38 protein-coding genes (2 of these 38 cut by a window edge) are annotated in these 42,049 nt (G+C 66.1%); 15 read left to right on the top strand and 23 right to left on the bottom strand.

Annotation, left to right across the window (positions count from 1 at the left end; translation table 11 throughout):
* Positions 1-239: 239 nt before the first annotated feature.
* A complete protein-coding gene (locus AB4Y42_RS21915) occupies positions 240-1,253 on the bottom strand; it encodes a LysR family transcriptional regulator (RefSeq protein ID WP_368689588.1) in 1,014 nt (337 codons plus the stop codon).
* 167 nt (positions 1,254-1,420) lie between these two features.
* On the opposite strand from AB4Y42_RS21915, the gene AB4Y42_RS21910 reads away from it, so the two are divergent.
* The 3 genes from AB4Y42_RS21910 (at position 1,421) to AB4Y42_RS21900 (ending at position 5,715) form a co-directional block, all read left to right on the top strand.
* Positions 1,421-3,640: an FUSC family protein gene (locus AB4Y42_RS21910; protein ID WP_368695316.1), complete on the top strand. Its 2,220-nt coding sequence runs from the start codon at positions 1,421-1,423 to the stop codon at positions 3,638-3,640.
* 130 nt (positions 3,641-3,770) lie between these two features.
* Positions 3,771-3,992: a hypothetical protein gene (locus AB4Y42_RS21905; RefSeq protein WP_028205643.1), complete on the top strand. Its 222-nt coding sequence runs from the start codon at positions 3,771-3,773 to the stop codon at positions 3,990-3,992.
* A gap of 196 nt (positions 3,993-4,188) precedes the next feature.
* The gene (locus AB4Y42_RS21900) at positions 4,189-5,715 is read left to right on the top strand and encodes an acetyl-CoA hydrolase/transferase family protein (RefSeq protein ID WP_368689590.1); all 1,527 of its coding nucleotides are present in this window, start codon (positions 4,189-4,191) and stop codon (positions 5,713-5,715) included.
* Between the two features lie 90 nt (positions 5,716-5,805).
* On the opposite strand, the gene AB4Y42_RS21895 is transcribed toward AB4Y42_RS21900, so the two are convergent.
* Together AB4Y42_RS21895 and AB4Y42_RS21890 are read right to left on the bottom strand one after the other, a co-directional pair.
* Positions 5,806-6,057: a GlsB/YeaQ/YmgE family stress response membrane protein gene (locus AB4Y42_RS21895; protein WP_042265070.1), complete on the bottom strand. Its 252-nt coding sequence runs from the start codon at positions 6,055-6,057 to the stop codon at positions 5,806-5,808.
* 186 nt (positions 6,058-6,243) lie between these two features.
* A complete protein-coding gene (locus AB4Y42_RS21890; RefSeq protein WP_342922475.1) occupies positions 6,244-6,951 on the bottom strand; it encodes an MgtC/SapB family protein in 708 nt (235 codons plus the stop codon).
* Between the two features lie 230 nt (positions 6,952-7,181).
* Here AB4Y42_RS21890 and AB4Y42_RS21885 point away from each other — a divergent pair, with 230 nt between their 5' ends.
* From AB4Y42_RS21885 to AB4Y42_RS21860, 6 genes are all read left to right on the top strand, one after another.
* Positions 7,182-8,219: a LysR family transcriptional regulator gene (locus AB4Y42_RS21885; RefSeq protein ID WP_368689591.1), complete on the top strand. Its 1,038-nt coding sequence runs from the start codon at positions 7,182-7,184 to the stop codon at positions 8,217-8,219.
* Between the two features lie 253 nt (positions 8,220-8,472).
* Complete coding sequence (locus AB4Y42_RS21880; RefSeq protein WP_368695315.1) at positions 8,473-11,682, top strand: efflux RND transporter permease subunit; 3,210 nt, start codon at positions 8,473-8,475, stop codon at positions 11,680-11,682.
* 18 nt (positions 11,683-11,700) lie between these two features.
* Positions 11,701-12,948 carry an efflux RND transporter periplasmic adaptor subunit gene (locus AB4Y42_RS21875; protein ID WP_368695314.1) on the top strand — a complete coding sequence of 416 codons (1,248 nt, stop codon included), beginning with the start codon at positions 11,701-11,703 and terminating at the stop codon, positions 12,946-12,948.
* A 2-nt stretch (positions 12,949-12,950) separates the two neighbouring features.
* The gene (locus tag AB4Y42_RS21870; RefSeq protein ID WP_368695333.1) at positions 12,951-14,456 is read left to right on the top strand and encodes an efflux transporter outer membrane subunit; all 1,506 of its coding nucleotides are present in this window, start codon (positions 12,951-12,953) and stop codon (positions 14,454-14,456) included.
* 146 nt (positions 14,457-14,602) lie between these two features.
* Positions 14,603-15,292 (top strand): heavy metal response regulator transcription factor, encoded by a 690-nt coding sequence (locus tag AB4Y42_RS21865; RefSeq protein WP_042265081.1) that lies wholly within the window; start codon positions 14,603-14,605, stop codon positions 15,290-15,292.
* Positions 15,289-16,728, top strand: a complete 1,440-nt coding sequence (locus AB4Y42_RS21860; protein ID WP_368689594.1) for a heavy metal sensor histidine kinase — start codon at positions 15,289-15,291, stop codon at positions 16,726-16,728. Before AB4Y42_RS21865 ends, AB4Y42_RS21860 begins: the two co-directional genes overlap by 4 nt.
* A 30-nt stretch (positions 16,729-16,758) precedes the next feature.
* On the opposite strand, the gene AB4Y42_RS21855 is transcribed toward AB4Y42_RS21860, so the two are convergent.
* Both AB4Y42_RS21855 and AB4Y42_RS21850 read right to left on the bottom strand, forming a co-directional pair.
* Positions 16,759-17,850 (bottom strand): AI-2E family transporter, encoded by a 1,092-nt coding sequence (locus tag AB4Y42_RS21855; protein ID WP_368689595.1) that lies wholly within the window; start codon positions 17,848-17,850, stop codon positions 16,759-16,761.
* Between the two features lie 102 nt (positions 17,851-17,952).
* Positions 17,953-19,110, bottom strand: coding sequence for a metallophosphoesterase (locus tag AB4Y42_RS21850; protein ID WP_368695313.1), 1,158 nt, complete (start codon positions 19,108-19,110; stop codon positions 17,953-17,955).
* A 447-nt stretch (positions 19,111-19,557) separates the two neighbouring features.
* On the opposite strand from AB4Y42_RS21850, the gene AB4Y42_RS21845 reads away from it, so the two are divergent.
* Positions 19,558-19,893 carry a hypothetical protein gene (locus tag AB4Y42_RS21845; RefSeq protein WP_368689597.1) on the top strand — a complete coding sequence of 112 codons (336 nt, stop codon included), beginning with the start codon at positions 19,558-19,560 and terminating at the stop codon, positions 19,891-19,893.
* 115 nt (positions 19,894-20,008) lie between these two features.
* Entirely contained in the window at positions 20,009-20,605 is a 597-nt protein-coding gene (locus tag AB4Y42_RS21840; RefSeq protein WP_368695312.1) for an alpha-ketoglutarate-dependent dioxygenase AlkB, read from the top strand.
* A gap of 135 nt (positions 20,606-20,740) precedes the next feature.
* Here the strand turns inward: AB4Y42_RS21840 and mdcH are convergent, their stop codons facing one another.
* From mdcH to AB4Y42_RS21800, 8 genes are read right to left on the bottom strand one after another with little or no spacing between them, the layout of a single operon-like run.
* The gene (gene mdcH, locus AB4Y42_RS21835; protein WP_368695311.1) at positions 20,741-21,679 is read right to left on the bottom strand and encodes a malonate decarboxylase subunit epsilon; all 939 of its coding nucleotides are present in this window, start codon (positions 21,677-21,679) and stop codon (positions 20,741-20,743) included.
* Entirely contained in the window at positions 21,676-22,353 is a 678-nt protein-coding gene (locus AB4Y42_RS21830) for a malonate decarboxylase holo-ACP synthase (protein WP_368695332.1), read from the bottom strand. The genes mdcH and AB4Y42_RS21830 overlap by 4 nt, the downstream gene beginning before the upstream one ends.
* Entirely contained in the window at positions 22,353-23,168 is an 816-nt protein-coding gene (gene mdcE / locus AB4Y42_RS21825) for a biotin-independent malonate decarboxylase subunit gamma (RefSeq protein ID WP_368695310.1), read from the bottom strand. Before mdcE ends, AB4Y42_RS21830 begins: the two co-directional genes overlap by 1 nt.
* Complete coding sequence (locus tag AB4Y42_RS21820) at positions 23,165-24,046, bottom strand: biotin-independent malonate decarboxylase subunit beta (protein ID WP_368695309.1); 882 nt, start codon at positions 24,044-24,046, stop codon at positions 23,165-23,167. The genes mdcE and AB4Y42_RS21820 overlap by 4 nt, the downstream gene beginning before the upstream one ends.
* Complete coding sequence (locus AB4Y42_RS21815) at positions 24,043-24,345, bottom strand: malonate decarboxylase subunit delta (protein WP_254319561.1); 303 nt, start codon at positions 24,343-24,345, stop codon at positions 24,043-24,045. Before AB4Y42_RS21815 ends, AB4Y42_RS21820 begins: the two co-directional genes overlap by 4 nt.
* A complete protein-coding gene (locus AB4Y42_RS21810) occupies positions 24,333-25,289 on the bottom strand; it encodes a triphosphoribosyl-dephospho-CoA synthase (RefSeq protein ID WP_368695308.1) in 957 nt (318 codons plus the stop codon). The genes AB4Y42_RS21815 and AB4Y42_RS21810 overlap by 13 nt, the downstream gene beginning before the upstream one ends.
* 5 nt (positions 25,290-25,294) lie before the next feature.
* Positions 25,295-26,968: a malonate decarboxylase subunit alpha gene (mdcA, locus tag AB4Y42_RS21805; protein ID WP_368695307.1), complete on the bottom strand. Its 1,674-nt coding sequence runs from the start codon at positions 26,966-26,968 to the stop codon at positions 25,295-25,297.
* On the bottom strand, positions 26,952-27,731 hold the full coding sequence (locus AB4Y42_RS21800; protein ID WP_368695306.1) for a GntR family transcriptional regulator: 780 nt from the start codon (positions 27,729-27,731) through the stop codon (positions 26,952-26,954). The genes mdcA and AB4Y42_RS21800 overlap by 17 nt, the downstream gene beginning before the upstream one ends.
* Positions 27,732-27,948: 217 nt before the next feature.
* On the opposite strand from AB4Y42_RS21800, the gene AB4Y42_RS21795 reads away from it, so the two are divergent.
* A complete protein-coding gene (locus AB4Y42_RS21795) occupies positions 27,949-29,250 on the top strand; it encodes an MFS transporter (protein WP_368689604.1) in 1,302 nt (433 codons plus the stop codon).
* 21 nt (positions 29,251-29,271) lie between these two features.
* Here AB4Y42_RS21795 and AB4Y42_RS21790 read toward each other — a convergent pair whose 3' ends face one another.
* Positions 29,272-30,198: a DMT family transporter gene (locus AB4Y42_RS21790; protein ID WP_368695305.1), complete on the bottom strand. Its 927-nt coding sequence runs from the start codon at positions 30,196-30,198 to the stop codon at positions 29,272-29,274.
* Between the two features lie 135 nt (positions 30,199-30,333).
* On the opposite strand from AB4Y42_RS21790, the gene AB4Y42_RS21785 reads away from it, so the two are divergent.
* Positions 30,334-31,203: a LysR family transcriptional regulator gene (locus AB4Y42_RS21785; protein ID WP_368695304.1), complete on the top strand. Its 870-nt coding sequence runs from the start codon at positions 30,334-30,336 to the stop codon at positions 31,201-31,203.
* On the opposite strand, the gene AB4Y42_RS21780 is transcribed toward AB4Y42_RS21785, so the two are convergent.
* From AB4Y42_RS21780 to AB4Y42_RS21755, 6 genes are all read right to left on the bottom strand, one after another.
* Complete coding sequence (locus AB4Y42_RS21780; RefSeq protein ID WP_368695303.1) at positions 31,191-32,240, bottom strand: ABC transporter ATP-binding protein; 1,050 nt, start codon at positions 32,238-32,240, stop codon at positions 31,191-31,193. The two genes, AB4Y42_RS21785 and AB4Y42_RS21780, sit on opposite strands and share 13 nt — an antisense overlap.
* Before the next feature lie 37 nt (positions 32,241-32,277).
* Complete coding sequence (locus tag AB4Y42_RS21775) at positions 32,278-33,921, bottom strand: ABC transporter permease (RefSeq protein ID WP_368695331.1); 1,644 nt, start codon at positions 33,919-33,921, stop codon at positions 32,278-32,280.
* A 55-nt stretch (positions 33,922-33,976) separates the two neighbouring features.
* A complete protein-coding gene (locus AB4Y42_RS21770) occupies positions 33,977-34,981 on the bottom strand; it encodes an iron ABC transporter substrate-binding protein (protein ID WP_368695330.1) in 1,005 nt (334 codons plus the stop codon).
* A gap of 47 nt (positions 34,982-35,028) precedes the next feature.
* Complete coding sequence (gene efeB, locus AB4Y42_RS21765; protein ID WP_368695302.1) at positions 35,029-36,327, bottom strand: iron uptake transporter deferrochelatase/peroxidase subunit; 1,299 nt, start codon at positions 36,325-36,327, stop codon at positions 35,029-35,031.
* 2 nt (positions 36,328-36,329) lie between these two features.
* Positions 36,330-37,490, bottom strand: coding sequence for a hypothetical protein (locus AB4Y42_RS21760; protein ID WP_368695301.1), 1,161 nt, complete (start codon positions 37,488-37,490; stop codon positions 36,330-36,332).
* Positions 37,491-37,584: 94 nt separating this feature from the next.
* Positions 37,585-38,994 carry a carbohydrate porin gene (locus tag AB4Y42_RS21755; protein ID WP_368695329.1) on the bottom strand — a complete coding sequence of 470 codons (1,410 nt, stop codon included), beginning with the start codon at positions 38,992-38,994 and terminating at the stop codon, positions 37,585-37,587.
* Positions 38,995-39,418: 424 nt separating this feature from the next.
* On the opposite strand from AB4Y42_RS21755, the gene AB4Y42_RS21750 reads away from it, so the two are divergent.
* Together AB4Y42_RS21750 and AB4Y42_RS21745 are read left to right on the top strand one after the other, a co-directional pair.
* Positions 39,419-40,285, top strand: a complete 867-nt coding sequence (locus AB4Y42_RS21750) for an arylamine N-acetyltransferase (protein WP_368695300.1) — start codon at positions 39,419-39,421, stop codon at positions 40,283-40,285.
* Between the two features lie 79 nt (positions 40,286-40,364).
* Complete coding sequence (locus AB4Y42_RS21745; RefSeq protein ID WP_368695328.1) at positions 40,365-41,042, top strand: isoprenylcysteine carboxylmethyltransferase family protein; 678 nt, start codon at positions 40,365-40,367, stop codon at positions 41,040-41,042.
* A gap of 7 nt (positions 41,043-41,049) precedes the next feature.
* Here AB4Y42_RS21745 and AB4Y42_RS21740 read toward each other — a convergent pair whose 3' ends face one another.
* Positions 41,050-41,829, bottom strand: a complete 780-nt coding sequence (locus tag AB4Y42_RS21740) for a hypothetical protein (protein ID WP_368695299.1) — start codon at positions 41,827-41,829, stop codon at positions 41,050-41,052.
* Between the two features lie 86 nt (positions 41,830-41,915).
* On the bottom strand, positions 41,916-42,049 hold the 3' portion of the coding sequence (locus tag AB4Y42_RS21735) for a hypothetical protein (RefSeq protein ID WP_342922500.1). The gene runs 22 nt beyond the window's last position; only the last 134 of its 156 coding nucleotides appear in the window; its start codon lies off the right edge, out of view; its stop codon occupies positions 41,916-41,918.
* Positions 42,046-42,049, bottom strand: the final stretch of a protein-coding gene (gene cydB / locus AB4Y42_RS21730) for a cytochrome d ubiquinol oxidase subunit II (RefSeq protein ID WP_368695298.1). Its footprint extends 1,001 nt past the window's final position; the window shows 4 of its 1,005 coding nt (coding positions 1,002-1,005); the start codon falls outside the window, past its right edge — the gene reads right to left on this strand; it ends in the stop codon at positions 42,046-42,048. The genes AB4Y42_RS21735 and cydB overlap by 26 nt, the downstream gene beginning before the upstream one ends.

Here is a 42,049-nt window from a genome sequence, read left to right as displayed (position 1 = left end):
CTGGTCCCACCCCTTCCCATCCCGAACAGGACCGTGAAACAGCTCCACGCCGATGATAGTGCGGATTGCCCGTGTGAAAGTAGGTAATCGTCAGGCTCCTTATGCTGTAACGTCCAGAACCCCGGTGTCTCCGAAAGAGCACCGGGGTTCTGGCGTTTACACTTTAGAAGCAGCAAACAAAAAAGCCGTCCAGTGGACGGCTTTTTGCATTAACCCGCTCGCGCAACGCAAGCGCAGGCTTATTGCGCCGCTTTCTGCACAGCTGCTGCGACCGCGGCGTCCTTCGCCAAAGCAACCTCTTCTGCGACGTCCGCAAGCTGCTCTTGAGTCAGCTCTTCAAGCAGCGCCAGGTCGCGCTCGATGACTTGCGGCAGATGCGCGCGCAGGAATTCCACCCACGTCTTGGTTTTTGCGTCGACGAATTTGCGCGACGGATAGAGTGCGTACACGTTCGTCTTTTGCAGCTTGTGCTGCGGCAGCACGCGCACGAGCGTACCGTTATGCAATCCTTCTATTGCCGCGTAGACCGGCAGCATCCCGATCCCCATGCCCTCGCGTATCGCCACAGCGAGCGATTCCGCAATATTCACCTGCACCGGCCCGTCCACTTGCATCTCGACACTGCCTTCGGGCCCCTCGAGCGTCCACTCATGGGCCGGGAACGCCGGCGATTTGAGAATCAGACAGTCGTGATGCGACAGATCGGCGGGTGTGCGCGGCGCACCGTGCGTATGCACATACCCGGGCGACGCGCACAGAATGCTGTACGTCGAACCCAGCTGATGCGAAACGAGATCGGAATTCGGCAGCGATGACGCCGTGACCACCGAGACGTCGCTGCTGCCCTCGAAGAGATCCGGCATGCGTTGCGAGAGCGTCAGCTCGACAGTGACTTCGGGATGCAGTGCGCGATAGCGCGAGATCGCCGGCAGCACGTACTGCTGACCAATACTCGCGAAGCTGTGCATGCGCAGCGCTCCGACCGGGCGTTCGTGCGCGCAGCTCGCTTCTTCTTCCGCGCTATCGACATCCGCGAGAATCTGCGAGCAGCGCTTGAGATACCGCTCGCCGGCGGGCGTGAGCGCAAGCCGGCGTGTCGAGCGGTTGAGCAGACGGGTGCGCAAATGCGCTTCGAGTTCCGACACTGCGCGCGACATCGCGCCGGTCGTCGAGTCCAGCGACTGAGCCGCGGCCGTGAAGCTGCCCGCTTCCACGACGCGCACGAACACCCGCATGTTTTGTAACGTATCCATCAGACCTTCTTAACCTTCTTGTTCGGTACAGAAACGATATTGTCCGCCTGTCGGGGCACGCCATTGTTGAGTGATCTGGAACGGAGGTTCCCCACGCGTCCCATTAATACGGCGCAATGACGCTCCTACAATCGGCCCCTGTCTTCGAAACAGCCCGAGCGTTTGTCATGAGCCGCCAGCCTGCGATACATCGAGCGTTCGACTCGCGTCGGCGCGCGGAGATCATATGGCGCGCCGCCAGACGGGCGTTGCGCGACTGGCAGGCCAGCGACGGCGCGATCTGGATTCATCTGCTGAAAACGGTCGCGGCCGGCTTGCTTGCCATGGGCGTTTCCATGCTGCTGGACCTGCCGCAGCCGCGCATCGCGATGACGACGGTGTTCGTGCTGATGCAGCCGCTCTCGGGCATGGTGTTCGCCAAGAGCTTTTATCGCATCGTCGGCACTGCGGTGGGAATGGTCGCGGCGGTCGTGCTGGGCGCCGTGTTCGTCCAGCAGCCCGAACTCTACATACTCGGGATGACGGGGTGGGTAGCCGTATGTACGGCCGCCGCCATGAGGAATCGCCATTTTCGCTGGTACGGTTTCGTGCTTGCCGGCTACACGGCAGCGCTGATCGGCATTCCGCTCGTGCTGCAGCCCAACGGTCTCTTTCTCGCCGCACTTGGTCGCGGCGCCGAAGTGGCCGTTGGCATTCTTTGCTCGGGCATGGTCAGCGCGGTGATCGTGCCCCGGCAGTCGGGCTCGCTGCTCGATCGCACCCTGCGCTCACGCTATCTCAATTTTACTGCGTTCGCTGCGGCGGTGTTGGCTGGACGGCTCGAAAGGGGCGCATTCGAAGGGCGATTTGCGAGTCTCGTCGACGATGTCGTCGGCTTCGAGGCCACGCGCGCTTTCTCATCTTTCGAAGATCCGACGATGCGCTCGCGCAGCGGCCTGCTTTCGCGCCTGAATTCCGAATTCATGGATGCCTGCGCGCGGCTGCACGCGCTGCGTCAGTTGCTCAAAAGACTGCATTGGAGCGACGCGGCGATCGCACCGCTCGCGCCGTATTTCAGCGAGCTAGCCGCGCTGCTCGCACAGCGGCCGAGCCGCAACGAAAGCGATCGCGCTTATGCGCGGCGGCTCGCCGACGGACTCGAAGCCTTCCAGCGCACGCTGCCGCGTCATGTGCGCGAGACGCGGCGGCCGCTCGAACACGCGCTGCCCGATGCGCTGCCCGACTTCGACACCTCGGCCGAACTCATCTATCGCTTCACGACCGAGATCGTGCGCTACAGCCGCTCGTGGGCCTCGCTCATGGAGGCGCGTCCTGCACAGGAGCCGCGCGCCGCGCGCTACGTGCCCCGCACGAGCTGGTACGTGGTGGCGTTCACCTTTGTGCGCACCGCCGTGGTGGTGGCGGCGCTGGGCTGGTTCTGGGTCGAGACCGACTGGCCGAGCGGCGGCCTCGCGATGATCGCGGCCGCGCTCACGTGCGCGCTCACGTCGTCGTCGCCGAACGCATCGCGCATGGCCGTGCAGATGGCGGTCGGCGCGGGCTTTGCCGCCGTGACGGGCTATCTCTTCACCTGCTACGTCTATCCCAATGTCGATGGCTTTCCGCTGCTCTGCGCGACACTCGTTCCGGTGCTCGCCATCGGCGCTTTTCTCGCCACGCGCTCGCGAATAGCGGGCTATGGCGTCGGTTTCTCGGTGTTCTTCTGCCTGCTGGCTGGCCCGGACAACGTGATCGTCTACACGCCGGATCTGCTGGTCAACAACGGCATCGCTGTCGTTGCCGCGATGCTGGTCGCTTCGCTCGCTTTCGCGGTGGTGTTTCCGCCGCACATGAACTGGCTCGTCGAGCGCATGTGCGTGTCGTTGCGCGGACAGGTCGTGCTGGCTTGCCATGGGGAACTGGATGGCCTCGGGCAGCGCTTCCAGTCCGGTACGCACGATCTGATGCATCAGTTGAGGCTCTTGCTGAACGGGCGCCGCCAGGCGCACCGGCGTGCGCTGCGCTGGATGCTCGTGACGCTCGAAGTCGGGCACGCCGTGGTCGATCTGCGCAACGAGGCGCACGCGGCAGCCTGGCTCGACCGTCATGACGCGCGCTGGCCTGCGGCTCTCGCGCGCGTTCAGGAGGACATCGCGCACCTTTTCGAGAACCCGGACGGGGTCGCGCTCGACCACGCGCTCAGCGCTGTGCGCGCGGCGACCTGGATCGCCCAGGAGGCGCTCGCCACTGTGCATCACGAGCGGGAACGGCGGCACGAGACGCAACGGCTGCTGAGTCATCTGCACTTCATCCGCAGCGCGCTGCTCGACCGCGACGCGCCGCTCGGGCCGCTGGCGCGCCGCCCACGCCGTACGCTGGCGCCGCGCAGATCGTTGAAAACACAATGAAAATGCGGGCCCCGCGCGATCTTGCTGCAGTCTGGAAATATGCCTTCCACCCCGCCTCCTTAATCTATTCGACCCTGAGTCATACAGTCACATCACTGCTTCGCAGTACCCGTTAGCACTGGAGAGTAAAATGAAGTCCCTGAAGATCGCTGTTGTTGCCTGTTCGCTGTTTGCCGCCGCCGCTGCTTATGCACAGAACGAAGCACCGGCAGCGAGCGTCCCCCAGCAGGTTGCGCAGTCCGCTGCCCCGCAGGTAGCGCAAGCGCCCGCCCACCGCGAAATCGTAAAGCCGGCAAAGAAGGATGAATGCGTCGGCCCGGTCAGCTTCTGCAATATTTATTTCGGTAGCTGAGATCGAGAGCACGCCAGCCATGTGCAGGCGCACGCTGAAATCTTGTGCCGCGACGCCTTCAAAAGGGCGCCGCGGCTTTGCGCATTGTGGCTGCACGAAACACTGCAACAGTGTTTTGTGAAACCCGCAGTGCACGACCGCCGATGCAAGACCTGAAAATAGGCACCAGGCGATCAGAGAGTTTGTGGAGACTTTGATGTACGAAGACCGTATTCGTTGTGCCGCCTTGCGCGGGAAAATCACTTCGGCCGCCGAGGCGGCCCAACTCGTGCGCAACGGCATGCGCGTCGGCGCGAGCGGCTTTACGCGCGCGGGCGACACGAAGGCCGTGCCGCTCGAACTGGCGCGCCGTGCGCGCGAAGAGAAAGAACCGCTGCGCATTACGCTGATGACGGGCGCCTCGCTCGGCCACGACGTCGATCGCATGCTGACCGAAGCGGGTGTGCTCGAGCGCCGTCTGCCGTTCCAGGTGGACGCCACGCTGCGCAAGGCGATCAACCGCGGCGAAGTGATGTTCGTCGACCAGCATCTTTCGGAAACCGTCGAGATGCTGCGCGCGAACCTGCTCGGGAAACTCGATCTCGCGATCATCGAAGCCGCCGCGATCACGGAAACCGGTGCGATCGTGCCGACCACGTCGGTCGGCAATTCGGCGAGCTTCGCGATTCTCGCGGAGAAAGTGATCGTCGAGATCAATCTCGCGCAGCCGCTCGCGCTCGAAGGCCTGCACGACGTGTGGATTCCCGGCCGCCGCCCGCATCGCGATCCGCTGCCGATCGTCCGTCCGCAGGACCGCGTGGGTACGACCGCCATCGAGATTCCGCCCGAGAAGATCGCCGCCATCGTCATCACGAACGAGTCGGACAGCCCCTCGACCGTGCTCCCCGCCGATGAAGAAACCGCGCGCATTGCCGGCCACCTCATCGAATTCCTGCAGCATGAAGTGAAGCACGGCCGCATGAGCGCACAACTGCCGCCGCTGCAGGCCGGCATCGGCACGATCGCGAACGCGGTGCTTTCGGGTTTCGTGGATTCACCGTTCGACGCGCTTACGATGTACTCCGAAGTATTGCAGGACTCGACGTTCGATCTGATCGATTCCGGCAAGATGGTATTCGCCTCGGGCGCCTCGATGACGCTTTCCGCGCAACGCCAGGCGCAGGTGCTCGCCGAACTCGACCGCTATCGCGACAAGCTCGTGCTGCGTCCGCAGGAAGTGAGCAACCATCCGGAAGTGATTCGCCGCCTCGGTTTGATCGCGCTGAACACCGCGCTCGAATGCGACATCTACGGCAATGTGAATTCCACGCACGTGGGCGGCACGCACATGATGAACGGCATTGGCGGCTCGGGCGATTTCGCGCGCAATGCGTCGTGCGCGATCTTCGCGACCAAGGCGATTGCGAAGGACGGCCGCATTTCCAGCATCGTGCCGATGGTGCCGCACGTCGATCACAACGAGCACGACGTGGACGTGATCGTCACCGAGCAGGGCCTGGCCGATCTGCGTGGACTCGCGCCGCGCGAACGTGCGAACCTCGTGATCGAGCGTTGCGCGCATCCGCTGTATCGCGACCTGCTGCGCGACTACTACCGCGACGCACTCAGGATCGGCGGCCAGACGCCGCACGATCTCGCGCGCGCATATGAAATGCATCTGCGTTTCAATCAAACGGGTTCGATGCTGCCCGAAGCGACGGGCGGACTCGCTGCGAACGCATAAGGCCGAAGGCGCTCGCGTACCAGAAGCACACAAAACAAAACGGGAGCACCGGCAACGGTGCTCCCGTTTTTCATTGATAGCGTGAATTCGCTACGCTCGTCGCACGAGACGGATGATGAAGAGCAGAATGACCGCGCCGACAATGGCGGTAATGATCGAACTGATGATGCCGGCGCCGATATGAATGCCGAGCACGCCGGCAAGCCAACCGCCGATGAACGCGCCGACAATGCCGACGATGATATCGACGAACAATCCGAAGCCGCCGCCTTTGACAAGAACGCCAGCGAGCCAGCCTGCGATTGCGCCGATGATGAGCCAGGCAATGATGCCGTGTTGCATATGAATGGACTCCCCTTGTTGGCGTGAAAGAATCACGGTGAGTGGAGCTTAGTCCAAGGGCGAATACGCGTCCATGAAACGCGGCCAGAATTAACAGTTGTTGAAAACTGCCGCCGATAGTTTTAAAAAGCGCAACGAATCAGAAATGTATTCGTAAGGAATGCCGGCCGATGCCGTGCGCACCCCTCATTCGGGTGCGATTTCGGGTTCCGCGGCGGTCCAGCTTATGCTCGAAACGCCTTTCTCCATGCTCAGGCGGTTCGCCAGGAGCTCCAGCTTCGACTGGTACTTCGGATGGAGGCGCATCGTCGCCGTCACGCGCAGGCGCGGCGGATCGCCAGCCAGGTCCTCGCTCGTGAGGCTTTGGAACGAAAGCGGGGTGGAGTACAGAGAGTTCGAAAGCAACGTGCGGATATGGATTTCATCCTCTTCGCGGCAAACCACCGTAAGCACATAAGCGCGCACGAGATCCGCATTCGAAACGGGCGATGCGTTGATGATGCGGCTCACCTCGCGCAGCACGGTATTCGTGAGCAGCACGACGACGGTGCCGGCCACCGCCGGGGCATAGTGGCCCGCTCCGCACAGCACGCCCACGGCCGCCGAGCACCATAGCGTTGCCGCGGTATTGATGCCCTGAATCGAGCCCTTCTCGCGCATGATGACGCCGCCGCCCAGAAAGCCCACGCCAGAGACGACATAGGCCGCGATTTGCGTCACGCCGGTCGAGCCATTGCCGGTCAGCACGCCGAGCGTGACGAACAAACATGCGCCGCTTGCGACGAGCGTGATCGTGCGCAGACCGGCCGTGCGTTGGCGAATCTGGCGTTCGAGGCCGATGGCGACGCCGCAGGCGAACGCCGCGAGAAGGCGCAGGGCGAATTCGAGAGTCATCGTTTTGTCATGAAAACACAGGGCGGCCGCACGTCATGCGGCTCTCGCGCAAGGCGTGGCGGGTGCATGGCGGTACGCCCCGGGGGCCCGTGGATCATACGCGGGACGGGGCTTTGCGCCAAGCTGTCCGCGCTGCCATGTTCGAGTCAGGATCAGGCCACGGCTCGTGGGCGAAACTACTCTCATTCGTATGGAGATGGGAAGGCAGGCCGAATGAACGGGAGTTTCTGATGGATACGCTGCGCAATATGCGGGTCTTCGTGCGAGTGGTGGAGTCGGGCAGCTTCACGCGCGCTGCGGCGAGCGAAACGATGACGACGGCGCAGGTCTCGCGCGCGGTCACCGATCTGGAGTCGCGGCTGCGCACGCGGCTGCTTAACCGGACTACGCGGCGCATGTCGCTGACCGAAGCCGGCGAGCGCTACTTTCAGAGCTGCAAGCGCATTCTTGCCGACATCGAGCAGGCCGAGGCCGAAGCCGCCGCTGCGCATGCGAACCCGGCAGGCAAACTGCGAGTGTACGGCGGCACGAGTTTCGGGCAGCACTATGTCATGCCGCTCATCGCGCGTTATCAGCAGCATTTGCCGGAGGTCTCGGTCGATCTCACCATCGCGCAGCAGATGCCGGACATCATCGAGGAGGGCTTCGACGTGGCGGTCGTGGTGGCCGCCGAACTCGAGGACTCCGCGCTGATCTCCCAGCATCTGGGCAGCACCGCTGCCATTCTCTGCGCTTCGCCTGCGTACTTGCGCACGCGCGGCGAGCCGCAATCGTTCGATGACCTCGAAGCGCATACCTGTCTGCACCTGACCGATGCGAGCCTGCCCGCCGGCCAATGGGTTTCCGAGGGACCGCTTGGCGAGACCTTCCGGCATACGGGCGTGACGCCGTTCCAGGTGAACAATCCCGAAGCGCTTGCGCTCGCCATACGCGAAGGCATGGGCATTGGCCCGCTGCCGGTGCCGGTTGCGCTGCCCGGTCTCGCCGACGGCACGCTGGTGCGCGTGCTGCCCACGCACACCCTGCAAAAGCTCAACATCTACGCGCTGTACGCTTCGCGTCGCTATCTGGATGCGAAGATCCGCACCTTCGTCGAGTTTCTGCGCGAGAAGGTGCCGCTCGTCCTTGCCGAGCAGGAGGCTGCGCTCGCCACCTGCGACGAGCCGCTTCGCGAAGTGGATGCACACGCGGGCCCGCGAGGCACGCGTGCGCGCAGCGGCCGCGGTCACAACACGCACGACCTGGAGCGCCTGCGCCTTGTGAACTGAAGCAGTTAAAGAAGTCTTCGCGAAGCGCGAGTCTGTTACGGCGCGTTTCGCGGCTGCGGATTTCCGGCGCTTCGCGACGCTACAGCGCCGGTCTAGCTGCGTTCCCGTGCGCTTTCGCGCGTCTCGCGCATTGCCTGTCAATTTCGCCATATTGGCGACAGCGACCTGCCACCGCCATTGCCTATGATGCGGCACCCGCGGGATGAATGTGTCCCCGTCTCAACCCCTCGCCTGAGTTGTCCGAAACACTGACATGTGGATTGTCAATCTCGCGCTGAAGCGACCGTACACGTTCATCGTGATGGCCATCCTGATCGTGCTGGCCACGCCGTTCGTGCTCATGTCGATGGCCACCGACGTGCTGCCCAACATCAACATCCCGGTCATCAGCATCATCTGGTCGTATAACGGCTTCTCCGCGAAGGACATGGCCGATCGCATCACCTCGGTCAACGAGCGCAGCCTCACGACCACGGTGAGCAATATCGAGCACATCGAGTCGCAGTCGCTGCCCGGCATCGCCATCATCAAGCTGTTCCTGCAGCCGGGCGCGAGCCTGCAAACCGCGATCGCGCAGGCCGTTGCATCGGAACAGGCGCAGGTGAAGCAGATGCCGCCCGGTGCGACGCCCCCGCTCGTCATCAGCTATTCGGCCTCGAGCATTCCGGTGATCCAGCTCGGCCTCTCCAGCAAGTCGATGAGCGAGCAGGCGCTCGCCGACGTCGCGATGAACTTCCTGCGCCCGCAACTCATTACGATTCCCGGCGCGCAGGTGCCTTACCCGTATGGCGGCAAGACGCGCGTGATTTCCGTGGACATCGACACGCGCGCGCTCATTTCAAAGGGCCTCACGCCTGCCGATATCGTCAATGCCGTCAACGCGCAGAACCTGATCTTGCCGACGGGCACGGCCAAGCTCGGGCAGACCGAATATCGTGTGGACACCAATGCATCGCCCGCTACGCTGGCCGGGCTGAACCGCATTCCCGTGCAGACGGTGAACGGCGCGACCACGTATCTCGGCGACGTGGCGCACGTGCGCGACGGCTTCACGCCGCAGACCAACGTCGTGCGCCAGGACGGCCAGCGCGGCGTGCTGATGTCGATCCTAAAGAGCGGCGATGCCTCGACGCTGCAGGTGGTGGGCGCACTGAAGGACCTGCTGCCGAAGGCGCGCGACACGCTGCCCGCCGACCTCGTCGTCAAGCCGCTCTTCGATCAGTCCGTCTTCGTTTCCGCCGCCGTGCAGGGCGTGGTGCGCGAAGCGCTGATCGCGGCCGCGCTCACGGCGGCGATGATCCTGCTCTTTCTCGGCAACTGGCGCAGCACGCTCATCATCGCGGTATCGATCCCGCTGTCGATTCTCTCGTCGATCATCGCGCTCTATGCGCTGGGCGAGACCATCAACATCATGACGCTCGGCGGCCTTGCGCTCGCGGTCGGCATCCTGGTCGACGACGCCACGGTCACGATCGAAAACATCGAACGGCACCTGCATCTGGGCGCGAAACTGCACGACGGCATTCTCGAAGGCGCGGGCGAAATCGCGGTGCCCGCACTCGTCTCGACGCTGTGTATCTGTATCGTGTTCGTGCCGATGTTCTTCCTCACCGGCGTGGCGCGTTTCCTGTTCGTGCCGCTCGCGGAAGCCGTGGTGTTCGCGATGATTGCGTCGTACATCCTCTCGCGCACACTGGTGCCGACGCTCGCCATGCTGCTCTTCGAGGGCCACGATCCCACCGCGCATGCGCAGCGCGCTCAGGGCTCGCTCTTTGCGCGCATTCACTGGCGTTTCAATCATGCGTTCGAGCGCGTGCGCGCCAATTACATCGCGCTGTTGAGTCTGTTGCTCGCGCGCCGCAAGTTCTTTGGCGGCACCTTCCTCGCGTTTTGCCTGCTGTCGCTCGTCCTCGTGTTTTTCCTCGGCCGCGACTTCTTTCCTTCGGTCGATGCGGGCAATATTCGTTTGCACATGCGTGCGCCAACGGGTTTTCGCATCGAGGAAACCGCGCGCCTGGCCGACCAGGTAGAGCAGGTGGTGCGCGAAGTCGTGCCGCCCGATCAACTCGAAACGATCGTCGACAACCTCGGGCTGCCCTATAGCGGCATCAACCTCTCGTACAGCAACGCGGGGACGATGGGCACGCTCGACGGCGAAATCCAGATCGCGCTGAAGCCCGATCACGATCCCTCGCGCATTTATATCGACAAGCTGCGGACCTTGCTGCCGCAACGCTTCCCGGGCGTGGAGTTCTTCTTCCAGCCCGCGGACATCATCACGCAGATTCTGAACTTTGGTCAGCCCGCGGCGATCGACGTGCAGGTCGTGGGCGCGAACCTGAACCAGGACATGGCGCTTGCGAGCACGCTGCTCAAGCAGGTGCGGCAACTGCCGGGCGCTGTCGATGCGCACATCGAGCAGCGTAACGACGAGCCCGCGCTCACGCTTGCCATGGACCGCACGCGTATGCAGCAGTTGAACCTGAGTCCGCAAAACGTTGCGCAGGACGTGCTGATCGCGCTCTCGGGCAGCACGCAGACTTCGCCCGCGTTCTGGGTGAGCCCGCAAAACGGCGTGGAATATCCGCTCACGGTGCAAACGCCGCAGTATCGCGAGACCTCGATGAACGAGGTGATGGGCACGCCCGTTTCCGCGCGCGCGACGAATCCCAATGCGCCGCTGCAACTCGTGAGCAACCTCGTGCAGCTCGAGCCGCACGGCGGGCCGGCCATCGTCACGCACTACAACATCCGTCCCGTGATCGATCTGCTCGTGAGCGTGGAGGGCAGCGACCTGGGCTCCGTGGGCGTGAACATCAACGACATCATCCGGCATGTGCAGGCGCACGCGCCGCGCGGCACGACCATCACCATGCGCGGGCAGATCGGCACGATGCGTTCGTCGTACGTGGGTCTGGGCGTCGGCATCGCGATGGCGGTGGTGCTCGTGTATCTGCTGATCGTCGTGAACTTCCAGTCGTGGGCCGATCCGCTCATCATCATCAGTGCGCTGCCCGCCGCGCTCGCGGGCATTGCGTGGATGCTCTTCATCACCGGCACGCACCTGAGCGTGCCCGCGCTCACCGGCGCGATCATGACCGTGGGCGTCGCGACCGCGAACAGTATTCTCGTGGTCTCGTTCGCGCGGCAGCGTCTCGCCGCCGGCGCGTCGCCGCTCGCCGCCGCACTCGAAGCGGGCGCCACCCGCATACGCCCCGTGCTGATGACAGCGTTCGCCATGATGATCGGCATGGTGCCGATGGCGCTCGGCCTCGGCGAAGGCGCGGAGCAGAATGCGCCGCTCGGGCGCGCGGTGATCGGCGGCCTGCTGTTCGCGACGGTCTCCACGCTATTGTTCGTACCCCTGATGTTTGCGACCGTGCATACCCGGCTCGCCTACCGCGCCGCCGCGAAGCGCGAGCGCGAGGCGCAGCGCCGCGGTACGCGAGGCGATACCCGTTAAGTCACTATGGCCGAAGACATGAACGAACCTCACCACCATTCATCGCTCGACATCACCGTGGGTAGCGAGCAGGGCATGGACCTGCCGGCGCGCGGCCAGGCGGGCAGGCGCGCACGTTTTGCGCTGATCGTGGTCGCGCTGCTGCTGGCCGCGGGCGCCACGCGCACGATCGTGTCGAATCTCATGAACGCCCACCATCTGGCCGACGTAACGAAGCAGAACGCGAAGCAGTACGTGAGCGTCGTGCAACCGGTGGCCGCGGGCGCGGACGGCCGCATCGTGCTGCCTGGCACGCTGCGCGGCTTTGTCGAAGCGCCGATCTACTCGCGCGCGAACGGCTACGTGCGGCGCTGGTACGCCGATATCGGCGCGCACGTGCAACAAGGGCAGTTGCTCGCCGAGATCGATACGCCCGAGATCGATCAGGAACTCGCCCAGGCGCAGGCGCAGCGCGATCAGGCCGCCTCGACGCTCGCGCTCGCGAAGACCTCGTTCGATCGGGCGCAGCAATTGCGCCAGCGCGATGCGGTCTCGCAGCAGGAACTCGACGACCGCCAGGGCGCCTTCAACACGGACCAGGCGAATCTTGCCGCCGCCGATGCGAACGTGCGCCGCCTCACGGAGATGAAGTCGTTCCAGCGCATCGTCGCGCCGATCACGGGCATCATCACGCAGCGCAACGTCGATATCGGCGACCTCGTGAACGCGGGCAACGGCGGGGCGGGTCATGCGCTCTTTTCGATTGCGCAGTCGGACCCGCTGCGCCTCTACCTCGACGTACCGCAGACCTACGCGCAGCAGGTGGCGGTCGGCCAGCACGTGAGCGTGACCGAGCAGGAGCTGCCGGGCGTGACGTTCGACGGCACCGTCACACGCACGGCGCAGGCCATCAACGTGGCCACGCGCACGCTGGAAGCGGAAATCTCGCTACCCAATCACGACGGCAAGCTGCTGCCCGGGGCCTACGTGCAGGCCGCCTTGCAGACCGACGCGAAGGGCCTGCTCACGGTGCCGGGCAACACGCTGCTGTTCCGCTCGGAAGGCCCGCGTCTTGCAGTCGTCGATGCGGATGGCAAGATCAAGCTCAAGGCGGTGGAAATCGCGCAGGACCTCGGGCAGACGCTCGAGATCAGCCGCGGGTTGGCGCCGACCGATCGCGTCGTGCTCAACCCGAGCGACTCGATCGCGGATGGCGACAGCGTCGTCGTGGTCGCGCCGAACAAGACCGAGGCGGCGCACGAGGCCGCCAGGCGGAGCGCGACGTGACGATGCGGCAAACCACGCGGCAACGGCCGCTCGCATACGTCACGGCGCTCGGCGCGCTCGGACTCGCGGCTTGCACCGTGGGCCCCGACTATCACGCGCCGCAAACGCAAAGCCCTTCGGCCTGGCGCGTCGATTCCGCCGATTCATACTGGCACGCGGCGCAGCCTTCGCACGCGCCGCTCGATCCGCTGTGGTGGAAGGCCTTCGACAACGCCGAGCTCGACAGTCTGGAAACCGCGGCGCTTGCCGAGAACCAGACGCTGCGCGTGGCCGCCGCGCACTACGCGCAGGCACGCGCGACGCTCGCTTCGGTGTCGTCGCAGCAAAGCCCGCAGGTCGGGCTCGACGCGGGCCTCGCGCGCGAGCGCATTTCCGCGAACCGGCCGCTCACGAACTACGCGACGCCCAATACGTCGACCGTGCAGAACCAGGTCATCGTCGGCGCGACCGTGAGTTACGAGCTGGACCTGTTCGGGCGCATCCGGCGCATGGTGGAGTCCGCGCAGGCGTCGACGCAGCAGGCCGGCGACGATCTCGCCAACGCGCGCCTCGTGCTGACCGCCGAACTCGCCACCGACTATTTCGCCATGCGCGAACTCGACAACGAGATCGACGTGGTGAACTGCTCGGCGCAACTGCAGCAAAAGGCGCTCGATTTCGTGACCGCGCAGCACGATCTCGGCGCGGTTTCGGGTCTCGAACTGCTACAGCAGAAAGCCCAGCTGGCGGCGACGCAAACCCAGGTGCATCTGCTCGAAAACCAGCGCCAGCAGGAGCAGAACGCCATTGCCGTGCTGGTCGGCAAGCCGGCGCCCGAATTCACGCTGGCGCAGAAGGTCACGCCGCTGCCGGTGCCGGCGCTGCCCGCGGGGTTGCCGAGCGAGCTGCTGCAGCGGCGGCCCGACGTGGCTTCCGCTGAGCGCGCGATGGCCTCGGCCAATGCGCAGATCGGCGTGGCGCGCTCCGCGTACTTTCCGGACATCACGCTTTCGCCCACGTTCGGCTGGGAATCGACGCGTTTTGGGGGCCTTTTTTCCGTGCCGAGCCTGATGTGGTCGGTGGGCGCGACGGCCAGCGAGGTGCTGTTCGACGGCGGCAAGCGCGCGGCGGGCGTGGATTTCGCGCAGGCGGGCTACGAGTCGGCGCAGGCGTCTTATCGTCAGACCGTGCTCACCGCGTTCCAGGAGGTGCAAAATGCGGTAACGGGCCTGTCGGTGCTGGAACGCGCCTCCACCGATGGCCAGGCGGCCGTGGACGACGCACGCAAGTCCTTCGATCTCGCCAACGACCGCTATCAGGGCGGCCTGGTCGCGTTCATCGACGTGCTCAACGCGGAGCAGCAGTTGCTCGCCAGCGAGCGTCAGGAAGTGCAGATTCACGGCCAGCAGGTCGCCACAGTGGTCTTTCTCGCGAAGGCGCTGGGCGGCGGCTGGAGCGCCGACGACCGCGAGATGGCCTGCAGCGCGGGCACGTGCCGCGAAGTGCCGAAGGCCGAGGGCAGAAGCTGAGTCGATGCAAGGGCTGAAAGCGGAGCATACAAGCGGTACAAGAGGGCTTGAGCGGGCCCGGCACCAGGGTATATAAAAGCGCGCAACGGCGGTCGCGGGCTGCATCGGCCGGCACCGCCAGGGCAGCGCGCGAGAGGAGGGCGGGCATGAAAGTATTGGTAATCGAAGACGAACGCAAGGTCGTGGACTACTTGCGTAGCGGACTCACGGAGCAGGGCTGGGTCGTGGACGTCGCCATGGACGGCGAGGAAGGCGCGTGGATGGCCACGGAATACGACTTCGACGTGATCGTGCTCGACGTCATGCTGCCGAAGCTCGACGGCTTCGGCGTGCTGCGCGCCGTGCGCACGAAGAAGGACACGCCGGTCATCATGCTGACGGCGCGCGACCGCGTAGACGACCGCGTGCACGGCCTGCGCGACGGCGCCGACGACTATCTCACGAAGCCGTTCTCGTTCCTCGAACTCGTCGAGCGGCTGCGCGCGCTCACGCGGCGCGCACGCACGCAGGAATCCACGCTGATTTCGGTGGGCGATCTGCAGGTGGATCTCATCAGCCGCCGCGCGACGCGCGACGGCGTGCGCCTCGATCTCACGGCGAAGGAATTCCAGCTGCTTTCGGTGCTCGCGCGGCGGCGCGGCGAGATTCTCTCCAAGACGCTCATCACCGAGCTGGTCTGGGACGTGAATTTCGAAAGCAACGCGAACGTGGTGGAAACGGCGATCAAGCGGCTGCGCGCCAAGCTCGACGGCCCGCACGCGGCAAAGCTGCTGCACACCATACGCGGCATGGGCTACGTGCTCGAAGTGCGCGAGGAAGGAGGCCAGACGTCATGAAACGCTCGATCTCGCTGCGGCTTTCGGCGATGTTCGCAGCGGTGTCGCTCATCGTGTTCACGCTCACGGGCGCGGGCCTCTTCTTCCTGATGCAGCGTCAACTCTTCAACGAATTGCGCGAGACGCTCGACACGCGTGCGCGCATTGCGAGCCTGATCGTTTCGCACGCACCGGATGTGCAGAAGTGGGCCTTCGTGCAGGAAAAGCTGCGCGACCTCTCGCCTGCTGATAGCCGCATGCATTACTACGTCGAAGGCCCCGATCCGCGCTTTCGTTTCGGCGCGCCCATCGTCGGCAAGGTCACCGGTGACGTGGGCCCGAATCATCTGCTCGTGCGCCCGCCCGGCTGCAGCTACGACATCATCACGACGACCTTTATCGTGCCCGCGAGCGGCGACCGGCCTCAGGTGAAACTCGTGGTCGGCAGCGACTGCGTGCGCACCGAAGGCATGCTGCGGCGCTTCGGCATTGCGCTCGGCGTGCTGATCGCGCTCTCCACCATCGCGGTCGCGCTGCTGAGCCGCGCGGTGACGCGCTTCGGACTCGCGCCGCTCACGCGCCTCTCGCGCGAGGCCTCGCAGTTGAGCCCGTCGAACCGGCGTCAGCGTCTGCACTCGGACGAACTGCCCGAGGAGCTGCACGAACTCGCCACGTCGTTCAATGGCGCGCTGGAGCGTCTGGACAAGGCTTACGAGCGCCTCGAGTCGTTCAACGCCGACGTGGCGCACGAACTGCGCACGCCGGTGAGCATCCTGATTGGCCAGACCCAGGTGGCGCTCACGCGCGACCGTTCGGTCGAGCAGCTGCAACAGACGCTGCAATCGAACCTTGAGGAATTCGAACGATTGCGCGTGATCGTGAACGACATGCTGTTCCTCTCGCGCAGCGATCGCGGCGAACGCGCGACGGACCTCACGGAAGTGTCGTTGCGCTCGGAGATCGAACGCATGCTCGATTTTCTGGAGATGCCGCTCGAAGAGGCGCAACTGCGCGTGGAAGTGCAAGGCGATGCGCGCGCATGGGTGAATACGTCGCTGATCGGCCGAGCCATGAGCAATCTGTTCGTCAACGCGATCCAGCATTCGCAGCCCGGTACGACGCTGCGCGCCACGGTCGCGCCGCAGAACGGTCACGTCGAGATCGCCGTTTCGAATCCCGGCGAGCCGCTCGATCCGGTGACGCGCGAGCATATTTTCGACCGCTTCTACCGCATTCAGGAGGCTCGCTCGAACAGCCACGAAAATCACGGGCTCGGGCTGTCGATCGTCAAGGCCGTGGCGGAAATGCACGGCGGCACGGTGTTCGTGCGCAGTGCAGACGGCGTCAACACGTTCGGGTTTTCGGTGGCCGTGGACGGCGCAGAAGCACCCGAAGCGCCCGTTGCCGGTATTGCACGCCAAGGCCGCGCCGGCGTGCCGCTGCATGTTTCGCCCTAGCGCCGCACTGATGCGGCCCGGAAGCGGCGCTTACACGGGCTCGTCTTCCACGGGCGTGCTTTCGTTTTCGATGTAGTGCTGGTCCTTGCGCAGCAAGTCCCAGCAACTGATGAAAAGCGCAGCGACGAGCGGCCCGATCACGAAGCCGTTGATGCCGATGAGCGAAATGCCGCCGAGCGTCGAGATCAGCACGACCCAGTCGGGCAGGCGCGTGTCCTTGCCCACCAGCAGGGGGCGCAGCACGTTGTCCACGGTGCCGATCACGACGGAGCCGAAGACGATCAGCCCGACGCCCTTCGCCACCGCGCCTGTGGAGAGGAAGTAGATCGCTATGGGTCCCCACACGAGCGCCGCGCCCACGGCGGGCAACAGCGAGAGCAGCATCATCACGAAGCCCCACAGCAGCGCGCCCTGAATCCCGAGCACCCAGAGCGCGATACCGCCCAGGCCGCCCTGCACGACAGCGACGGCCACGTTGCCCTTCACCGTTGCGCGGATCACCGTCGTAAACTTGCGCATGAGATGCAGCTTGTGCTGTTCGTCGAGCGGAATGGCGTCGCGCACGAGCCGCGAAATTTCCCGGCCGTCGCGCACGAGGAAAAAGAACAGATAGAGCATCACGCCGAAACTCACCAGAAATTGCAGCGTGTTCTGCCCGAAGGAGAAAGCACGCGTGGCGACGAACTGGCTGATCTCTGCGGCGCCCGCCGAAAGGCGCTGCTGCAGCCCGGGCAGATCCATGAGGTCGTAGCGCGCTAGCAGATTCTGAATCGACTCGGGCATGGCATGGACGATCTGCGTGAAGTAGGCGCCGAAGTCGAGGCTGCCGCTTCGCACCCCCTGATATGCCAAGGCGACCTGCTGCACCAGCGTGGCCGTCACCAGCGTGAGCGGAAAGATCACGATGACGAGGCAGATGGTGAGCGTAATGAGCGCGGCGATATTGCGCCGCCGCCCGAGCCGCGCGACGAGCCGGCGCTGCACGGGCTGGAAGATCAATGCGAGTATGGCGCCCCACAGCACCGTGCTGAAGAACGGCGCGAGGATGAAGCAGAGCGCGACGGACACCGTGAACAACAGCAAATAGAACGATGTCTGGTGAAGCTGCTTGTTGCCTTCCATGTGCGATGGATTCCAGTTAAAGCGGCAGGCGGACGAACGACGGCGTCGTCCGATGATACCGGCATGGCCGCGCGGGCCGTCGGGCGCAGCGCGCCCAGGGGTTCACTGTGCGCCCACGAGCCGCACGCGCGTGATTTCCGAAGGCGCGCCAAGGCGCTTGGGCGGCCCCCAGTAGCCCGTGCCGCGGCTCGTATAGACCCACAGGCTGCCGAGCTTTTCGAGGCCCGCCGTGAACGGCTGCTGCAGCCGCACGAGAAAATTCCACGGGAAAATCTGACCGCCGTGCGTGTGGCCGGAGAGTTGCAGTGTGAAACCCGCATCGACGGCGGCGTGGGCCGTGCGCGGCTGGTGCGCGAGCAGGACGCGCGTGTTGACGTCGGCGGGCGCGCCGCGCAGCGCTTCGGCCGGGTCGCTGCGATGCGCGGGATCGAACTGGCCGCCCGTGTAGTCGGTCACGCCGGCCAGCACGAGCCGCGCGCCGCCATGCTCGATCACCACGTGCTGGTTCATCAGCACCGTGAGGCCGATGCGGCGGAACTCGGCAATCCAGGCGTCCGCGCCCGAGTAGTACTCGTGGTTGCCTGTCACGAGATACACGCCGTGATGCGCATTGAGCTTGCCGAGCGGCGCGGTGTGCGCGGCGAGGTGCGCCACGCTGCCGTCCACCACGTCGCCCGTGATGGCGACCACGTCGGCGTCGAGCTGGTTCACGGCACGCACGATGGCATCGACGTAGCCGTGCTTGATCGTCGGCCCGACGTGGATGTCGCTCAGTTGCACGATGGTGAAGCCGTCGAGCGCGGCTGGCAGGCCGCGAATCGGCACCTCGACGTTGCGCACGCGCGCACGCCGCCGCGCGTTGAAGAAGCCGAACCCGGAGGAGAGGAACGCCAGCACGATCACCGCGGCGGCGCTCACGGTGCGCCAGCCGGCGAGATCGATTGCCCTGGGCCATAAGGCCTCCACGGTCATGGCCGAGGCGAGCACGATGTCGCGCGCGATCGTCAGCATCAGCAGCGACGAGAAGAAGCCCATGGCGAGCATGCCGATCCAGGCGAGGCGGTCGCCGAGCGGCTGGCGCTTGAAGCGCCGCGCGAGCATGCCGGGCGGAATGAACAGCACCGAGAGCACGAGCCACAGAACGGCGAGCCATTTGCCGGCGGCGGGCACCGGCAGGTCGGGAATCAGGCGAAAGCCGACATAAGCATGCAGCAGCACGCCGATGGCGATGAAGCGGACCAGAAACGAGAGTCGGGGCATGGCGGCGCAAACGGATGGGAGCGGACCGACGCGGGTTGGCGCGCCGGGCACGGCGCGCTGCAGCAAAGCCCAATCGTCGAGGTCCGCTCGAAAACCCGGTGGACGGGTCAGCCCAGGTAGGCTGCGTTGCATTTTACCGGCGCAGCAGACTTCGTGCCATTCGATGGCGGCGGTTTCCGGATGCGCATGCTGCGATGCGTCATGAAAGGGCCTGGCGATCCCGCACGAACATACATGCATGCGTGTATGCATGGGCCCCCGATGCTTTACTGTTTGCGCGTGTGGCAGTGCGGCATTTCCCTGGATTGCCAGCGCGATCCCACTCGTCGCACTATGTTCGCGTGGGGTCGGGCACACTCTATTAAACGTCCATTGAATCGGCCCCCGCGATGGACTATGCTCGAAATGAGGCCCGCGTCGTTTCGGGCGCTCTGGGGGAGACGGATCATGAAAGGAATCCGGCCGGTCGCACATGGACTGCATGAGGGTTTGCATGGTCGTCACGTCGGGCACGAGGGCAGCCACGTCATGCTGCCGATGGTCGTTCTCTCGATCATGGCCATCGCGCTGTATATCGCGGTCAAGAACATCGACATTCTCGAAATTGGCCGCAGCGCGTTGTTCGATGTCGTGATGGTGTTCGTCGCGCTCGGTATTGCGGGCATGTTCGGCGTGCTGGGCGCCTGGCTGCGATCCCGCACCACCGACGAACCCGCCGAAGGCTTCTGCTTCGTCGGCGCGCTCATCGGCGCAGTGGTGTTCTACATCGCGCTGCTCACCTGATTCGTTTGTTTGCAGTTTCGGTTGGTTCGCAATCCTGCGGGAGGCGAGGGCGCGCGGCGGCCGGGTCCGCGCCATGCGAAACTGTGTGTTTTCCCGCTCGATAGAAGCACTCCCGATGTTCGATCTCTTCGACGATACGCCTGCCCCCGACGTGGCGTGGCATCCGTCATGGCTCGCGCCAGAGGCCGCTGCCGAGGCGCTCGCGCGCATCATCGCCGAGGCCGACTGGCGCCAGGAACGCATTCGCACGCCCGGCGGCTGGGTGGACCAGCCGCGCCTCACGACCTGGCAGGGCGACGAAGGCGCGGTGTACATCTATTCAGGCATCCGAAACGTCCCGCAGCCGTGGACCTGCCAGGTCGCCGAACTGCGCGACGCCATCTCGGCGCTTTGCGGCGTGCGCTTCAACAGCGTGCTGCTCAACCGTTATCGCACGGGCACGGACAGCATGGGCTGGCACGCGGACCACGAACCCGAACTCGGCCCCGAGCCGGTGATCGCCTCGCTGAGCCTCGGCGCGACGCGGCGCTTCGACCTGCGCCACAACGCGACGGGCGTGGTGCGCTCGTTCCAGCTGACGAGCGGCAGCCTGCTCATAATGCAGGGAAAGACTCAGGCGCAATGGCGGCATCGCGTGCCGAAGGAACCCGCCGTGAGCGCCGAGCGTGTGAATCTCACGTTTCGCGTGGTGATGCCGGATTTGCGGAAATAGGCGACTAGATCGCTGCGGATGGGCATTAAATCGCCGATGTTTGGTGCGCGGGCTACGCTCGCGCGAGTGGCTTCGCGCTAAAAATCAAATAAGAATTTATGCGCATAAACGCCAAATGCGGCGTTGGCGCGGCGGTCAGCCGTCCGCGCCGAGCCGGCGCCGCACGATCGCGACGAGACGCTCCAGCGGCAAACCCGAGCCCGCGAGCGCGGTCACTTCCGGATAATGCTCGCGCGCAATATCCGTGAGCACCTGGCCGGGCGGCGCTTCGACCAGCACGCTCGCGCCCGACTCGATCATGACCGTGAGCGCGTCGTACCAGCGCACCGTGTAGCGCATGTTGGTGGCGAGATCGGCGCGGATGGCGTCGGCGCTGTTGAGCGGCCTGCCGCCGCGATTGTCGACATAGACGCTGCGCGGCGTACGAAACGGTATGTCGCGCGCCCACTCGGTTAGCGTATCGGCGGCGTCGGCCAATAGTTCGCAATGCGAAGGAACGGCCACTGCGAGCCGTTGCGCCTTGCGCGCGCCAGCGGCGAGCGCGCGGGCCGCAAAGGCTTCGAGCGCGCCGTCGGCGCCGGCCACGACGATCTGGCGCGGCGCGTTGACGTTTGCCACGTACACTCGCTCGCCGCCATCGCGCGCATGCGCTTCGGCGAGCGTTTCGACCTGCGTCTCGCTTAGCCCCGCGACGGCCGTGAGGCCATAGCCCGAGGGCCACGCGTTCTCCATCAGCTCGGCGCGTTTGCGCACCATCTGCAGCGCGTCGCCAAACGCCAGCGCCCCGCAGCTCACCGCGGCCGCATAAGCGCCCACGGAAAGCCCAGCGCTGAATTGCGGCGCGAGTCCTTCGTGCGCGAGCGCGCGCGTCACCGCTACGCCCGCGACCGTGAGGCCGATCTGCACGGCGACCGTGGAACGCAAGGCGTCGTCGCTATCGAGCGTGAGGACGTCGAAGCCGAGTGCCGCGGACGCCTCGTCGAGCGTCGCCCGCACGGCGTCGTGTTGCGGCAGCTTGTGGAGGAAGCCAGCGTTTTGCGCGCCCTGGCCCGGAAAGAGCAGGGCGAGCGTCATGCTGCTTGCCACGGGTCGGAGACGAGCTGCGCGCCGCTGGACGCGCGCGCCAGCACGCGCGGCTTGTGCGCCGCGAGTTCGGCGAGAGCGACGCCGCCCGCGGGCGTTTCGAGTTGCGCGTCGATGCGCGTGCCGGCGCGGCTGGCGGCTTGAGCGAGCGTCTGCGCTAGCGACTCGATCGCCGTGCGCGAGACGCGCTGCGGCAGGCGAATGAGGATGTCGAGATCGCTCGATGCGGTGAGGGTGGGAACGCCCGTGGCAAGCTCGAAGCCGGCGCTGCCCGTAGGGCCCCAAACGTAATGGCGCAACGCCGCCGCGCTTGTGCGCAGGGTAGCGAGCGCGATGAACGCGGGCAATGCGCGGCGTGCGCGAAGCGGCTCGACGCCGAGCAGATCCTCAGGAGCAAATGACGATTCGATATCCTCAGTATTGAGCCAGGTGCCGAAACGCTCCGAACGTACGCTGCCGCGCACGCCTACCGCCACGAAACCCGCCGCCGCGCACGTGCGCCGCACGACTACCCAGGGCGCGCGGGCAAGCGCCTCGCGGACCCAGTCCGGCTCGTCGCCTGACGGCGTATGGCGCGCGATGCGCAGCAGGTCGTGCGCGCGCCAGCGTGCGTCGTCCACGCGCGGCGCATCAGCAGCGAACGGCGGGGCGGCGCACACGCGCATCAGCTGGCGTCCCACTGTTGCGCGAGGCGCTTGCGTACCTCGATCGACGCTGCACGCGTACGCTGCGCCGACTCGCCTTGCAGACGATGCGCGAGGCCGCTCGTGTCGCTGCGTGCCTCCCGCACCTTCTGTGCGAGCACATCGCGCACGCGTGCGATCTGCGCTTCGCTCGGCGCGTCCGCATCGATGCCTTCGATCAACTCGTCGAGCAGACCGAGCTTCGCGAACGAAGCCATCGAATACGACATCGGCACGATCTTTTCGCCCAGCTCGTCGAGGTCCTCGACACTGCGCCGCGTGACGCGCGCCGCCGCTTCCTTGCCCATGGCGTGGACCATCGTGCCGGGCGCGTCGAGCGCGACGATGCGATTGGCCTGATAGCCGTGAGCGAGAAACGCGCCCGACATGGCGGGTCCGACGATCAGCGCCACGACGGGATGCCCCGCGAGGCGCGCGCTGGCGTAGGCGTCCACAGCCGAGGCGCAGGCGAGGTGTATGCCGAGCATCTCCTCGCGATAGCCGTAGGCCTGGCTCTTCACGTCGACGATCGCGATGATGGGGCGGCGCTTGCCGCTCGCGGCGTCTTCGGCAATCGTTTCGCGCACGGCCTTGGCGAGACGCCAGCCTTGTTCGAGGCCCACCACGTTGTCGCGTGCGCGCGGAAAGCGGTTCGCGGGATCGGGGGCGACGGTGATGAAGCGCGCGGTTTCGTTGTTGAGCGGCGCATCGGCGTATTGCACGCACGCGCCCTGCGTGTCCGCGCCCGCGAGGGCGCGCAGCCAGCGTGCGCCGCGGCTCGTCGTCGTGTCGTTCATGCGTTTTCTCCGCGCAGGTTCAGGGGCGAGGCGGTGAACACCGCACGCATCGTTTCAGGGGTGACGCTGGCGGGATCGATCTGCGCGAGTTTCGCGAGCGTGGCATCCACATCGGCCGAGCGCGGCGTGCGCGGCGCGCCTTGTGCAAACGCCGCGCGCACGGCGGCGCGCACGTCGTCCACGGCATCGTCGACGAGCGCATCGGCGAAACCGGTCTGCGCGCGCTGCTCGCCGCCGATCAATTGCCACACCTGGCGGCGGTCGCTCGAATCGAGTTCTTCGATGCCGGCCTCCTGCTCGATCACCTCCGGGCCATTCATGCCGAGGCGGCCCTGCTTCGTCATCACGAGCGTCGAGCAGAGGGCCGCCGCGAGCGACATGCCGCCAAAGCAACCCACCATGCCCGCGATCACGCCGACCACGTTCACATGTGCGCGCAACGCGACGATGGCCGACTGGATCTCCGCGATCACGGCGAGGCCGAGATTGGCCTCCTGCAAGCGCACGCCACCGGTTTCGAACAGGATGACGGGCCGCACGATCTTGCCGCGCTCGCAGTCGGCGAGCGCCAGTTCGAGTGCGGCGGCGATCTTGCTGCCCGACACTTCGCCGATGCTGCCGCCCTGGAATGCCGATTCGATCGCGGCCACGACGGCGGGCTCGCCGTCGATGGTGCCGCGCGCGATCACCGCGCCGTCGTCGGCCTGGCAGACGATGCCCTGCAACGGCAGCCACGGCGATTCGATACGGTCGAACGGCCCGAGCAGTTCGCGGAACGTGCCCGCGTCCAGCACGGCGGCCGCGCGTTCGCGCGCGCTCAATTCGATGAAGCTCTCGCGCAGCAGCGTGGCGGGCGTCAGTTGATTCGTTCTGCTCATGACTTCGCCTCCTGCGCGGCTTCCACGGCTTCCGCGAGACGTAGCGCCACCACGCCGGGCGTGGCGCCGAAGTCGTTGATCTCGATGAGCGCCGCGCCGTCGTAGCGTGTGAAGAAGCGGTCGAGCACGCTCTTCCAGATGTGGCTATAGCCGTCCACGCTCGTATGCACGACCACGCGCGCCTGCATGTCGCTCGCGGGCTGCAGCAGCACTTCGAGATCGCCCGAGCCCACCACGCCCACGTGGGCGCGCGTCGTCACGGCGCGTTGCGCCGGATAGTCGAATGTCAGTTGTTCCATGAAACCGTCCTCCCGCCCATGCGGTGCTGAACCAGTCTGTCGATGAAGAGCGTCGCGGCGAGCAGGTCGGCCGCGCCACCCGGCGATGCGTTGAGTGCGAGCAGTGCGCGTTCGAGCGCGTCGAACGCAGCGCGGCCGGCTTGCGTGGCAAGGCCGCCGGCGTCGCGTACGCGTTGCGCGCCCGCTTGCGCGGCCTCGCGCCCGGCGAGCCCCGCGCGATGCAGCACGCAGGTGTCGTCGAGCGAGGCCATGATCGCGAGCAGGGCGTCCACGCGCGCGTGGGCTTCGTCGTGGCCTTGCGCGCGCGCGGCGTGCAGGGCGGGCAGACCCACGCGCACGACGTGCGGAAAGCCGTCTTGCGCTTCGCTGCGCGCGCCGCCCACGTTGTAGCGCTGACGCACGTGCTCGCCGTTGCTTTGCGCGGGCTGCGCGAGCAGGTCGTCGTAGCGCGCGATCTGCGCAGCCGTTTCGCAGATGCGCGCCGCGTGGGCGCAGTCGCTGTCGCTGCCTTGCGGCGTATGTACGATCGCCGCGCCCGCCACCAGCAGCCCGACAATCCAGATCGCGCCGCGATGCGCGTTGCTGCCTTGCGTCGCGCGCATCATCGCGGCTTCGCCGGCACGGCCGATGCGTGCGAGATCGGTGCGCAGCGCCGTGCCGGGCGCGGCCCCGCGCGAAGCGCGCGCGAGCGCTTCGAACGTGGGCTCGAGCGCATGCGCCGAGCGCAGCATCGTCGCGAGATCGAGATCGTTGTGCGCGCCACTGCCGCGCGCGTCCACGAGCGCGGGCTTGGGCGTGAGGCGCGCCTCTTCGATCAGCGCGTCGCGGGCGAAGCGCGCGAGCTGCGCGTCGGCGGAGGCCGGCCGCGCGTCGCCGGCGTACGGGACCCGTCGCGCGAGGCCCGCCGAGCCCTCGGCAAGCGCCGTTAAAGGAAGCGTACGCATCGCGCTTACCAGCTACGGAAACGGGCCGGCGGCGTATAGAGCCCGCCCGACCACGTCACCAGGTCGTCGATGCTGCGCGCCGCGAGCAGCGAGCGCTTGGCCTCGCCGCGCAAGATGCCGAGGTCCTCGGGGAACTGCACGATGCCGCGGCGGCGCAGTTCGTCGGTTTTCTGCTGCTGTGCGCGCAGGCCGATGGGCGTCACGCCCGCCACGGCCGCGAGCGCGGCTCGGCGGTCGTCGATGCCCTCTGCGCGATGCAGGTGGGCGATACCCTCTTCGGTCACGACATGGCTCACGTCATCGCCGTAGATCATCACGGGCGCGACTGGCATGCCGCTCTTCTGGCCCACGGCGATGGCGTCGAGTTCGTCGACGAAGGTCGGCTCGCCGCCTTTCTTCCAGGTTTCCGCCAGTTGCACCACGAGTTTGTGGCCGCGCGAAACCGGGCCGTTGTCCTTGAGCAGCTTGAGCCACGCTTCGCTCGCATGGCGCCGCCCGCGCGGATCGTGGCCCATGTTCGGCGCGCCGCCAAAGCCCGCGAGCCGGCCGCGCGTGACGGTGGACGAATTGGCGTCCGCGTCGATCTGCAGCGTCGAGCCGATGAAGAGATCCACGGCATATTGCCCCGCGAGCTGGCACAGCACGCGGTTCGAGCGCAGGCTGCCGTCGCTGCCGGTGAAGAACACATCGGGCCGCGCGGCGATATAGGCTTCCATGCCCACTTCGCTGCCGAAGCAATGGATGCTTTCCACCCAGCCCGATTCGATGGCGGGGATCAGCGTGGGGTGCGGATTGAGCGTCCAGTTGCGGCAGATCTTGCCCTTCAGGCCCAGCGATTCGCCGTAGGTGGGGAGCAGCAATTCGATCGCGGCGGTGTCGAAACCAATCCCGTGATTGAGCGCGGCGATGCCATAGGGCGCGTAAATACCCTTGATGACCATCATCGCGGTGAGCACCTGCAGGTCGCCGATGTGGCGCGGATCGCGCGTGAAGAGCGGCTCGACCGCGAACGGCCGGTCGGCCTGCACGACCACGTCGACCCACGAGCCGGGAATGTCCACGCGCGGCAGCTCATCGACGATTTCGTTGACCTGAACGATCACGATGCCCTGGCTGAACGCGGCGGCTTCGGCGATGGTCGGCGTGTCTTCGGTGTTCGGGCCGGTGTAGAGGTTGCCGTGGCGGTCGGCTTTTTCGGCGCACAGCAGCGCGACCTGGGGAATCAGGTCGACGAACATGCGCGCGTACAGCTCGACATAGGTATGGATCGCGCCCACTTCGAGCTGGCCGTCTTCGAGCAGTTGCGCCACGCGCAGGCTCTGCGGCCCCGCGAACGCGAAGTCCACGCGGTGCGCGATGCCGCGCTCGAACAGCGTCAGATGCTCGGGGCGGCTGATGCTCGAAATCAGCAGGTGAACGTTGTTGATCTTGGCCGGATCGGCCTTGGCCAGCGAGCGCGAGAGGAAGTCGGCCTGTTTCTGGTTGTCGCCTTCGAGCGCGACGCGGTCGCCTGGGCGGATCAGCAGTTCGAGCGCATCGGTCATGCGCGAGGCGGGCAGGACGCCGTCTTCGAGCCAGCCCGAAACGGCGGCGAGGCGGCGGGCCTTTTCGTCGCGGCGCGTGGTCCACGAACGCGGTGCGAGGTCAGGCGAGGTTGGCGTATCAGCTTGAGGCTTCATCGGCGGTTCGGCTCCGTGAGCGGGAAGAGGCGGCGCGCGGCTTCGCGGCGGCAGATTGTGCCGAAGGCGGCACTGCCGGCAGCGCGGCGCGCTCGGTCAGAAAACGGTAGATGAGTTCGCCCGTGCCGAGCAGGTGCTCGGCCACGAGCTTTTGCGCGGTGGGCACGTCGCCGCGCTTCACGGCGGCGAGAATTTCGGTGTGCTCGCTATCGGATTCGCCCTTGTATTCGGGGAAGCCGAATTTCAGGCGCAGGTAGCGTTCGCCGCGGCGATGCAGCGCCGTGAGCATTTCCATCAGCTGCGGCCGGCCGGCGGGCGCGTAGAGGCTCATGTGAAAGGCCTCGTTGCGCGCGACATAGAGCGACGGATCGCGCTCGCGCTTCGCGGCGGCGGCCAGCGCGGTCACTTCGCGCAGCGTGGCGCTCGTGTGATTCGGAATGGCGAGGCCGAGCGCGAGGCTTTCGAGCGCGGAACGGATCTCGTAGATTTCGCGCGCCTCGTCGGCGGAAAGCGGGGCCACGCTCGCGCCCTTGTTGACCTCGATCTTCGCCCAGCCTTCGCTCGCGAGCTGGCGCAGCGCCTCGCGCACGGGGATCGCGCTGACCGAAAAATGCCGCGCGATCGCGTCCTGGCGCAGCGGCGCGTTGGGCGCGAGCTTGCCCTCGACGATCGCGCTGCGCAGGGCGTCGGCGATCATGCGCGAGGTGCTGGTGCGGGGCGCGGCAGCGCCTTCCAGGGGAAAACCATTCGTTGCGTCGCTCATGAGATCAAATATTATATATAAAACGACCAAGGCGAAAGCCTCGAAAACCCGCAACACAGAAACACCAGATTCACTATAGACGGGTAAGAAGAACGGGGGCTTACAGGGAGTTCCTGAAGAGGGCCGGCACTGCCGCGGCCTGCATTTCCGCGTTTCGCGGCGTGCGTGCGCATCTTGCTGCGTGGGCTGGCGAGGCATCAATGGAGAGAGGAGCATCATGAATTCGATCACCGAGTCCGCACGGCGAACTCGCACCAAGACACCGCTCAACCGGTCGCAGATCGCCGGTTTCTGGGGCGCCTGGGCAGGCTGGACGCTCGACGGGATGGACTCGTTCATCTACGCACTCGTGCTCACGCCCGCGCTCACGGAGCTGTTGCCGCGTTCGGGCTACGAGGCGAGCGCGGCGAACATCGGGCTTGCCGGCTCGATCCTGTTCGCGCTCTTCCTCGTGGGCTGGGGGCTGTCGTTCATCTGGGGGCCGCTCGCGGACCGCTATGGACGCACGCGCGTGCTGGCGGGCACCATTTTCATGTTTGCGATCTTCACGGGACTTTCGGCCACCGCGCAGAGCGTGTGGTCGCTCGGCATATACCGCTTTCTGGCAGGCGTAGGCATCGGCGGGGAGTGGGCGCTCGCGGGCACGTACGTGGCCGAATCGTGGCCCGAAGACCGCCGCAAGATGGGCGCGGGCTATCTGCAGACCGGCTATTACGCGGGCTTCTTCATAGCGGCCGCGCTCAATTACACGGTCGGCGTGCACTTCGGCTGGCGTGCCATGTTCCTCACGGGCGCGGTGCCGGTGGTGGTGGCCATTCTCGTGCTCACGCGCGTGGAGGAACCGGCCAAATGGCAGAAGTCGGAGGCGAGCCATGTGCACCGCGGCCGCCCGCTGCGTGAAATCTTCGGCGACGTGTACCGCATGCGCACCGTGGTGGCGTGCGCGCTGCTGACCATCGCGATCATCGGCTTGTGGGCAGGCGCGGTTTATGAACCGTCCGCCGTGATCCAGCTGGCGACGAAGGCGGGAGCGAACAAGGCCGAGGCGATCCGGACGGCTTCGATCGCCACGGGCATCCTGTCGATCGGCACGATTCTGGGCTGTCTCGCATTGCCGCCGATGGCCGAACGCATTGGCCGCAAGTGGACGCTCGCCGTTTATTTCGCGGGTATGGCGGTGACGATCGCGGCGAGCTTCGGCTGGGCGTTCTATCTCGAGAACGGACTCGTGCCGTTCATCGCGCTGCTCTTCGTGCTGGGCTTCTTCGGCGGCAACTTCGCGCTGTTCAGCCTCTGGCTGCCTGAGCAGTTCGAAACGCGTGTGCGCGCCACGGCGTTCGCGTTCTGCACGTCGTTTGGCCGCTTCGTGGGCGCGGGCGTGAATTTCCTGTTGGGCGCGGCCGTGCTGCGGATGCACACGCTTGGCGTGCCGGTGGCGCTCACGGCGCTGGCCTTCGTTCTCGGGCTTCTGATCATTCCGTTTGCGCCGGAAACCAAGGGTCAAACGCTGCCTTCCTGAACCCCCTATGCGGCGCGTCGGTTAGCGCCGCGCCTTCACGAGCCTCGGCGGCAACAGGCGCCAGCCGAGATTGACCCCGAGGCTCGCCGCCACGATCAGCGCCATGCCCGCAAGCTGGGGCACGCTCAGTGCGCGACCGTAGACGATCGCATCGACGGCGATCGCGGTGAGCGGATACACGAACAGAAGCACGGCGATCACGGGTGTCGTCAACATCGGCAGCGCGCCGTAGATCAGCACGTACGAAAGCCCCGTGTGCAGCACCCCCATGCCCACGAGCCAGCCCCATTGCGTGGCCGAAATATGCGTGAGCTCGAGTGGCGCAAAAAACGGCGCGATCAGCGGCAGGCACACGGAGCCCACCACGCATTGCGTCAGCGTGAGCAGATGCGGGCGAAAGTTGCGCAGGCTCTTGGCGATCAGCGTGACGCTCGCATAGAGCACCGAGCCGCCCAGCGACTCGCCAATGCCGATCATGTAGCTCGTGCGATCGGCCACGTGGGTTTCCGCGAGCACGCCGGAAGCGAGCGCGAGCCCCACGAACGCGATGCCGATCCAGCCGAGCCGGTCGGCGCCGAGCCGCTCGTGAAAGATCGCCGCGCCCATCAGCACGACCCAGAACGGCTGCACATGGAATACGACCGTCGAGATGGCGATGCTCGTGCGATGGATCGCGTCGAAGAAGGCGACCCACTGCGTGACCATGAGCACGCCTGAAATCACCGCGAGCGTGAGCGTGCGGCGCGTGAACTGCCGCGGCGAGAGCCAGCCCTTGTACGCGCAGTACCCGGCGAGCGCGAGCATGCCGAAAAAGCAGCGGAAGAACACGAGCGTGAGGGCGCCGAGACGCGCCTCCTCGACAAACACGCCGATCGTGCCCATCAGGAGGCCGCCGCCCGCGAGCATGAAGACGCCTTGCTGACGGTTGCCGTGATGTTCGGATTGCATGGCCGGAGCGGAAAATCGAAAGAGGGTTGGAGACGGGTTGAGTATTCGCCAGTTGCGGGGCGCGGGCAAACGAATTAAATTGAAGAATTCCATCAACGCAGCTTATGAATAGGCCGCGATCCGGCCACCCAGCGTATGAACCCCGAATTCGACATCGATTTGCTACGCACCTTCGCCGCCGTGGCGGACGCGGGCAGCTTCACGAGGGGCGCCGTGGCCGTGCATCGGTCGCAGGCGGCCGTGAGCATGCAGGTCAAGCGGCTCGAGCAGATGCTCGGCACCACGTTATTCACGCGCGACACGCGCAATCTCGCGCTCACGCGGCCGGGCAACACGCTGCTCGAATATGCGCGGCGCGCGCTCGACCTGCAGGAGGAGGCGTGGTCGGCGCTGGTGCGGCCCGAGGTGACGGGGCGCGTGGTGCTCGGGGCGCCCGACGACTATATGGCGTCGCTGCTGTCACCGGTGTTGCGGCGCTTCTCGACGCTTTATCCGCATGTTGAGATCGAGATCGTCTGCGCGCAGAGCGTCGCGCTCGGGCCGATGCTGGCGGACAACAAGATCGACATCGCGTTCGTCACACGCGACCGCAAGATGCGCGGCGAGTTCGTGCGCGCCGAGGAGATGGTCTGGGTGGGGTCCGCCACCGACCCGGCGCCGCTTGCCATGTCGCCGCTGCCGGTCGGGCTCTACGAGCACGGCAGCGTGGCGCGCGCGCATACCGTGGCGGCGCTCGACGGCGCGCACATCCGCTACCGCGCCGCCTATAGCAGCGCGAGTTTGATGGGGTTGACGGCGACGGTGGAGGCGGGCATTGCGATCGTCGCGCTCACGCGCTGCAGCGTGCCGCCGCGCTTCGCGATCCTCGGCGAGGCGCAGGGCCTGCCGAAGATCGAGCCGCTGGAAATCGTGGTGGCGCGCAGCGTCAAGTCGAACCGGCCGACTTGCGACTACCTCGCGCAGCAGATGGTGCAGGATCTCTCGGTGCCGCGTCAGCGCGGGTAGACGCTCACTTCGCCGCCCACCGCGAGCCGCACGCGCTCGCCTTCGCGCGGCGTGCGATAGCCGGGCACGCGCGCACGGACCGTTGCGTGCGCATCGATCAGCTGCAGCGTGAGCGCGGCGTCCTGGCCCTGGAAGGTGATGGCCTGCACGACCGCTTCGAGCGCGCCGTCGCGCTGGGCGGTTTCGGGCAGCACGTCGATCTGCTCGGGGCGCAGCATCACGTCCACGGCGCCTTCTGCCGCATGCTGGTCTTGCTGGATCGGCAGCGCGCCGAGCACGCAATGCGCGCGCCCGTTGGCCACCGTCCCCGGCAGCAGCACCGCCTCGCCGATGAAGGCCGCGAGTTCGCGCGTGGCCGGGCGGCGATAGAGCGTTTGCGGCGGTCCGCTCTGCAACAGCTTGCCGCGCCACAGCACGGCGACTTCATGACCGAGCGAGAGCGCCTCGGCCTGATCGTGCGTGACAAGCACGGCGGTCGCGCCGGCGGCGGCGAGGGCGCGCGCCACGGCTTCGCGCGTTTCGACGCGCAGCGCGGCGTCGAGCGACGAGAACGGCTCGTCGAGCATCACGAGGCCGGGCGAGGGTGCGAGCGCGCGGGCGAGCGCCACGCGCTGCTGCTGCCCACCCGAGAGTTGCTGCGGCGCGCGCGATCCATAGGATTCCGGAAGACCGACGAGTTCGAGCAATTCGGCCACGCGATGGTGTGCGCGACGCTGCGCGCGCGGCAGGCCGAACACGATGTTCTCGGCAACCGTGAGATGCGGAAAGAGCGCACCCTCTTGCGGCACGTAGCCGATATGACGCTGCTCGGTCGGCAGATGCAGCCGGTCGCCTGCAACGCGGCGGCCGTCGATCTCGATCGTGCCGGCGTCGGCGCGCTCGAAGCCGCACAGCACGCGCAGCAGCGTGGTCTTGCCGCTGCCCGAAGGCCCGAGCAGCGCGACGAGCGAACCCGAGCGCACGGAAAGATCGATGCCGTGCAGGACCGGATGGCCGTCGAAGGCCTTTTTCAGGCCGGAAATGCGAAGTGTGCTCATGGGGCTAACTTGGGGCTAACTTGGGGCTAACTGAGGCTCAGGCGTCGTCGGGCGGCGCGTTGATCGTATCGACCGGCATGTTGACCGTAGCATGGCCCGCGAGTGCGGACCGGCCCGCAAACGCGAACAGCAGGCCCGAAGCGGCGAGCGAAAGCGCGGTGAGCAGCGCGGCATAGGGCGCGGCGGCCGCGAAGGCGAGCGTCGAGGTGTCGGTCCAGACCTGCGTGGCGAGCGTGTGCGTGCCGATGGGCGCGAGCAGCAGCGTGGCGTTCAATTCGGTGACCACCGAGATGAACACCATCGAAGCCGCCGCGCCGAGGCCCGGACCCGCGAGCGGCAGCACGACGCGGCGCAGCGTGGCGAACCATCCCAGGCCGAGCGCGCGCGCCGTATCTTCGAGGCGCTGCTGCGCTTGCATGAGCGCCGCGCGCACGCTCACGAGCGCAAGGGGCAGACAGAGGATCGCGTACGCCGTAATCAGCAGCGTGGTGCCCTGATAGAGCGGTTCGAGCGCGCGCACCGCGAGCGAGACGATGGCAAGCGCAATCACGAGGCTGGGCACGCCCTGCGCGATAAAGGCCGTGCGTTCGAGAAACGTGGCGGCGCGGCCAGGATAGCGCGCAAGCAGGTACGCGAGCGGGAGCGCGAGCAGCGTGGTGAAAAACGCGGCCGTGAGGCCGAGGCGCAGCGAGGCGAACGTGGTCAAAACCAGCAACTCAGGCGAGACATCGGCTGGCGTGATTGCTGCGGCACCAGGCTGCGTGAGCCAGTAGCCGATCATCGCGAGCGGCACGCCGAGCGTCGCCACATTGAGCGCGACGAAACCCGCCGCCATAGGCCAGCGCCAGCGGCCGAGCGCATGGCGCACGCTCTCGCGGCGTGCGCCGCGATCCACGCGCTCGTAGCGCGCGCGTCCGCGCACGCGGAACTCGAGCACGAGGCACACGAGGCAGAGCAGGATCAGCACGCAGGCCAGCAGCGAGGCGCCGCCGCCATCGAAGCTCGTGCGGTATTCCGCGTAGATCTCGGTGGTGAACGTGCGAAAGCGCAGCAGCGTGAATGCGCCGAATTCGGAGAGCACGCCAAGCGCGACGAGCAGCATCGAGCCGAACAGCGCGGGACGCAGTTGCGGCAGCACGACGCGCACGAAAACAGCCCAGCGGTTGCAGCCGAGCGCGCGCGCCGATTCTTCGAGTGCGGGATCGAGGCCGCGCAGCGCGGCGGCCACTGGCAAATAGACGAGCGGGAAGTACGCCGTCGTGATGACGATGAACGCGCCGAGAAAGTCCTGCAAATCGAGGCTCAGCGAGACCCACGCGTAGCTCGTGACGAATGCGGGCATGGCGAGCGGCGCGGCGGCGAGGAGCGCCCAGGCACGCCGCCCCGGCACGTCGGTACGCTCGACGAGCCACGCCACCGCGGTGCCTAGTATGGCGCAGGCGAGCGTGGCCGAAACCGTAATCGAGAGCGTGTTGACGAGCAACTCGCCGACCAGCGGCCTGAAGATCAGCTCGGCGGCGTCGGCCAGACCAAAGGACAGCGCGCGCCAGAAGGTCAGTGCGAGCGGCAGCAGCACCAGCAGCGGGCCGAGCGCGGCGGCGGCGAAGAGCGCGCGCGGCGCACGCCGCCGCACGCGCGGGGGCGGGCCCCCCGCGACTGCCACTTGATGAGACTCTGACACGGCTTGCGCCGTGGTAACGGCTTCGCTCACGATATTGCTTCGTACTCCATGCCGATTACAGCAGGCCAGCCTGACGCAGCAGCTTGCCCGCCTGGCTGTCGTCGCCGAGCTGCTGGATGGTCAGCGCGGGCGGCTTCAGCTGGTCGAACGGCTTGTTGATGGGATCGCTCGCCACGCCGGGCCGCAGCGGGTACTCGTAGCTGATGTGGTCCTGCGCCATCAGCTTCTGTGCGCGCTCGCTCACGAGGTAGGCGAGGAACTTCTGCGCACCGTCCACATTGTGCGCGGACTTCATCACGGCGGCGCCCGAAACGTTGACGAGCGCGCCCACGTCGCCATCGGCGAAATGCGCGACGGCGCTTTGCGTTTTCTTGTCGCCCATCTCGGCGTGCAGGCGGTCCCAGTAGTAGTTGTTGATGATGCCGGTGGCGACCGCGCCGCGGTTCACGGCGGCGACCACGCCTTCGTCGTCGTCGAAGATCTGCGAGTTGGTCTTCAGACCCTTGAGCCATTCGAGCGTGGCGGCTTCGCCCTTCACGGCGAGCACGGCGTCGACGAGCGGCAGGAAGTCGGCGTCGCTCGGCGCGATGCCGACCTTGCCCTTCCATTCGGGTTTGGCGAGATCGAAAATCGACTTCGGCAATTGCGCGGGCTGCACCTTGGCCGTGTTGTACGCGAGCACGTTCTCGCGCGCGGTCACGCCCACCCATTGCCCTTGCGGCGAGTTGAAGCGTTCGGGCACGACCGCGAGCGTCGCCTGCTGCACGGGGGCGAGCATGCCCTTTTCTTCCAGCAGCATCAGCTCAGGCGAGTTCTCCGTGAAGTAGACGTCAGCAGGCGTCTTTTCGCCTTCGGCGACGAGCTGCGCCGCGAGCGCCGGGCCTTCGCCGCTGCGGATCTTCACGTCGATGCCGGTCTGCTGCTGGAAGTCCTTCGCAAGCTGGTTCACGACCTGCTCGTGCTGTGCGTTGTAGAGCGTGATCGAGGCTGCGTGCGCGGCGAGCGGCAGCATGCCGGCAAGCGCGAGCGAGAGGGCGGTGGCGCGCAGCGGTGCGCGCATCATGGAAAGTTTCATATTGCTTCGTTGTCCGTTGTTATCGATGAATCTCAGGCGCTGAACAGCTCCGCGCCGATGAACGAGCCCGCCTTCGCGCCGGGCGGGCACGCGAAGATCGCGCTTCCCACGTGCGTCGTGAACTGGTTCATCATGTCGAACTTCGCGAGCTTTTCGTTGATCGGAATGAAGCTCGTGCGCGGGTCGCCCTGGTGGGCGACGAAGATGAGGCCCGCGTCATATTCGGTTTCCTGGCGCCACGGCGGCCAGCGCTCGATGTAGAAGTCCGTGCTGTCGTTGTACGAGTACGAGCGGCGCAGGATCTGCGCGCCGTTGTTCGACGCGCGGTTCGAGAGACGCACGTGCGAGTTCTCGGGAATCAGCGGATTGCCGTCCTTGTCTTGCGCGTCGAGATCGACGTTGTCGAACTCCTTCTTCTGGCCAATTGGCGCGCCGCTGTACTTGTGGCGGCCGAACACCTGCTCCTGGAAGCCCAGTTCCATCTGGTCACAGTGCTCCAGCGTAATGCGGATGCGGCGCACCACGGTATAGGTGCCGCCCTGCATCCAGGGCGCGTCGGCGGCGGTGGCCCAGACGAACTGATTCATCGCCTTCGGGTCCGTGGTCGGCGGGTTGTTCGTGCCGTCCTTGAAGCCCATGAGGTTGCGCGGCGTTTGCGCGCGCGGGCCCGAGAGAAAGCCCGCCTGGCCCCAGCGCATCGTCAGGATGCCGTAGCCCTGGCGCGCGAGCTGACGCACCGCGTGGAAAGCGACTTGCGCGTCATTGGCACACGCCTGCACGAACAGATCGCCGCCGGTCTTTTGCGCGATCAGCTGGTCGCCGTTGAAGCGCGGCAGGTCGACGAGCGCGGCGGGGCGCTTGTGCGCGAGGCCGTAGCGGTCCTTGTCCTGCGACGTGAAGAGGCCGGGGCCGAAGCCGAAGGTGACCGTGAGGCCCGCCGGGCCGAGGCCCAGCACGTCGCCGGAGTCGGCCGCGGGGTGGTCGTCGCCGGTGTAGTCGAGGGCGGCAGCGGGCTGCGCCTGGCTCATGCGCGCCGCGGACTCGGTCCACTTGCGCAGCAGGTTGATGACGTCGTCGCGCGAGGTCGTCGTGAGATCGAAGGCCGCGACATACGTGTGCGCCTGCTGCGGCGTCACGATGCCGCCCTGGTGCTCGCCGTAGAACGGCTCGACGGCGAGCATCGGGTCGGTGGACATCGCGTGGTGCTTCGCTTCGGCGGCCTGGGCGAGGCCGCTCGTGGCCGCGCCTGCGCCGAGGCTCGCACCGAGCGCGGCGCCGGCTTTCAGGAAGCCGCGCCTCGATGGTTTGTTGGGAGTATCGTCGGAGGACATGATTATTTAGCCAGCACGAGAGTGTTTACGTCGTCTTCGACGTAGTAGAAGCCGTCGCCTGCCGGGGTCAGCGCGAGGCCGAACAGGTCGCCGTTGCCCGGAGGCGTCTGCGCCTTGTCGGTATCGATCCAGCGCGCGTACAGCTGCTTTGCCGCGGCCGGGTCGATCTCGACGACCTGGCCGTTCAAGGCATTCGTCACGAGCAGGTGGCCCTGCGGCGTGACGATCATGGCGAGAGGACGGTGCAGCAGGCCGTCGGCGGTGAGCTGGCGGCCCACGCCCGCGCTCGTGTCGCGCGTGAGCGGATCTTCGATCACGTTGATGCGGTTGCCGATCGCGTCGGACACGTAGAGCAGCTTGTTGTCCGCCGACAGTGCGAGGCCGGTCGGGCCGACGAGGAACACGCCCTTGTCCGCCTGCGCGCCGAAGCCGCTCGCCACCACGGTTTCGCGCTTCAGGACCGGCGCCTGGCCGCTCGCGATGTCGAAGTCGAGCCGCAGCACCGTGGCCTGCTTGAACACGGGCGGGTTACCGTCCGCACCGCCCACGCCGAAGCCCGCATTGCTCACGAACAGTGTGGCGTGGTCGCCGTTGTCGACCACGGCCATGTTGCCCCACGGGTCATTGATATTGGGACTGCTGATGACCTTGTTGATCTTGCCGCTGCTGTCGAGCACGATCATACAGCCCGCGCCCTTGGTGCCGGTGGTGCCGTCGTTGCTCGGCGTGCTGCCCACGATGACCCAGCCCGACTTGAGCATCGTCATCGCGGTCGAAAGGCCGACGCCGCCCGGGCACTCCTTGAGATCGCGCGGAATCGTCGCGAACAGCGTCATCTGCTTCGTGTCGGGGTGATAGTCGACGATCGTGCTGCCGGTGCCCTGCAGGTTGGCCGCGTTGTTGAAGTTGTCGACCAGCACGTCGCCTTCTTTCACCGCGCCGGAGGAGACCGGCGCGACGAAGATCGCATACGGGTTCTGGTCGCCGTTGTCGGGCACGGTGTTGATGAGCGTGGTGTGATGCTTGACGGTCTCGAGCAGGCCCTGCGGTTCGGCGTGAGCGGCGAGCGGCGCGCCGGCGAGCGCCGCCGCGGCGGCAAGCGCGAGCGCGGAGCGGACCGCGTGGGCTGTGCATTGCAGGAGCGTGCGCGTAGCGTGTTTCATACTGAATCTCCGTGCCTCGCGCGGCCGGCGCGCACGCCGGCTGGGACACGCGAGGACTTGGGGTTGAACATGGGTCGGGTGCGCTTTCGTGGGCCTAGAACGTGATGTTGGTCCGCACGCCGATCACGAACGTATTGCGCAGCGGCGCGGTCGGATCCTGCGGATTCTGGCCGGCGCCCGCGTTGAACGTGTATTGCGCGTCGGCCTGGAGAATCCACCACGGCGTGACCTGATACTGATAGGTGGCTTCGAGCGCGGTTTCCTGCGTGCGCACGCCGTAAGGACCGCCGGTGAACATCTGCTGGTCGAGGTCGAGGTTGTGCACGTTGTTGCCGACCTTGATGTAGGTGGCGGCAAGGCCCACGCTGTCGTTGTCGCGGCCCTTGAACGGCGCCTTCATGACGATGCCGAGGTTGGCCGCGAGGCTCACGAGATTGCGGTCGCCGGGCGCGCCCATAACGCGCGCGAATACACCGATGCTGCGCGCTTCGTCCGGGTCGGGACGCCAGATCATCTGGTCGGCCACCGCGTAGATGCTGTAGTTGCCCCGATGCGTCGCCGGAATCCCGGTCGAGGCCGGATTCGCGAGCGACAGGCCGGTGTTGTCGTAGCGCTGGTCGTCGAACGGGTTGTTGTTGTACCAGAAGCCAATCTTGTAGGTGCCCGGCAGGCCGTGATTGTCGGCGCTCACGAGTTCGCCTTCGGACGGCTGGTTGATGGCGTACTGCAGTTCGCCGATCCACAACGTGCCGTTGTGCAGATTGAAGTTCGTACCACTAAGGTTGTTCGGATCGTTGCCGAGCGGGTCGCCTGCGAACACGCCGGCGAGCGCGGTGAGCGAAGGCGTGATCTGGCCGCGCACGCGCACGCCGAGACCGGCGAGCGGATAGGCCGGGCCGCCCGAGGGCATGTCGTACGAAGGCAGCGCGGGCCAGCCGAACATCGTGTTGATGAAGAGCGCCGCGTACTGGCTCGTGATGAATTCCTGGTCGAGACTCTGCTGACCGATCTTCACGTCGAGGCGCTTGTCGAGGAACGATTGCTGGTACCACAGCTCCCAGAGGCGCGTGGTCGGCGTCGCTTCGATGCCGCTCGCGGTATTCAGCGTGCCGAGGTTCGACGTGCTCAGGTTGGTGCCGTGAATCTGCAGGCCGCTCACGTTGAACAGACCGCCCGGAATGCCGAGCGCCTTGCTCGTGTCGACCTGCACGGTCGCCGTCGTGAGGCCGTCGTACGCGCCGCCGGTCTTGAGGCCGCCGCGCAGGTTCGCGAGGTATTCGCTCGTCTCCGTGAGCTGGAAGGTCACGCCGTATTTGCCGAGCCACGGCCGCAGTCCGCCCATGTCGCCGAGCATCGTCTGGCGCGTCCAGAAGCCGGTCCAGAAGTTCGACGGCTGCGCCTGAATCGCGAGGTCGGCTTCCGGTGCTTCCGGGGCGGCGTCGGGGTTCGCGTTGCTCTGCGCGCGTGCGGCTCCGCACGCGAAAGTCGCACTCGCGGCAAGCATGGCAATGGCGCGCAACGCCGGCGCGCGCCGATGCGCCGGGCGGCCCGGCGCTGCGCCGCGCGGGCAGGCGAGCGCACGCACGCGGACGGTTCGGGTCAATTCCATCGTATTCCTTACTTATTGAAATGTTTGCGTGATGGGTCGCTCTGGCTTTGTTATTCGCAAATCGCTGAATACCCGACATCTCCAGACGGCGCCATCGTACTAACGGAGAATGCGAGCGTCAACAAAAACGAGAATGATTCGCAACTGTTTTACGCTCGCTTTACGCCGCATCACGGAGATCCTTGCGAATTGCTTTCATTCGCGCATTTACGCATTACAGGTCGTTAGCTTTGGATGATTAGTCAGGCGAATGAAGTCGCTTATCATCACGTATGTGAACGCGCGTTTCGCCGCTCAAACTTCAAAACAAGCTGGCTCCATGACCGACATTTCCCCAGGCTACGAACTCGATCTCGACGCGTACTTCGCCCGCATCGGCTACGACGGTCCGCATGTCGCGACCCTCGCCGTGCTGCGCGAACTGCAGCGCCTGCATCCGCTTGCCATTCCTTTCGAGAACCTCGATCCGCTGGCGGGGCGGCGCGTGTCGATCAAGTTGCCGGACATCGTCGCGAAGCTCGTGACGCAGCGGCGCGGCGGCTACTGCTTCGAGCACAACACCTTGCTCGCGCATGTGCTCATGCAACTGGGCTTTACGGTGACGCCGCTCGCCGCACGCGTGCTGTACGGGCGCGAACCCGACGCGCGCACGCCGCGCACGCATATGCTGCTGCGCGTGGAGGCGGAAGGCGATACGTGGCTCGTCGACGGAGGCTTCGGTGCCGCGACGCTGCGTGCGCCGCTCTCGTTCTCGACAGAGGCGGAACAGCCGACGCCGCACGAACCGGCGCGGCTCGTGACGTTGTCGGCGAACGAGCGCAAGCTGCAATTGCACGATGGCGAGAAGTGGTTCGATCTCTATCGTTTTGAATTGACGCCCGCCGAGTGGGTCGATTACGAAATGGCGAACTGGTACACGTCGGCGTCGCCCGAGTCGTTCTTCACGTTCAGCCTGATCGCGTGCATTGCACGCGAAGGCGGCCGCGCGATCCTGTTCAACGAGCGTTTTACCGAGCGCGACGCGCAAGGTCAGGTGAGCGAGGAGCGTACGCTCGCAAATGGAGCGGAACTCGCGCAGTGTCTGCGCGAACGCTTCGGCATCGATCTCGCGCGCGGCGAAGAAGCGCAGCGTATCGACGCCGACGCGCTCTATGCGCGCATGACGTCACACGGCGCGCAACAGTAGACGCGAGTCGGCGTCCGACGCGACGCCGCGCCCGCGGGTCAAGGAGGGCATCATGACTGAGCTGAAAATGACGAAAGCGCTGATGGCGAAGCTGTTCGCGCAAGTCGTGGTCTGGTTCGGATTGATGGGCGTGCTGTTGTTCGTCTCGGCGGGCACGCTGGCGTGGACGGCGGCGTGGCTGTGGCTCGTCGAGTGGGCGTTGTGCGGCGTGTGGATCGGCCTGTGGCTCGGGCGCGAAGATCCGGGCCTGCTGGTCGAGCGCCTCGCGCCGTTCGCGCAGCGCACGCAGCAGCCGTGGGACCGCGTGTTCATGCTGTGCGTCTCGGTGGGTTTTTGCGCGTGGCTCTGCCTGATGGGCATCGACGCCGTGCGCATGGGCTGGTCGAGCGTGCCGCTGTGGCTCAGCGTGCTCGGCGCGATCTTCATCTTCGTCGATATCTACGCGACGCGCGCGGTGTTCGCGGCGAACCGCTTCGCGGCGCCTGTCGTGAAGATTCAGAGCGAACGCGGGCATACGGTCAGCGACACCGGCCCGTATGCCTACGTGCGTCATCCGATGTATGGCTTCGCGCTGCTGTTTCTCGTCGGCACGCCGCTCATGCTCGGTTCGTGGTGGGGGCTTGCGTGCGTGCCCTTCATGGTCGTGGGGATCGGCTATCGCGCGGTGCGCGAAGAGCAAACGCTCGCGGAGAATCTGCCCGGCTACCGCGAGTATCTGGCGCGCGTGCGTTATCGCTTCGTGCCGGGCATCTGGTAGTGCGAGATTAACTCGTGGAGGGCGAAGTCAGGTCTTGTGCGTAACGGCGATAAAGCCAGGCGAGTGCCGTGGTGGTGAGCAGCGCAAACACGATATTGCCGATGCTCTGGCCGATGGCGAGCGCGGTGAGCCACCCCGGCTGCCGCACGATTTCAGGCGTGACGCCCGCGAGGCCCATGCCGATCAGCACGATCAGGCCGCACACCGCAATGGGCAGCGCGGCGACGAAGGTGACGCCAAAAAGGCTCCAGAAGTGCCCGCGGCTGTCGCGCCAGGCGGCGCTGAAGGCGATCTTGCTGCCGACGGCGAGCGCCGGAAAGAGCAGCGAGAGGCGCACCGCCACGAACATCCAGATCGCAATGACCACCAGAAAGAGGAACGCGGCGCCGCCCTGGTATTGAGGCCGCAGCACGACCCACAGCAAGAGCGCGAATGCGCCGAGCGCGACCGCCAGGATGAGACCGACCGCGAAAATGCGCAGGAACGGCCTGGCTCCGGCCGGCATGAGCGGCGCGCTGCGCTCGCCTAGCAGCACGAAGCGCGAAATCTTGAGCGTGAACCAGAGGTAGACAAGCGAATTCAGGAGCGAGGCGAGATTGCCGAGCGCAATGAGTCCGGCGGAGGGCGTCGCGCCTTCGGCCGGCACGGGCCGCCCGGCGAGCCCGAACCAGCCGAGCGCGGCGTAGATCACAAACGTCCCCGCAAGGAGAAACGGCATTTGCACGGCGGCCTGCCAGGCGCTCGCCCATGCGCGCTTGACGCATTCCATGAAGGTCATCTGTTGCATGAAGTTTTCGCACGGGTGACAGAGAGCCTACAGTCTAACGCGGCGCCGTGAAATCGAGCGCGCTCGTGCGAATCCGCTCGTGCCATTCACTTCACGGCGAACAGCGTGAGGTTCATGAAGACCTTGAATGCGAACCCGAGCGAGACGGCTGCGCCCACGCCCGCACACCAGAGGAGTACGAACCAGAGCCAGCCAGGCAGCGCCCGGCGTGCAGTTTTAA

Source organism: Paraburkholderia sp. EG286B (assembly GCF_040965655.1).
Lineage (GTDB): Bacteria > Pseudomonadota > Gammaproteobacteria > Burkholderiales > Burkholderiaceae > Paraburkholderia.
This window is presented reverse-complemented; position numbering and strand designations above follow the sequence as displayed.

Excerpts from the sequence above, each read along its gene's own strand:
- AB4Y42_RS21900 (WP_368689590.1), top strand. The coding sequence starts at position 4,189 with ATGTACGAAGACCGTATTCGTTGTGCCGCCTTGCGCGGGAAAATCACT.
- AB4Y42_RS21815 (WP_254319561.1), bottom strand. The coding sequence starts at position 24,345 with ATGGAACAACTGACATTCGACTATCCGGCGCAACGCGCCGTGACGACG.
- AB4Y42_RS21760 (WP_368695301.1), bottom strand. The coding sequence starts at position 37,490 with ATGAAACACGCTACGCGCACGCTCCTGCAATGCACAGCCCACGCGGTC.
- AB4Y42_RS21865 (WP_042265081.1), top strand. The coding sequence starts at position 14,603 with ATGAAAGTATTGGTAATCGAAGACGAACGCAAGGTCGTGGACTACTTG.
- mdcH (WP_368695311.1), bottom strand. The coding sequence starts at position 21,679 with ATGACGCTCGCCCTGCTCTTTCCGGGCCAGGGCGCGCAAAACGCTGGC.
- AB4Y42_RS21910 (WP_368695316.1), top strand. The coding sequence starts at position 1,421 with ATGAGCCGCCAGCCTGCGATACATCGAGCGTTCGACTCGCGTCGGCGC.
- AB4Y42_RS21840 (WP_368695312.1), top strand. The coding sequence starts at position 20,009 with ATGTTCGATCTCTTCGACGATACGCCTGCCCCCGACGTGGCGTGGCAT.
- AB4Y42_RS21795 (WP_368689604.1), top strand. The coding sequence starts at position 27,949 with ATGAATTCGATCACCGAGTCCGCACGGCGAACTCGCACCAAGACACCG.
- AB4Y42_RS21870 (WP_368695333.1), top strand. The coding sequence starts at position 12,951 with ATGCGGCAAACCACGCGGCAACGGCCGCTCGCATACGTCACGGCGCTC.
- AB4Y42_RS21755 (WP_368695329.1), bottom strand. The coding sequence starts at position 38,994 with ATGCTTGCCGCGAGTGCGACTTTCGCGTGCGGAGCCGCACGCGCGCAG.
- AB4Y42_RS21895 (WP_042265070.1), bottom strand. The coding sequence starts at position 6,057 with ATGCAACACGGCATCATTGCCTGGCTCATCATCGGCGCAATCGCAGGC.
- AB4Y42_RS21770 (WP_368695330.1), bottom strand. The coding sequence starts at position 34,981 with ATGCGCGCACCGCTGCGCGCCACCGCCCTCTCGCTCGCGCTTGCCGGC.
- AB4Y42_RS21845 (WP_368689597.1), top strand. The coding sequence starts at position 19,558 with ATGAAAGGAATCCGGCCGGTCGCACATGGACTGCATGAGGGTTTGCAT.
- AB4Y42_RS21740 (WP_368695299.1), bottom strand. The coding sequence starts at position 41,829 with ATGCAACAGATGACCTTCATGGAATGCGTCAAGCGCGCATGGGCGAGC.
- AB4Y42_RS21860 (WP_368689594.1), top strand. The coding sequence starts at position 15,289 with ATGAAACGCTCGATCTCGCTGCGGCTTTCGGCGATGTTCGCAGCGGTG.
- AB4Y42_RS21855 (WP_368689595.1), bottom strand. The coding sequence starts at position 17,850 with ATGGAAGGCAACAAGCAGCTTCACCAGACATCGTTCTATTTGCTGTTG.
- AB4Y42_RS21810 (WP_368695308.1), bottom strand. The coding sequence starts at position 25,289 with ATGCGTACGCTTCCTTTAACGGCGCTTGCCGAGGGCTCGGCGGGCCTC.
- AB4Y42_RS21780 (WP_368695303.1), bottom strand. The coding sequence starts at position 32,240 with ATGAGCACACTTCGCATTTCCGGCCTGAAAAAGGCCTTCGACGGCCAT.
- AB4Y42_RS21890 (WP_342922475.1), bottom strand. The coding sequence starts at position 6,951 with ATGACTCTCGAATTCGCCCTGCGCCTTCTCGCGGCGTTCGCCTGCGGC.
- mdcE (WP_368695310.1), bottom strand. The coding sequence starts at position 23,168 with ATGAACGACACGACGACGAGCCGCGGCGCACGCTGGCTGCGCGCCCTC.
- AB4Y42_RS21750 (WP_368695300.1), top strand. The coding sequence starts at position 39,419 with ATGACCGACATTTCCCCAGGCTACGAACTCGATCTCGACGCGTACTTC.
- AB4Y42_RS21830 (WP_368695332.1), bottom strand. The coding sequence starts at position 22,353 with ATGCGCGTGTGCGCCGCCCCGCCGTTCGCTGCTGATGCGCCGCGCGTG.
- AB4Y42_RS21790 (WP_368695305.1), bottom strand. The coding sequence starts at position 30,198 with ATGCAATCCGAACATCACGGCAACCGTCAGCAAGGCGTCTTCATGCTC.
- AB4Y42_RS21820 (WP_368695309.1), bottom strand. The coding sequence starts at position 24,046 with ATGAGCAGAACGAATCAACTGACGCCCGCCACGCTGCTGCGCGAGAGC.
- AB4Y42_RS21800 (WP_368695306.1), bottom strand. The coding sequence starts at position 27,731 with ATGAGCGACGCAACGAATGGTTTTCCCCTGGAAGGCGCTGCCGCGCCC.
- AB4Y42_RS21785 (WP_368695304.1), top strand. The coding sequence starts at position 30,334 with ATGAACCCCGAATTCGACATCGATTTGCTACGCACCTTCGCCGCCGTG.
- AB4Y42_RS21880 (WP_368695315.1), top strand. The coding sequence starts at position 8,473 with ATGTGGATTGTCAATCTCGCGCTGAAGCGACCGTACACGTTCATCGTG.
- mdcA (WP_368695307.1), bottom strand. The coding sequence starts at position 26,968 with ATGAAGCCTCAAGCTGATACGCCAACCTCGCCTGACCTCGCACCGCGT.
- AB4Y42_RS21905 (WP_028205643.1), top strand. The coding sequence starts at position 3,771 with ATGAAGTCCCTGAAGATCGCTGTTGTTGCCTGTTCGCTGTTTGCCGCC.
- AB4Y42_RS21875 (WP_368695314.1), top strand. The coding sequence starts at position 11,701 with ATGAACGAACCTCACCACCATTCATCGCTCGACATCACCGTGGGTAGC.
- AB4Y42_RS21850 (WP_368695313.1), bottom strand. The coding sequence starts at position 19,110 with ATGCCCCGACTCTCGTTTCTGGTCCGCTTCATCGCCATCGGCGTGCTG.
- AB4Y42_RS21915 (WP_368689588.1), bottom strand. The coding sequence starts at position 1,253 with ATGGATACGTTACAAAACATGCGGGTGTTCGTGCGCGTCGTGGAAGCG.
- AB4Y42_RS21885 (WP_368689591.1), top strand. The coding sequence starts at position 7,182 with ATGGATACGCTGCGCAATATGCGGGTCTTCGTGCGAGTGGTGGAGTCG.
- efeB (WP_368695302.1), bottom strand. The coding sequence starts at position 36,327 with ATGTCCTCCGACGATACTCCCAACAAACCATCGAGGCGCGGCTTCCTG.